The organism is Vibrio harveyi NBRC 15634 = ATCC 14126 = KCTC 12724 (genome assembly GCF_001591145.1).
In the GTDB taxonomy this organism is placed as follows: Bacteria; Pseudomonadota; Gammaproteobacteria; order Enterobacterales; family Vibrionaceae; genus Vibrio; species Vibrio harveyi.
The window spans coordinates 1-57,671 of sequence record NZ_BCUF01000008.1; the positions used below are offsets into that span (position 1 = coordinate 1).

The following is a 57,671-nucleotide window of genomic DNA, read 5'->3' on the forward strand; positions in this document are numbered from 1 at the left end:
GGGTATAAACTAACTAAGAATACTTTTTTCAATTTCCAAGTTTTTTTCTAGAGCTCATAGAAAGAAGCCCAACAAAAAAGCCATGCAAAGTGGGTTCTGCATGGCTTTGGTTAGGGCAGCAATGGCACTGCCCTCGTCTAGGACTGGTTACATTGAGCTTTGGTCGAAATCGTTGCCTTGGTCAGTACCCGTTTGAGTATCCGAGTCGAAGCTGCCAGAGTCATCCGTGAAGTCAACACCTTGGTCTTGACCTCCCGCACTTGTCCAGTCGCTGCCGCCAGATTCCATACCCGCCATATCTGGTTGCTGATCTTGAGCAGAACCTTGCATGGTGTATTGATCATCGACTTCAACTTCAACCGTGCCACTCGCACCTTCTACTGCGCTGCCCAATTCATCGTAACCTTGGAATTGGATTTCGCTTGTACCTTCGTAACCTTCTGGTAAGTCAACCGATACTGGTTGATTCAGGTTGCCACTTAATGTGAAGCTGCCATCGCCATTATCCAGTGCGTTGCTTACTGATGCACCATCAGGTAGACCGGACATTTCTGCATAATCCACCGATTCGTTACCACTGACCTCATCTGGAACCGAGATAGAAATGGTATCGCCTGGTGCTGCAGTCACACCAGCTGCGCTCTCCTCTTCACTGTCTGCACCGTTTGCTACTTGCTCTTCAGGCTGTTGCACTTCGCCGACTTGCTGCTCTGATGATGCTTGAGCAGTTTGGATTTGTGACTCGTCGCTTTGCGCTGAATCGTCCGCAACTTGGATGCTCAGATTCTGAGTCGATACTTCACCGTTGTCGTTGACCTGAACATCCATAGCCAAATTGCCATCGAAGTCATCGTTCGGCCAGTATGTCCACTCTTCATCACCTGATTTCGCGAAGAAACCAGCATCGTTTGCATCGGCGACATCCAACACTTCTGCAGAAGGGCTAATGCCAAGCTCATCAATCAACTGTGCTTCCGTTAGTGTTAGTGAACCATCATCAGCTAATGCGTAGCCTTCGCTGGTTGTGGTTTCACCTTCACCTTGGATGTCGACATTAAAGAAGCTCTCAATGCGGTTTTCACCGTCAGTTGCAATGAAGCCAATTTGAACATCTCCGGTGTAGCCTTCTGCTGGTGTGAATTGGTAGTTACCTTGGTTATCGGTCTCTATCACACCTTGACCTTCCATTAGGCTCACTGACTCAATACTCAAGCTGTCACCTTCTGCATCGCTCAAGGTCGATAGCATGTCATCACTGGTGAACGACAAGGTGCCATCCGCTGCCATTTCTGTGGTAGAAATGCTGTCGATTTCTGGAGAAGCATTCTCTTGTGGTGCGTCTTCTTTCACGACCACGCCTGTTTGCTCATCATGAAGCACACCGTCTTTATCAATCACGTAAGCGATATCCGCTTCACCAGTAAAGCCTGGTGCTGGATTGAATGTCCATGTGCCATCACCGTTATCGACTATCTCACCTTGGCTGCGATCAGCTAGGTGAACGAATTTCACTTCATCACCCGCGTCAGCGTCTACGTTTTCTGCCAATCCGATTAGGTCATCAGCGGTTAGGATAACGGGTTCACCCGCTAGGGTTTCGAAGTCACCTGAATCGATACCATCTTCGAACTCTTCTGGCTCGTCACCATAATCCACCGTTGTTGCGGTCACGGTTACGAAGAACTCGCCATTAAAGTCAGCCGGAGGCGTCATTTGCAAGTCTGAAATATCCCACTCGTTCAAGTCGATGTATTGACCCGGTTCCGTAATGGTAATGGTGTTCACACCATCCGTAACTTCGAAGCCAACAGGGAAACCAGTCATCACTAGGTTACTTAGCGTTTCTGAATCGTCGATTAGACCGACATTCAAGCCTAGGTGACCCGTTTCGTCCTCACCGAACACTAACGGACCATCATGGTCGGTTGTGATGACTGCGCCATCCGCAACAGGGCGAACAAACACTGGTACATCAAGTACTGTTTCAAACTCACCGTCACTTACCACAACTTGCAAGTCAGAAACCCCTGCAAAATCGCCAGTCGGTGTGAATGTCCAAGTACCGTCACCGTTGTCTGTTACCTCACCACCATCTTCACCTTCTGCGGTGATAATGCGTGATACGACTAGGTTTTCAGTATCGATATCGCCGAACAAGTTCATCAGGTCGCCAGCGTCGAAGGTGAATGCGCCATCTTCGTCGGTTGCCATAAAGGCATTACCCACATTGAATGGAGCATCGTTGACTGGAATAACATCCACATTCAACGAGCCTTCAACCACTTCTTCACCATCCGTCGCGGTGTAGCCCAGTTCCACCAAACCATTGAAGTCTTGAGTGGTTACCAAGTGGTACATACCATCTGGCTGCTGAGTTAATGTCGCGTTTGCAGGAGCACGAACCGTGATGCTTTCTACGCTGATTTCGTCACCATCAAGATCCGTAACTTGATCAGCGATGTAAGCTGGGTCAATCACCATGACCACATCTTCTTCGCCTTGCATCTGGATGGTTGGTGCTTCTGGTGCATCGTTAACCGCTTCGACGTTTAGATTGCCTTCAACCGGCGTAACTAAATCACCATCGCTGACGCCGAACGACATTGGCACATCACCGTTGAAGTTCTCAGCTGGAGTGAATGACCAAGTGCCATCACCGTTGTCTAGCAAGTCACCGTATTGCTCATCAATCACTAGGTCGACAGCAGACAGTTCATCGTAGGTGTTGTCGATGTCTGTCGCGTTAGCAAGCAACATGTCCTGCGTGATAAGAATGGTAGTATCTTCGGTGCCAGCAATATTCACTGGTGTTGATTGCGGCGCATCGTTAATTGGGTTCACCGTTAGGTCGACGCCCACTTCCACGCTCGCACCATCGTTATCAATCAAGTCGAAGCTTAGGTCGATATCGCCATTGAAGTTCGCATCAGGCGTAATCGTAAAGCTACCATCTTGGTTCTCAACAACGGTTGCATTGGCTACCGCGGTTAAGTTCACTGCTTCTAGATTATCGCTGCCTACGTCACCCGCTTGAGCCAGTAACTGCTCTTGACTCAATGTGATTGAACCGTCTTCATCGACGCTGTAAGCCAAATCGCCAGATACCGGAGCATCGTTGACTGGCAATACATCAATGTTCGCGTTGGTTGTCGCAATTGCACCGTCTTCATCAGCCACTACTACGTCTAGGCTTACGCCACCATTGAAGTTTTCATTTGGCGCGAAGCTGTAAGTGCCATCGTCATTCGCTGTTAGAATGCCGTCGCTACCACTGTAAGAGACGCTTTCTAAGCTCACGTCGCCTTCCACATCGCTTGACTGCGCTAGCAGTTGCTCTTCCGTGAAGATAATGACTTCGTCTTCATTAACAGAGTAACTTGTCGCACCTGCGATTGGCGGATCGTTCACCTCAAGTACTGTGATACCCGCAGTGGTTGAGTCTGTCGCACCCTCTTCATCGACAACTACAACGTCTAGGCTGACCTCGCCATTGAAGTTCTCGTTTGGAGAGAAGGTGTACGTACCATCGCCATTGTCTTGGAAGACGCCATCGTTGCCACTGTAAGTCACACTACTGATGTCTACGTCGCCTTCAATATCCGACGAATTAGCCAGTAGTTGCTCGTCACTGATGGTGATCGAGTTGTCTTCATGTACGGTGTAAGACGTGCTGCCTGCCACCGGTGGATCGTTCTCTGGCGTCACACTCACATCAATGTTGGCAGAGGTGGTATCCGTACCGTCTGATACATCAAACGTGAAGTTCACATCGCCATTGAAGTTCTCGTTCGGTGCGAAGCTGTAAGTGCCGTCACCATTGTCAGTAAGAACACCATCGGCACCTGTGTAAGTCACGCCTTCAACTGTTAGGTTGTCATCTTCTACATCCGTCGCGCCTGTTAGCAAGTCTGCGTCTGTAAAGGTAAGAATACCGTCCTCACCCACGGTGAACGCTTGATCTTGTGGCTCTGGAGCGTCATTGACTGGTGTAACGGTTAGGTCAAGACCAGCCGCAACCACTTCTTCGCCATCCGTGACATCGTAACTAAACTCAATGTCACCGTAGAAGTTCTCGCTTGGAGTAATGGTGAAGCTGCCATCCTCGTTCATTTCAACCGTTGCATTTTCATCATTGGTGCTTAGGTTGATTGCACTTAGGTCATCGCCATCGATATCGATATCGATATCGATATCGATATCAACAGCGTGCTCCAGTAACTGCTCTTGAGTCAACGTGATGCTGTTGTCTTCGGCAGTGACCGCCGTGATATCACCCGTAACTTCTGGTGCATCATTGGTTGGCGAGATATGAATCGTCACATCTTGCGTCGCTGTCGCCGTGGTTCCGGTATCTACATCCGTAGAAGTTGCATTCACGGTTAGCGTCACATCGCCATTGAAGTCCGCAGAAGGAATAAACTCTAGCCCTTCTAGCTCGCCTGGTTGTAGTGACCAAGTGCCGTCCCCGTTATCAACACCAGCCGATAGTGCGCTGCCTTCTGGCACATCTTCAATCAAGATAGAGAGGTTTTCTGAACCATCGGTATCGGTTAAAGCCGCATCAATATCAAGCGGCACTGGCGTATCTTCGGTACCAATGATTTGGTAATCCGCGTCCGCTACCGTGATTTCGATGTTGTCGATGCCGAACGACTCGTCAGGAATACTTTGGTTTAACGTAGAACCAAAGCCTAACTGAAGCTGACCGTCTTCCACCGGAACGGTTAAGTTCACTTGGTGAGCCTGATCATTCCAGAAGCTAAAGCCTTCGCCCTGTGAAGATCCATGGACGACTTCACCCACTTCATTACCGTTAGAGTCGTAAAGCGTTGTCGTACCATCTTGAGTACGGAACACTGAGTTTTCCAAGGTGGTTAGCTGTTCGCCGCCGACAAAGATTTGGAACGACTCGCCATCCCAAGAATCGATTTCGTAAAAGCTAAACGAGATATTCACTTCGTTGACATCGCTTGGGATCTCGTAGGTTTTGCTGACCGCTTCATCACCGCCAGTGCCACCAATACGACCCAGCATATCGCCCGTTTCGAAGCCTTGAGAGCTCTCAGTGTTCGCGCTCCAACCGTTCGAGCCAGACTCGAAGTTATCAGACGCAATCACCAAGTCTGAAGCAATCGACAGCTCTGGCATATCGACCACAGATTGAACATCAATGTTCGCTTCTGCTGGCACGGTTGCGGTGCCATCGTTGACATCAAACGTTACGTTCACGTTGCCATCGAAGTTTTCATTCGGTGCAAAATTGTACGTGCCATCACCGTTATCAACCAAGGTACCACTATCAGAAGCAACATTTTCAACCGTTAAGTTATCACCATCGATATCACCTGCATTTTGCAGCAGTTGCTCTTCAGTGAAAGTGAAGCTGGTGTCTTCTTGCGTGACAAACTGTGGCTGACCAACCGTTGGTAAGTCGTTCACTGGGTTCACAGTCAGATCGGCAGTCGCTTGAATGGTTGCATCGCCGTCCGTAATGTCGAAGCTCAGATCAATGTCGCCATTGAAGTCTGCATCCGGTGTGATAGTGAAGCTACCATCATCGTTCGCAACAACGGTCGCATTGCCGTCAACAGTCAGGTTGGATGCAGTTAGGTCATCACCATCCACGTCGCCGGCTTGAGCAAGAAGTTGCTCTTGGCTGAGAGTGATAGAACCATCTTCATCCACGCTGTAAGCCAAATCACCTGATACCGGAGCATCGTTGACTGGCAATACATCAATGTTTGCATTGGTTGCTACCGTTGCACCATCTTCATCGGTCACGACAACATCTAGGCTGACATCACCGTTGAAGTTTTCGTTTGGTGCGAAGCTGAATGTACCGTCGCCGTTATCGGTAAAGATACCGTCGGAGCCGCTGTAACTTACGCTATCAATCGCGACGTCACCTTCAACATCAGAAGCATTCGCCAATAGCTGCTCAGAGCTAATGGTGATGACCTCGTCTTCGTTCACTGAGTAGCTAGTTGCGCCGGCAATTGGTGGATCGTTCACCTCAAGTACCGTAATACCTGCGGTGGTTGAATCCGTCGCACCGTCTTCATCTACCACGACGACATCTAGGCTCACTTCACCATTGAAGTTCTCGTTTGGCGAGAAGGTGTAAGTACCATCGCCATTGTCTTGGAACACGCCATCTGCGCCGCTGTAGCTGACGCTGTCGATTGCTACTTCGCCTTCGACGTCAGATGAGTTAGCCAATAGTTGTTCGTTACTGATGGTGATCGAATTGTCTTCATGCACCGTGTAAGACGTGCTGCCTGCCACCGGTGGATCGTTCTCTGGCGTCACGCTTACGTCAATATTTGCGGTCACGGTATCCGTGCCGTCAGAGACATCGAAGGTAAAGTTTACGTCGCCATTGAAGTTCTCGTTTGGCGCGAAGCTGTAAGTGCCGTCACCGTTGTCGGTTAGGACACCATCTGCGCCAGTGTAGCTCACACCTTCAACCGATAGATTATCGCCATCGATATCCGTTGCGCCATCAAGCAGATCTTCATCAGTGAACAACAAGACGCCATCTTCACCAATGGTGAACGTTTGATCTTCTGGCTGTGGTAGGTCGTTAACTGGATTAACCGTCAGGTCAGCTGTTGCAACGATAGTGTCGGTGCCATCGTTGATGTCGAACGTGATGTCAATGTCGCCATTGAAGTTCGCGTCAGGCGTAATGGTAAAGCTACCATCATCATTAGCCGTAACCGTCGCATCACCGTCAACCACTAGGTTAGAAGCGGTTAGTGCATCACCTTCTACATCCGTTGCTTGTGCCAACAATTGTTCTTGGCTTAGCGTGATCGAGTTGTCTTCATCGACGCTGTAAGCCAAGTTACCCGATACTGGAGCATCATTGATTGGCAGAACATCAATGTTTGCCGTCGTCGATGCGGTCGCACCATCTTCGTCCACGACTACAACATCAAGGTTCACTTCACCATTGAAGTTTTGGTTTGGTGCAAAGCTGAACGTACCATCACCATTGTCGGTAAAGATACCTTCACTTCCACTGTAGCTCACGCTATCTAGTGCTACCTCACCTTCAATATCGGAGGAGCTCGCCAACAACTGTTCTGCGCTGATGGTGATAACTTCATCTTCATCAATTGTGTAACTGGTTGTGCCTGCGATTGGTGGATCGTTCACCTCAAGAACGGTAATTCCCGCTGTTGTTGTATCAACCGCGCCGTCCTCGTCAACCACGACAACATCAAGGCTAACATCGCCTGTAAAGTTTTCGTTTGGTGAGAAGGTGTAAGTATCATCGCCATTAATTTCTAGCACACCGTCGTTACCGCTGTAGCTCACGCTGCTGATCGCAACATCACCCTCGATATCAGACGAATTAGCCAGTAGTTGCTCGTCACTAATGGTGATCGAGTTATCTTCATGCACTGTGTAAGACGTGCTGCCCGCAACTGGTGGATCGTTCTCTGGCGTAACTGTTACATCGATATTCGCGGTCACGGTGTCCGTGCCATCAGAAACATCAAAGGTGAAGTTCACGTCGCCATTGAAGTTCTCATTTGGTGCGAAGCTGTAAGTGCCATCACCATTGTCAGTAAGAACACCGTCCGCGCCTGTGTAAGTGACACCCTCTACCGATAGATCATCACCATCGATATCCGTTGCGCCATCCAGCAGGTCTTGATCAGTGAAGGTCAACACACCATCTTCACCAATGGTAAACGCTTGATCTTCTGGCTGCGGCAAGTCATTAACTGGGTTAACGGTTAGGTCCGCCGTTGCAACAATAGTGTCGCTGCCATCGTTGATATCGAACGTGATATCAATGTCGCCATTGAAGTTCGCATCTGGCGTGATAGTGAAGCTACCATCGTCGTTTGCCGTAACCGTTGCATCGCCATCAACCACTAGATTAGATGCAGTTAATGCGTCACCTTCTACATCCGATGCTTGAGCAAGAAGCTGCTCTTGACTCAACGTGATTGAGTTGTCTTCGTCGACGCTGTACGCCAAGTTACCCGAAACTGGTGCATCATTGATTGGTAAGACATCGACTGTGATGTAAGTATCGACCTCTGCGCCATCTTCATCACGAATGGTCACATCCAACTGTACTTGACCGTTGAAGTTTTCATTCGGTGCAAAGCTACAAGTACCATCACCGTTTACTGAGAAGATACCATCTGGACCGTCGTAGCTGATGCCTACTAGCTCAACGTCGCCTTCAACATCCGAAGCATTCAGTAGCACTTGCGATTCACTAAACGTTAGAACTTGGTCTTCATCGATAGTGTATGCGGTAGGACCTGCGATTGGTGGGTCATTTACCTCAATCACAGTAATGCCAGCAGTGGTAGAATCCGTTGCACCTTCTTCATCGACAACGACCACATCTAGGCTCACCTCGCCGCTGAAGTTCTCGTTTGGTGAGAAGGTGTAAGTACCATCACCGTTGATTTCTAACACACCATCGTTACCGCTGTAGCTCACGCTATCAATCGATACATCACCTTCAATATCCGATGAGTTCGCTAGTAGCTGTTCATCACTGATGGTGATCGAGTTATCTTCATGCACTGTGTAAGACGTGCTACCTGCCACTGGTGGATCGTTCTCTGGAGTGACTGTCACATCGATATTCGCGGTCACGGTGTCCGTGCCATCAGAAACATCGAAGGTAAAGTTCACATCACCATTGAAGTTCTCATTCGGTGCGAAGCTATACGTACCATCGCCATTGTTAGTTAGGACACCGTCCGCGCCAGTGTAAGTGACACCTTCAATCGAGAGGTCATCGCCATCGATGTCCGTTGCACCTGTTAGCAGATCCGCATCAGTAAAGGTCAGTACACCATCTTCGCCAACAGTGAACGCTTGATCTTGTGGCTCTGGTGCGTCATTGACTGGTGATACCGTTAACTCAAGGTTCGTTGAGACAACATCATCGCCGTCAGACACATCGAACGTAAAGGTGATATCACCATTAAAGTCCGCATCTGGCGTTAAGGTGTAAGTACCGTCACCATTGTCTGTGATGGTGATGTTTTCATCATCCGTCGCCAGATTCAGTGCTGTCAGTTGGTCTCCATCTAAGTCACTCGCATTCGCTAATAAGTCGTCTTGAGTGATCAGAATAGAACCATCTTCTTCGACCTGAGCAGATACCGGCAGCGCTTCCGGAGCATGCTCAATCGTTGCCCCAGTTGCGTTAATGTAGATGGTTTGGGACACGGTTTCAGAATCGTCATTCGATAATTCTGTTGCGGTGGCTGTCACGTGAACCTCAAGCTGCTCAGAGAAGTCTTCAGGCAGTTGAATTTCAATTTCTTTATCAATCGCCGTGGTTGGTATTGCAACTGAACCATCGGGACCAACAGTCACTTCACCACTGTAGATTTGACTGTTTACTTCACCGACATCAATAGTGAAGTTAAAGTCGGTGTAATCGGCATCACCGCCACCGTAGAGATCTTCAAAGCCGTAAACCAATTCACCGTCTTCGTTCACGGTAGTTCGGGTATGTTCAATACCATCTTGGTTGAGCTCTGAGCTTGAACCACCATGGAAGACTGCATCACCGAATTGGCTTTGAATCACGGTTTCAGAACCATCAGCGCCAACAAACACGAGTTGTGGGTCAACCGTATCCATGTTCGCAGGAGAGCCATCTGCTGCACGGAACTCGTACTGACCATCTTGCATAGATGCAAAGTCATTGAAGTTATGACCGTTAGGAATCAAGAATAGGTTGAAACTTTCCCCTTCCGAGATTTGAAAGCTGAACTGATCTTGTCCCGGAATGAGATCACCGCCTCCGCCAACTTGAGAGGCATTTTCGTACACCACTTCAACGCCCGTGATGTTGCCATCTTCATCGACTTTGTAGTAACCCGCTGTGTTTTGGTAACCCGCGGTTTCACCTTCAAACGTAACCGTAATTTCAGTATCGCTGTAACTGGTGATACCGTTATCTTGATCGTTAAGTACACCTTCGTTGTCGTAACTGATGACGGAGCCTTCTGGCACGCCATCAACGGTCACAGTCAGCGTTTCAGAAAGGTCTTGGTCTACGAGCGCAGCCGCAATATTCAGCTCAACAATGCCGCCTGGATCAACCAAAATAGCGTTATCATCGATCACAGCACCATCACCATCTGTAATGGCAAGATCAGGTGCATCCGCAACCGCTTCAATGTGGACATTGATGTCTTGTTCTACTTCATCCGTGCCGTCAGAAACCGTAAAGCTGAACTGTAAATCACCACTAAAGTGTTCTTCTGGAACAAAGCTAAACGTACCATCACCGTTGTCGGTGACCGTACCTTCATCACCTGAATAACTGATACTGGTAACGGTTAGGTCATCACCTTCAATATCGATAGCGCCATTGAGCAAGTCCCCCTGAGTAAACAGGATACTGCCATCTTCTTCGATGCTATACATGGCTGGTGCGACAATTGGGATATCGTTGACGGGATTAACCGTCAGTGTCATATCAGTTGAAGTGCTTAGCTCGCCGTCGTTCACTTCATAGGTAAACGCAATTTCACCATTAAAGTTCTCAGATGGCGTCACGGTATAGGTACCGTCACCATTATCAACAATGCTTGCATTTGGATCGTTAGTCTCAAGCGCGGTCGCGTATAGATCATCACCGTCTTGGTCGCTTGCATTCTCAAGCAACATATCTTGTGTCACGAGGATAGAGCCATCCTCGTCCACGTCTGCCACGATTGGTGCAGCTTCTGGTGCGTCGTTGACGAACTCAACTTTCAAGTCGATGTTTGCCGCCACCACATCGGTGCCATCGCTCACATCAAACGTGAGGTCAACATTACCAAAGAACCCCTGCTCTGGCGTTAACGTGTAAGTGCCATCGCCATTGTCTGTTACTTGAACCGTATCGCTCAAGCTCGTCACGTTCACAACAGATAAGTCATCGCCTTCGATGTCCGTCGCTTGAGCCAGCAACTCTGCTTCAGTAATCGTGATGGCTTCGCCGTCTTCTGTGGTGAAGGACAAATCAGGCACATCTGGCAGGTCGTTCACTGGGTTAACGGTGAGGTTTAGATCCGCAGCGACGGTTTCAATCGCATCAGTTACGTCATAAGTAAATTCGATTTCACCAAAGAAGTTTTCGCTCGGTGTAATCGTGAAGCTACCATCAGCGTTCTCAACGATGGTTGCATTAGGATCGTTGGTCGACAGGTTCACCGCTTCAAGATTGTCACCATCCACGTCCGTCGCGTTCGCTAACAAGTCTTCTTGAGTGATGGTAATCGAGCCATCTTCGTCCACGACTGCATCAATAGGACCGCTGACTTCCGGTGCTTCATTGACGATCTCGACATCAATTGAGGCGGTACTTGGTGCACTTGCTTGACCATCACTGATTTCGAAGGTTAGGTTCACTTCACCGTAGAAGTTCGAAGTTGGCTCGAAGGTAAAGGTGTTGTCGCCGTTGTCTGTCAACGTACCTTGTGACTGGTCAACAAGCAGTAGATTCTCGATATGCAGAATGTCGCCATCCACATCGGTCGCACCTGATAACAGGTCTTTTGCTTCGATGATGATGGTGCCGTTTTCTAGCATTTGAGTATGCAGCGGTGCACCAGGAACTGGCACATCGTTGACCGGAATAACGGTCAGATCTAGATGGGTATCGACTTCATCGGTGCCATCGAAGACTTTGTAATCGATATCGACTTCACCATTGAAGTTTTCATTCGGCATAAAGGTGTAAGTGCCTTCGCCATTGTCGACAAGCTCACCGTTATCACCGCTGTAAGAGATATCAGAGATAGACAGCGCATCGCCTTCCACATCACTTGCATTGGCAAGCAGATCGTCCGCGCTAAACGTAATGCCCACATCCTCATCTGTCGACAACACAATCGGACCAGAAACGATTGGCGCATCGTTTACTGCTTCGAAGTTGATGTTGATGATGTTGTCGTCAGTGAGTTCACCATCTGTAACTTGGTAACCAAGCTCAATCTCACCGTAAAAGTTCTCAGCTGGTGTGACTGTCCATGTACCATCGCCGTTGTCGGTTAACGTCGCGTGCTCCGCGTTATCCCCCACCAGCTCTAGGTTTTGAATATCAAGAACGTCACTATCGATATCACTCGCTTGTGCTAGAAGCTGTTCTTCTGTGATAACCACAGAGGCAAACTGCGTAGAACCTTCGGTATCGATGGTCACATTTGGCAGGTCAGCGGTCAGTTCGATTTCACTGTCACCTTCACGGATATTCAGTTCGACCGTTTCAGTGATTTCCGTGCCGTCCACACCAATAGATGTAAATACTGCTTCATCATGACAAGTTTGCGAAACCGTCATGTTTTGAACCACATAAGTACCGTTACCTTGAATCGTTCCTAACTCAAAGTAAGACACTGGCTCGTTCACCGTTAGAGTGTAATCCGTCTCATAGCTACCACGATCTTCTTTGTGGTAAGTCATTGAGTCGATCAAGTCACCCTCAGAGTTGAATGCTCGAATTTCGACTTCTGTAAAGTGGCGAGACTCTTCCATAAACCAGCCGCCTAGACCATCTAGGTGGAAGCTGATTTCGTTGATGTCTTGACCTTCAACGGTTACAGTCAGTTTTTCATCGCCACTCAAACCTTGGCGGTCAGTATCGCCAATACCATGCCCAATGTGCGTGTTACCATTCCAAGCACCAAGAGGGTCGTCATTACTTTGAACGGTAACTTTCAAATCGCCATCAACAAACTCACGTGTGTAAGGGTCAACAGCTGTACCCCAATCATCGAGGCTGGCGTTGTCATCAAAGGTACCAATTTGACTCGTATGCGTACCGTTTGCCAATGCATCATCATTTGGAATGAAGCGCACTTCCGTGTCTGCAGGAACCTCCTGCCCGACTTCTAGCTGTACCCATTCGTCATTTAGATTCGCTTCAATGATGCCGTTTTCAGGGGCTTGGTCGAGACGTAACGCAGGCTCTTCACGCAGAGAAACACCCACTGTTTGGTCTTCTTCCGCTTGAATAAAGATTTCGTCGCCCGCTTCTGGCGCATCGTTGACAGGGTTAACGGTCAGATCCAGCGTGGTCAGAACATCATTTTCGCCATCGCTGATGTTGTAAGTGAAGTCCAACTCACCGTTAAAGTTTTCGGTGTGCGTAATGGTGAAAGAACCATCGTCGTTGGCTACGATCGTCGCATCTGGGTCATTGGTTTGTAGATTACTAGCAACAAGGTCATCACCTTCAATATCTGTCGCATTCGCAAGCAACTGTTCTTGCGTGATGGTGATGGCGTTATCTTCATCCACTTCAGCTTGAATGCCTGACGTTTCTGGTGCGTCGTTCACCGCGATAACATCGATGCCTGCGGTTGTTGTATCCGTTGCACCATCTTGATCGATAACCGTAACGTCGAGCGAAATGTTACCGTCAAAGTTCTCATTTGGCGTGAAGGTATATGTGCCGTCGCCATTGTCCACGAAGCTACCGTCGTTACCGGAGTAGCTAACATTCGCCAAGGCTACGTCGCCTTCCACATCAGAAGAGTTGGCTAACAACTGCTCGTCACTAATGGTGATTTGACCGTCTTCTTGAACCGTGTAAGACGTAGAACCTGCAACCGGTGGATCGTTCACTGGTGTCACGCTGACATCAATGAATGCTGGTGTTGAACCTGTGCCGTCAGACACATCGAATGTGAACTGAACATCACCGTTGAAGTTCTCATTCGGCGCGAAGCTATAAGTGCCATCACCATTATCGGTAAGTACACCATCCGCACCTGTGTAGAGAACGTTTTCGATAGACAGATCATCGCCGTCAATATCCGATGCGCCTTCCAATAGGTCTGCATCCGTGAACAGCAAAGTGCCGTCTTCTTCTACCGTGAACTGTTGATCTTGCGCTTGTGGCAAGTCATTCACAGGATTAACCGTAATATCCAGACCAACTTGTACCGAGCCACCATCGTTATCAATGATATCGAAGGTCAGATCTAGGTCGCCGTTGTAGTTTTCATCCGGTGTGATGGTGTAACTGCCATCATCGTTGTATTGAATCGTCGCGTTGTCATCTGTCGATAGATTGATGGCTTCAAGGTTCTCGCTATCAATATCGCCCGCTTTGGCAAGCAACTGCTCTTGGCTTAGCGTTATTGAGCTGTCTTCGTTGATGGTGTAAGCCAAATCACCCGATACAGGTGGATCGTTGATTGGCAATACGTCGACATTGATGTGCGTATCAACGGTTGCCCCATTTTCATCTTGAATGGTCATATCCAATTGAACTTGACCATTGAAGTTCTCGTTTGGTGCAAAGCTACAAGTACCATCGCCATTGACGGTAAAGATACCATCCGAACCTTCATAGCTGATGCCAACAAGCTCTACATCGCCCTCGATATCAGATGCGTTGGCAAGAATTTGTGACTCACTGAATGTCAGTACTGAATCTTCGTCAATCGTGTAAGACGTTGGACCGGCAACTGGAGGGTCATTCACTTCAATGACGGTAATGCCTGCGGTTGTTTCGTCAATCGCACCTTGCTCATCCGCCACAATCACATCAAGGCTGATATCACCGCTGAAGTTCTCATTCGGCATGAAGGTGTAAGTGCCGTCACCGTTGTCTTGGAATACGCCATCGGTGCCTGAATAAGTCACGCTATCGATAGACACCGCACCTTCCACATCCGAAGAGTTAGCCAGAAGCTGCTCGTCAGAAATGGTAATCGCATTATCTTCATCAACCGTGTAAGACGTTGAACCCGCAACCGGAGGATCGTTCACTGGAGTGACGCTCACATCCACATTGGCAGGTACGGTCTCAGTGCCGTCAGAAACACCAAAGCTAAAGCTGACGTCGCCGTTGAAGTTTTCATTTGGCGCAAAGGTGTAAGTACCATCGCCGTGGTCAGTCAGCACACCATCGCTGCCTGTGTAGCTAATGCCATCAACCGTTAAGTTATCGCCATCGATATCGGTCGCACCAGCAAGCAAGTCTGCATCGGTAAACTGAAGCGTGCCGTCTTCTTCAACACTGAACTGCTGGTCTTGAGGAACAGGAAGATCGTTAACCGGATTAACCGTTAGATCCGCCGTTGCTTGGATAGTGTCTGTGCCGTCCGTAATGTTGAATTGGATATCAATGTCACCATTAAAGTCCGCATCTGGTGTAATCGTGAAGCTGCCATCATCGTTCACTGTAACGATTGCGTTTCCATCAACAGTCAAATCGCTAGCAGTCAGGTCATCGCCTTCAATATCAGACGCTTGAGAAAGAAGCTGCTCTTGGCTGAGTGTAATCGCACCGTCTTCATTAACGCTATAAGCCAAATCACCCGATACTGGCGCATCATTGATTGGCAATACATTCACATTGATGACGGTATCAACTTCTGCTCCATCTTCATCGCGAATGGTGACATCAAGTTGAACTTGTCCGTTAAAGTTCTCGTTTGGCGCGAAGCTGCACGTGCCATCATCGTTAACGGTGAAAATGCCATCCGGACCATCGTAGCTAATGCCGACTAGCTCAACATCCCCTTCCACATCAGAGGCATTCAGCAGCACTTGCGACTCACTAAAGGTCAGAACTGAATCTTCATCAATGGTGTAAGAAGTTGGTCCTGCGACTGGTGGATCGTTCACTTCCAGTACTGTAATGCCAGCAGTGGTGACATCCGTTGAGCCTTCTTCATCAGCGACGACAACATCAAGCGTCACTTCACCATTAAAGTTTTCATTTGGAGAGAAGGTGTACGTACCGTCTCCATTGATTTGCAACACACCATCGCTGCCAGAGTAGCTCACGCTATCAATCGAGACATCCCCTTCTAAATCCGAAGAGTTTGCCAACAGTTGCGCGTCAGAAATGGTAATAGAGTTGTCTTCGTGAACCGTGTAAGACGTTGAACCAGCCACAGGAGGATCATTCACCGGCGTAACGCTCACATCCACATTCGCTGAAACTGTATCTGTGCCATCAGATACATCAAAGCTGAAGTTTACATCGCCATTGAAGTTCTCATTTGGCGCAAAGCTATACGTGCCATCGCCATTGTCAGTTAGAACGCCGTCGGTGCCTTCATAGCTGATTCCCGTTACAGAAAGGTCATCGCCTTCAATGTCGGTAGCACCTGCAAGCAGATCCGCATCAGTAAATTGCAGTGTGCCATCCTCTTCCACACTGAATTGTTGGTCTTGAGGAACAGGCAGATCGTTGATTGGATTAACGGTTAGGTCAGCAGTTGCTTGAACAGTATTCGTGCCATCTGAAATATCGAAGCTAATGTCAATATCACCATTGAAATCTGCGTCTGGCGTGATAGTGAAACTACCATCGTCATTTTGAGTCACCGTCGCATTGCCATCTACCGAAAGATTAGATGCCGTCAGTGCGTCGCCTTCCACATCAGAAGCTTGCGACAACAACTGTTCTTGGCTCAAACGAATCGAGCCATCTTCGTCCACTGAGTAAGCAAGGTTACCAGACACTGGCGCATCATCGACTGGTGTGACGCTTACATCCACATTCGCTGAAACTGTATCTGTGCCGTCGGACACATCAAAGCTGAAGTTCACATCGCCATTGAAGTTTTCATTTGGCGCAAAAGTGTAAGTCCCATTGCCGTTGTCGGTAAGGATGCCGTCACCACCGTCGTAGCTTACGCCCTCAACTGTTAGGTCATCGCCTTCAATATCCGTTGCGCCAGCAAGCAGGTCAGCATCGGTGAAGATCAGGGTGCCGTCTTCTTCCACCTCAAAGGTTTTATCTTCAGGCACTGGTGCGTCATTAATTGGACGAACGGTTAAATCGATAGAACTTGAAACGGTTTCTTGACCATCACTGATATCAAACGTTAAGTCGAGCTCACCATTGAAATCAGCGTCCGGAACCACAGTGAACGTACCGTCACCATTATCTTGAACCGATGCATTCGCCCCGACTTGGACGTTAGACGCAACAAGGTCGTCGCCATCAACATCACTTGCGTATTCGAGTAATTGTTCTTGCGTGAAGGTAATGGTGCCGTCTTCATCCATGATGTAAGCCAGATCTTGTTCTACCTCTGGCGCATCGTTTTCACCTTCGACTTTAATTTGGAACGTTTCGCTCGTGGTTTCAGAGTCGAAATCATCTTCTACTTGCGTCGTGGTCTCTTCACTGGTGTCTTGAACGTCCACCGCAAAGGTTTCTTCTGTGGTTTCTGAATCTAGGTTATCACCACCTTGTGAACCTTCAGAATCGGATGAAGAGGCACTTGGCGCAGCCGAAGTTTGTACAGCTTGTCCTTGTGCTTCATTGCCTTCTGCGTCCGTACCACCTTCAGAGCCAGAGGCATCGCCGCCACCAACAGCTTGTGCACCCGCACCTGAAGCCGCACCGCCGCTGCCAGCCGCTTCTTCACCAGACCCTCCGTCTGATGCCACGCTGTCTACCACGTTCGATTGAGCGGCATCCGAACCACCGCTACTCTCTGGCGCGTCTTCTTGTACCGCACCACCGGACGCCGAGGCTTCTTCCTCAGCACCTGCACCACTTGGGTTGTCTTCCATCGCCTGATTGGCTTCGTCTGCTGCGTCGGTATTTTCAGCACCCGTCGCTACGGTCGAAGCAATCGTATTCTGTTGGTTTTGCTGATTCTGCTGCTGGGAGGGCGTGCCCGCGTCATTGGTTTCCGTTTGTTCTACCGCGTCATTTAGGTCTTTGTTTTGGTTATTTTGGTTGTTGTCACCTGCCATTACAGCCTCCGTTGCCATTAGCTAACTGATCGTGTTTAGAGGCAGTAAAGGACACCATTCTGGAAAACCAACTTTTTTATCCAACTTTTTTCATACTCATGTTGTTTAACCAGAAAGAGGTAAAAAAAATTTGAAAACGCAATTTAAAGATCCTTAGTTATTGTCATTAAAGCAATTAGGGCGGTGGGACAATGATAAACATGACGAATCTGTTGCGCTCAGTTGACAACAGCCACAAAGGGCTGCAATTGCTATTGGGAGATTTTTACAAGGATTTCAGCAGCGCGGCGATCAACATCGAAATGCTGCATAAACAAAACCGTTTTGAAGAGCTGAGCGGCTACTCAAAAAAGCTGAAAACCATTCTGGTCTTGCTTTGTGATGATGATTTACCACCCAAGATGGCAAAGCTAGAGCATTTAAGTAAGCACCACTTTCCCGCACCTAATGAATTGATTGAGGACATCAAAACTGAGCTCAACAACGTGAACAAACAAATAAGCCAGCTGTTAGATATCGAGAACTCTATCGATGACAGCACTGATGATGAATAACCGAGGTGGATCATGAGTAACAAGCAGATCGAGCACCACCTCAGAAAAGCACTCGTTTCCAACAACGAGTCTTCGAAGGTGACCGCAGACGATACGATCGTGCTAGCCAGTGCGATGACCAGCGTACACAAAACATTGCTGGTTATCTTTTTGCTTTCAATGGTGGCGATCGCAGTGGCGTCTCAAGCTCGTATCGACATTGTGGTGTCGGTGCGCGGTGAGCTATTGCTGGAATCTGACGTAGAAAAAGTGCAACACCTTGAAGGCGGTATTCTCGAAGAAATGTTAGTGCGCAAAGGCGAAGTGGTTTACGAAGGTCAACCCATTGCGCGAATTCGTTCTTTGGATAGAAACACTCAACTCGATACGGTGAACACAGAAATCATTCAGCTCGAGTTAGACAAACTCCGTTATGAAAGCCTGCGCGATATGGTAGAGCCCGATTTCTCTGCCTACATCGAAAAATACCCAGAACTGGTTCAGGTAAATATGAATACCTGGCAACAAGAGTTTTCCAAAAACCGCTCTAATGAAGAGTTGATCACCCACGATATCAATCATAAGAACTCGTTGATTGATTCTATGCTTAAGCGCCGCAAAAGCTCAGAGAACCAGCTTTCTTTGATTCGCAAACAGCTCAATATCAAGAACACCTTGTACAAAGAAGAAATGGCGTCTTATGTCGATGTTCTGAATATGCAGGTTCAAGAGTCAAACATGGTGCGTGAGATTGAAAACCTCGATGAGTCGGTCATGAATGAGCGATTTCAACTGGACAAACTAGAGAAGCAGTACCGAGACTTGGTGGAAAACCGCAACTCCGAATACCAAGCACAAATTATTCAAGCGAAGAAAGACCTCAAGCTAAAACGCATTCTTCGTCCTCAACACTCAGACAAAGTGGATCGCCTCGTAGTCTACGCCCCTATTGACGGCGTGGTCGATAAAGTGCACTTCAACTTCCGCTCTGCCGTAATACCTCCGGGTGAAAGTATCGCGGACATTGCGCCGATAAATAACTCCCTTCATGGTGAAGCAAAGATTCCACGTAAAGACATGGGCTTTGTTGAAATCGGACAGGCAGTCAAAGTGAAGATGGACACCTACAACTTTGCCAAATATGGATTTTTGGAAGGTCGAATTGCCTCGATCAGCCGTTCGTCCTATGAAGAAGAGGACGCTGAATTCTACCTCGCTGAAATCCAAATCAGCCAAAACTATCTAGAGCGCGGAGGCACACAATACAAACTGTCCCCTTATATGGAGTTTACCGCCGACGTGAAAACAGGGTCACGTCGGGTTATCGAATACGCTGCGAAGCCGGTTATGTCGGCTATCGAAGACGCGTTCGATGAGAGGTAATGGATGAGTAACAAACCTTCCTACAACATTTCCGTTCCTGTTATGCGCCTAAGCATTGCTTTCAGCTTGGTGCTGGCTGCCCTCGCCTTCTATTTGTATTTGTCTTGGGAAAAAGTGGATTCAGTGGAGCAGGTGCAAAACGCGCCTCTATTGGTTCAAGCTCAACAACTCAACCAAACCATCGAACTGGATATCCAAACGCTTCAACGCTGTTTATCGGCACGTTATTGCAGTACAACAGAGCTTGATTTTAAGGTTCTGAAAAATGAAATTGATCAGTTTAAGTCGCTCGCATCACTCAACAAAACCGAGTTTAGCTTGGTGGGCGCGACCGAATATACGCAGCTTGAACTGGCGATTAATCGCTTCTCGGACAGCTCAAAAACACGTGACGATGTGTTGGCACTGTATCTCCCGCTCACCAATAACTACCTACAAATGGACGACAACTATCGCACCATGTTTAACAACCATGCGAGCGACCTCATGATGGAGAAAAACGAGTTCTTCATTTGGCTATTTATGGTCGTTGTTGTGTTGGTTGGTATCGCTGTCCTATCGAATTTGGTGGCAATCCTTAAACTGAAAAAATCCAGTTCAAATGAGCGAGACATTGACCAAGAATTCGATGGGCTGTATCAAGAGCTCAAACAATTGGATTTACAAAGGCTGGAAGAGTTGCTCAATGAAGTGAGCATCAATCCGAAGCAGCGTCAGATCTACTCTCACTTAAAACTGATTTTCAGCAAACTCGAAGAGCAAAAACGCAATAACGATCTCTACAAACAGCTCTATGCTCTGATTGGTTACGAGATTCGTGGCATCACCAACACCATTAACGGCGGCGTGCAATATCTCGTACAAGAGACCGATGAGAGCGGCGTGTTGATGGCGCAAGATATAACCTCGGCTGCCAATACCTTGTCTGAATTGGCAGAGAACTACAATCGACTCATTTCACAAGGGACCGAGAGCAAATCGAAAGAGTTTTCACTGCTGAATGTGCTGTCTGAATTGATGATTCACATCAGCTCCAAAGTGCAGCGAAATGAAGGTGAGCTAGACTGCTTTATCTCAGATAACTTACCAAACCGTGTTGAAGGACAGTCCACCAGCTTATTCTGGGTGTTGTTCCTTCAGCTATCGAATGCCATCCAACTCAAAGCCGATAAGAAACTGTTTGTCACTATTGAATCGGGAGCTGCGTCAGACATTGAAAACACTCGCCTGACCATCAATCTAAACTTCTTAACCACACTGGATGTGCCGTTTGCCAAGCTCAATACCCTACACTGGAGCGACCATAAACAGCACACTGCAACCAAAGACGATCTGGCGAAAAGCGTGTTGAAAGATTATGGCTATTACGAGAGCCATTGGTATCAATCGGGCAATCAGGAACGTTTTCAAATTCAGCTCGATTTGAAAGCCAAAAGCTTCCACACCGAGAAAACTCGCTTCGACAATAAACGTTTGTTGCTATGTGCCAACTCTCAGCTGCGCATTGATGTAATGAACAAAATGTTGGTCAACTTAGGATTAGAGATCACACCAATTCGCACCCCGAACGAGCTCTTCTCTGCTGCAAAAACCTTTGGCGAATACGATGCCATTATGCTGACCGACACGTTCGAGCCAAACAAGCTGCCCTCACTAAGCAAAACGGTGAAATCGCAACTGCGCAATCACCCGAATACTAAATTGCTACTTTCAGTTACTAGCACTCAGCAAGCACAAGAGAGCCATACCTTTGTCGACAAGATTCTGAACTCTCCTGCGATTCCGTATGAGTTCATCCCCAATCTGTTAGCAATCATGGAAGCGGAAGCCTCTGAAGATCAGATGGAGAACAGCTCATTCCTGATTGTGGAAGATGACCGTGTTCAACAGATTCTACTCAAACGTATTTTGAGCAAGCAAGAATACGAAGCCGATACCGTTGGCGATGGCGCAGACGCCGTTCAGCACTTCATGAACCAGCGCTCGGACATCATTTTTATGGACTGCATCATGCCGGGCATGGGTGGTATTGAGGCAACCAAACGCATTCGACAATACGAACAAGAGAGCGGACAAAACCCTTGCACCATTATAGGTGCGACAGCATTGACCAGCAGTAATGAACACCAAGCTTGTATCGAAGCTGGAATGGATTACGTGATCAGCAAACCTTATAAAAACGACGAAATCATCAAGGTGATCAACAAGTATGTGGCGGTACAGAAACTTAACTAGCTGCGTGTTGGCAGCACTTACATTGAGCAATGCTCCTTCGGCAATGGCGACCACCTTGCTTGAGGCGGTCAAACTCGGCTTGGAAAACAACTTATCTCTGCGCGCTAGTGACAAAGGCGTGGAAGAAAACGAATACAACATCGACATTAGCCGCTCTAAGTTCCTGCCCTCTTTAAACGGTGCCGCTGATACCACATGGAATGAAAATGAGACCATATTAACTGGAACACCGGATACGCGTTCTAGCTACAACTCAAACAGCTACAGCGTGTCTTTATCGCAATCGGTGTTTAACCTTGGCGACATCTTCAAATACGGCACCGCGAAGCTTGATTTCAACATTGAAGAAATCAAACACGAGAACAAAATCCAGAGCACCATTTCTGAAATCGCGACGCAATATTTCGAGTACCTGAAAAATAACGCGCAAATCAAAGCCACCAAAGTCGAGCTTAAATCGTCTGAAACACGTGAACGCCAAATGCGTCGTAACGTGGAACTTGGCAACACTGCGGCGAGCGAGTTGTATGAGGTAATTGCTCAGAAAGAAGGCATTGCCAATCGCTTAAGAACCTTAGAGAAAGACCGACGCGTGATTTTGAACGGTTTAGAGATTCAAGTTCAGTACCCAGTCACCCCATCGCAGGACATCTACGAAAGCGTACCCTTAGCAGAAATCAGCGAATCCGAACAACGCGCAATTCTTGAACAAGCGTTGAAGCTCAATAACGACTTATTGGTTGCGAAGAAGACCGTAGAACGCAGCCGAAGAGGCTTGAAAGAAAGCGGTTCAAACTTTGTGCCGACCGTATCGCTCTCTGCCAGTTACCGTTACGACGATGCGAACAACTATGACCGAACCGACCCAACCGCAACAGGGGACAGTAATTCCACCAGCGTCGGTTTGAACTTGAATGTGCCGATTTTCTCCGGCGGTTCGGATTATTACGGTTATCAAAAATCTTCAACTGCTATCGAGCGAACGGAGCTACTTTACCAAGATTCGTTGTTCACGACGCGCAATAGCGTTAACACCTCGGTACTCAACATTAATGACTTCTCCCGAGCTATTAGCAGTTACGAGAACATCATCCGAGCTAACTACGCCTCCTACAAAGGCATTCAGCGCGCTTACCAGCTTGGTACGCGAACCATTACCGACTTACTGGCAGCAGAAAGTAAACTGTTTAGCGCGCTACGTGATTACGAGAGCGCGCGTTATGACTACATCATTGAATCGATCAATCTTGAGCAAATCAAAGGCATGCTGTCGGTGCAGTCCATCGAAAGCATCATGCAATTGATGAGCGATATCGAAGGCAGAAGCAATCAAGACTTAGTTCCAAAACACCTTCTCTCCAAACCATCGATTAAGAAAGGAGGTCGCAATGCAAACTGAGCATTTTTCCCAAAAAATTAACTTTGCTGACAAGTGTTACCTGACTTTCTCAACGGTCATCTCGACGCTGTTTGGTTTAGTGCTGCCCTTTTCGATACTGATTATTTTTGACCGTGTTTTACCTAACCAAGCTAAAGACACGCTGTTTCTTCTGTTTGCCATTATCTTGATCACCATCTTCCTCGATTATCACTTAAAGAATCAGGAAGAGAAGATCTCGTCGGTGATCATGAAGCAGTTCGAAACCAACCTAACCAACAAGGTGTTTCAAGCCATCTGTTTGGCTGAGATATCGAAGTTTCGTCGTCTAGAACCTGGTGAATACCTAGAACGTATTGCCACCATTCCTGAGATTAAATCCTTCTTTGGCGGAGAATCTGTACGGGCATTGATCAACCTTGCCGTCAGCATACTGACCATTCTGATTATCGGTCTGATCAACATCTGGGCAGGGGTGACCATCTTGCTTGCCTCCATCGTCTTGGCGGTGTTCGCACTCAGTCTTTCCAAGCAAAAAATCAATAGCCTAGAAAACAAATCCGACATCGAAGGCTTAACCACCTCAAAAATCATCGAGATCATCTCTAGCCCACTCGATATCAAAGCGCGCAATATGGAATATCGCGTTGAGAGCTTGATGACACAAATGGTGGAAGAGCGTGAAGTCGAGAACATCAAATACGAGCAAATCGAATCAAACTTCAGCCTTATCTTGTCGCTCATACAACAGCTCTCCATTGCTTGTGTGGTGGTAGTTTTAGCAACGGCAGTTATCAACATGCAATCTAGCCAAGGCATCATGGCAGCCATCATCATGCTTACCAACCGCTACTTCGCCCCATACCAACAAGTGATGCGCACGGTGAGCCGCTGGAAGTTGAACAAGCTTCATATTCAACGTATCGCCGAGCTGCTTGAGCTTGCTGCATCTGTAGAACAACAAAATGACACGACAGAAGTCGAGCGTATATCGGTGAAGTATTCAGAAAAGCAACGCATCGAGTTTGAACGCGGTCAGGCTTACTTGCTTACAGGGAAAAGCGGCGCAGGCAAAACCCACCTCGCCAATTGCATTACGCGGCAAAACACCGACAGTAAGCTCGATATCCAAATCAACGAGACTCCACTTGATGACGTTAACTACAACGTCTGGCGTAATAGCGTGCTCATGGTCGACAAAACCAGCTCGTTCGTCGAAGGGACCATCATCGACAACTTGACTTGTTTCCGCCCGAGCTTAAACAACACCGCATTTGCGCTTTGCGAAACCATGAACATCAAAGCACAAATTGATGCCCTTCCCGCGGGTTTTTACACCGAGCTTAAAGGACATTTACGCAACCCATTTTCGCGCCAAGTCGCTTATGCCTTGTTGTTGGTGCGTGCCTTACTCGCGAACAAACGTGTGTTGATCTTCGACGATATCGACTGTGTTTATGATGACGACTTTGCTCGATTGGTTTTGACCAGTACCGCCTATCGCGCCAACGACAAAATCCTCATCATCGTCAGCAACAAGATGGACAAGCTCAATCATCGCCTCAAACGCGTCAAACTTACCGGAGGTGACCAATGAGTATTTTGGTTGATTTTAATAATGTCCCTCAGCGCTTGTTGGACTTTGAGGCTCGCAGTTATGACGAGCGATACAATCAGTCACCTTTGATTCGTGGTTTAGCTTACACCCTCATTGCGCTTGAATGGGAAGGCACGCCTTCTATCCTCAGTGACGCTTTTATCCCTAAACCAAAAGACAGCGACAGTTTTATCGCCACCATTGAACGCCTTGGTTACCGTTGTGACGTCACCAAATTAAAAACTTTGGAGCACATCGAGGGACACCCTCATCCTTGTTTTATCGAGATAGAAAACCTCACTGCGATTTTCTTGGGCACCAAAGACGGCAAACTGATCCTGTTTGATTACACCAATAACAACACCATTGAATACCCGCTCTGCAAAAAGCCATGTTTGTTGGTCTCGATCAGCGAATACTCCCGCTTGTTCCGAGAGCCGCCACCAGAATCTCAAGACCGCAGTAACTGGATTAAATACGCGTTTTATCGCTACAACAATGAACTCAAAAGCCTGATTATCCTCAGCTTCGTGATCAGTATCTTGGGCGCACTCCAACCCTTCTTTATCATGAGTGTGTACAACTTCGCCTTGACGTCTAGCTCGCAAGCCACGCTCTATTGGCTCACGTTGTTTGCGGTGATTGTTGGATTCTCGGAATACTTTTTTAAGAAAATGCGGGTCAACATCATTGCCACGTCAGGTAAGGACTTGGCGGTACACATTTCTCAAGCGGTTATATCCAAGCTGCTATGGCTCCCGTATGCGATGACATCCACCGCTGGCGTGTCTTCTCAGTTGGCGCGTTTAAAAGACATCGACACATTCCGCCGATTGGTAACGGCAGAGTCGACCTTGAGCTACTTCGACATGCCGTTTGTTATCGTGTTCATTGTCGCGATTGCCATCATGTCAGGAACCGCTGCACTGGTCGTCATGGCGGGTTTGATTCTGATGTTGGTGTTCTGTGTTTATTCTCGTTACATCTATTCACAAGCCACGTCTAAGAGCTCACGCGCTAACGCCATGGTTTCTTACCAATGGAATGAGATTCTTCGCGGCATCAAAACCATCCAAGGCTTACCACTGTTGCGCGTTATTCAATCTCGCTTCAGTGCTTCACACATGCAAAGCACCAACGACGCAGAGAACGTAGCCGTCACCAACAGCAAGGTTCAAGCCGCAGGTGGCAGTTTGATTCAGGTGATTGGTACCGCAAGTATCGTGACCGCGGTTATCGGTGTAATGGATGGCACGTCTGACGCTGGCGCCATGCTTGCAACTGTAATTTTAGTCTGGAAGGCGTTAGGTCCGATAATGGGTATCTACAACTCCATTTCCAAATACCAATCCATTAAGGCGTCCTCTGCGCAAATCAACAACCTTATGGCAATGAATGACGACAAGCTAACGTTAGAGAAAAGCCCCCCTATTCGCCTGTTCCAAGGCAGCATTGTCGGCAGCGGTGTAAGCCATCGCTACACTGGCGCGGCAACAGGCTTAACCAATCTCGGGTTTAAAATTGCCCCAGGGGCGAAAGTGGTGATTTGTGGACCGACTGGTTGCGGCAAAACTACGCTAATCTCCATTCTTGCGGGTTTAGAGGATAGATACCAAGGCGCAGTGTCGGTAGACGGCTACAACATCAAACAGTTCAACAGTTATCGCTACCGAACCTCGATTAACTACATCCCGTTTAATTTGCATATTTTTGAAGGCTCTCTGGAGACTAACTTCATCTTGCATAATGGACTCATCCCTACAGAAAAGATGCAAGAGATGGTGAGCTTTTTCGAACTCGATGCGTGGTTGCCAGAAGGATTGAACACTCAGCTAAGCGTAGATAAATGCAAGAACTTACCTAACGGTATTCAACAGAAATTGCGCCTCGCGCTGGGGCTTGGAAGCTGTGAACAATCACTGATCATCATTGATGAACCATTTAATGGCGCTGAGCAAGAAAATGCTCAGTACTTCAACCGCTTGTTCACCGATAAATTGCTAAACAAAACCGTGGTGTTCTCTACCAATGATCCGGGGTTGATCGCCACTTCGAACATGAGTTTGGTATTAGAGCCAGACGGCAACTTGAAATATTTTGGCTTAACAGACAAATACTTAAACAGTTTGAGTTAATACTGTGGCGCTTATTCACAATTAACTTTTTAATCAGACAGATACAATTGACAAAGATATAAACCAGAGAGATGATTCGACCGAGATTTAGAGGTATTTAGGATTCAGATGTATACATTTGTTGCTGACAAATTGGATGTGGTTTATTTATCAGCGATACCGGAAAACCACGCATTACAGGACTTTGATGTGCCTGAAGAAGAACTCGAAATCCGCGAGATTGTCGAGGTGTGGTACGAGTGTGCATTTTTGCCTGATTTCAATCTCGAGCAAATCGACATCGCAAACAAAGCGGAGCTAGTGGCAACACAAAATCAAGTGGTGAATAACTATACGAGCACCCTCGCTTTCTTACTCAAGAGTCGTGTGTATCGAGCTGCCCTTAACCGCATGTTGAGCATCTGGACACTCGAACCCTCCGCAAAAGCGCAACTTGAATTACTGCTTTTTGCCGAAGAACAAGCAAAGACCAACTGAGCAACACGCAGATAGAAAAAAGCCAGCAATGACGCTGGCTTTTTAGAAGCTATTTATCGGTGTTTATACCAATCACAGTAAGTAGGTGATCAAAATTAGCGCAGGAAAAACGCTTGAGAACAAGGCTAAAATTTTCGATAAGTAGTTATTCTACAATTAAAATTTTAAACGACGTTATCGAGCGTTTTAACCAGCTAGATTGATCACTTATTTGCTACGATTGGTATTAAACCCATCCATCAAACTGAAGACGTTTTTGTATTCGCTCTACCGCCTCTTTCTGCATTTGTCTCACGCGTTCGTTGGAGATATTCAGTAAGTCCCCAACTTCAGCTAGTGTTTTCACATTATGCTCAAACAAGCCAAAGCGATGAATTAACACTTGCTGCAACTTCACAGGCAATGTGTTGACGACGTGCTCCAGTGCTTGAGTAAAGCAATGGTCTTCGCAATCTTGCTGTGGATCTGTTGTGTATTCGCTTTCGCACTGTTCGAGCACAAATGGCGCATGATTAAGGTCGACAGTTGTTGAAACATCGATAAAGCCACTCAACGCGACTAACTCATCAACACGCTCTACCTTTACGCCAGAACAATGGGACAACTCTGAAATGGAGATGTCTTTGCGCATGGTTTTGCTCGCATCGTGCTTTTTCGACGCAAGGCTATTTATCTCTTTACATACGTGGGCAGGTAAACGCACCGTGCGACCGTTATTCATTAAAGCCGCTTCAATGTTTTCGCGAATCCACCACACTGCGTAAGTTGAAAAGCGATAACCTGGCTCAGGATCATACTTGTCGATGGCTTTGATCAAGCCGATGTTGCCCTCTTCAATTAGGTCAAGCAACGTGAAATTGTTACCAGTACGTTTTAAGTAGCTTTTTGCAATTTTCACCACCAAACGTAAGTTAGACTCAATCATGACCTCGCGCGCTTCTTTATCACCCGCACGATTAAGCTTGGCGTAATGCAGTTCATCTTCTCGAGAGAGTAAATCAATCCCCACGATGTCTTTTAGGTAATGTGCATAAGGATCTTTACCTGCAGAAAGCGTTTCTTTCATTGGCATCTCATCCGTGACACCTCGGGACCTAGCAAAACACTCGTTGTTCATTTCCCCGTCCTTATCAGCCAACTTTACTGGTGTAGCTCTTTGGCTACTTTTCTCCGCGGCTCAATCAATATGCCACCCAACGAATAACATTCGTTTTACGTTGAGTGTAGACAAGGCTTTTTAGCTTTACCAAGAAATTGCATTTAATTTCATATTAACCCTGCACTCAACTGTCAAAGCGTGAGCGGGTTGGGATTTATGGAGCAACATTCAGTATCGTATTTACATCAGAGTTGATAGAAGAGTTTCACTTACTAACATTTAAATAAATTCACTTTTAAAACATATACTTAAAAACTATATTTAATGTTAGCAAACAACAACGTCGCAGGTGCTTCGCCAAACAAACTGCCACTGCTACCGTTAAAGCTTTGGATTACCGTGAGCAACTGCCAGTCATTAGCGAGGGAGTAGTTACTCGATATCCCAAGGAAATAGGAATGATCATCGTAGTAACTGGTTGAGAGCGTGACACGGTTTAGAGGCGTTAAGTCAAAGCTCACATCGGCGTACCATGTATTTCGTGTAAAGCTCAACGTTTTTGCATCGAGAGGAAGATTCAAATACGCCAATGCGCTTGATGCATCTTGAGGTTCAGAGATAAATAACCACGCTGCACGCCCCATCCAGCTGCGTTTACCGCCAAAGCTGTAATCCGATTCAATACTGGCAACTGTGGTCTTTTTAGTCGGTTCACCCTCAAATTCTGGATCAATGGGATCAATGGGATCAAACCACGTGAGCTCTCCACGAAAACCCGCATCAAACACATCCGTTGCAAAACCAGCGCCGAGTACGTAATCCATCCGAGCTCGCCCTGTAATAAACTGATAATCCCATCCCGATTGATTGGCGAAGTAACGCAGTGAGGTACTGTCCTGCCCTGACTGACGAGCTGGTGAAAACACCAAATCTACCCCATCGGCAAAACCTAATTTTCTGCTCAACATGACCGCATCCGTGCCTGCCCGCTCTTCATAGTCAAAATCGTAAATCGAATACGCATTATAGATATCGTTTGGATTCCATATCGTATTCATCGACCAATTGATACGAAAGCGCCCTAGTTGCGCTCCCCAGTCATCTTGCTGCCAAGTGAGATATAGACGATCAAGCTGACTGTTAATGACCACATCATCTTCATGCCAGTTTTTGCTCAAATCCATGTAACCAGAATCCAACGCAACCAAATCGGCATAGCCAGGAAAGTCGGTAGAATCGCCCCAAAGTGCTCTATTTCGTAGCCCAACATTCACACGCCAGCTAGAGGAAAAACGGTATTCAAAGTTAAGTCGATTGTGTATCAGGTTATCGAACGTATTATCAGTGCCATCAGGAATACTGTAGGTTGCCATGTATTTGATGTAACCATCCAAATCCCATGACTTATGAGGCTCTAATCCGGGAACAGCAGACAAGGCAGAACCAGCCTGAAGACTAAGCAATGAAAGGCTTAACACCTTAATAAACACTGTATTTATTTTTGTTCTGGGCAAACCAGTATTGAATGAGAGAGCTTTAGTGCAAGTCGCAGACAAATGGGAAACAGCTCTATGCATGCGACCTCTCTGCGCGATTATCGATATTGCTGAAATCACGCGCCAAACGACCGTCTTCAAATACGATAATGCGGTGTGCACGTTTTATCACCCGCGGATCGTGGGTCGAGAAGATAAACGTCGTTCCCTCTTGTTCGCTAAGTTGCTCCATAATGTCGAGCAACTCCGTGGTGCTTTTGGCGTCTAGGTTGGCAGTAGGTTCGTCCGCCATGACAAAACGAGGCTTTGGCGCTAAAGCACGGGCAACCGCAACACGTTGTTGCTGCCCACCAGACATTTTGCCAGGCACCTTATTCATCTGTTCCGCCAATCCCACTTGCTCAAGTAAGGACGTCGCACGTTCACGGCACTCTCGCTCGGTTTTACCTTGCAGCTGCATGACGAATTCCACATTCTCAAGCGCGGTTAACACAGGTAACAAACTGTAGTCTTGGAAGATGAAGCCTATATTATCGCGACGATAGGCAATCAGTTCTTTTTCTGACATCGATGAAATCATGCAACCATCGATTTCCACCTTGCCAGAGCTTGGGGCATCAATACCGCCGATCATGTTCAACAACGTCGTTTTGCCCGAACCAGATGGTCCCATGATCGCAACAAATTCACCCTGCTTAATCTCTAAGTCTACCGACTGCACTGCGTGCACAGGGTAATCACCATCGGCGTTGTAAATCTTAGTTAGGTTTTCTAGTTTGATGGTCATTAGCTTTTCTCCGCCATGGCATCCACAGGTCGATGCTTCAAAATTTGTCGTGCGGGATACAAGGCTGCGATAAGGCTGGCAACAAAAATTGCGACAATGATCATTTGATATTCCGCTATTGATACCCGTGGATAAAGCAAGGTATCCACGCCATAAGCCCCTAGCCCTTCCGCCATACCAGCCAGTGACAATCCGGTAATACTCAGCACCTTGAGCATAATCGCACTCCCGAGCAATCCAAGCGCACAACCGCTTAATCCGAGGAACAAGGTTTCGAAAACGATCAACAAGCGTATCTTGTGTTTTTGCATGCCTACAGCCATTAACACACCGAACTCTCGCGTACGCTCAAACACCGACATCAGCATGATATTGATGATGCCAAGAGTCATCGCCAGCACAAACACCACCAGCATCACCTGGTTGGAAACATCCATTGTGCTCGTCATGGTCGAGAGCAAAGGTTGGATCTCCTGCCAAGGTCTCACACTGAGCAAGTCTTTACTTTCCGGCGGCAAAATAGAGTGAGTGAACGCCAGTAACTGCTTGAGCTCAGCATCGTTATTAGAAGTAAGAAGTATCGCAATTTCGTGTGTACCACTCAGCCCCGCTACCTTTTCAAGATCCACTTTTCGGACGTAAACATTCCCATCATCAAATCCTGTCGATGGTGTTTTGAATATACCTCGAACACGAAATGCCGCACCGGCGACCTCCCCATTCACATCAGACAGAGTAAGTACAACTTTGGAGCCGACACGTAGCTTTAATCGCTCAGCTATCTTGCTCGATACTAAAATCGGACTTCTAGCTTCTTCGCTCAGCCATTCTCCGTCGACAATGTGTTGTGAGAGTGGCGTGATGTTTTGCTCTTGATCGATATTAACGCCATTGATGCGAATACCTCGTGTACTGCGCGCCGACGCTATCATGCCATCTGCTAGAAATCGCTCAGAGATGGCTTTCACTTCTCGGTTACTCACCAGTACTTTGCTAATCTCATTCGCATCGGGAATCACATCTTTTAGCTCAGGATTGACCAAATAGGACTTTTGCTGGATCTGCAAATGACTGGTTTGCCAAGAGATGGCGTTCTTAATCATGCTATCGACCAAGCCATTCATGAATCCCATCATGGCAACCACGCCCATCAAGCCAAATACCATAGCTCCGAGCATGATTGAGGTTCTCAACTTGTTGCGCCACAAGTTACGCCAAGCCAACTTAACCAGCATGAGCACCTCCTTTTAACCCTGCCGCAATGGGCATTCGAAGCATGCGAACCATTGGGTAAAGCAAACACAACAAAAGAATAAACAGCACGACGGTGATTTGATTGAGCAGTAAGTGTGGGTCGAGCGAAACGGGCACAATAGGCTCAAAACCACTTTCCCGCATGAGCTTGGCAGCATCGCCGGTAATTTCGATTGGATTAAAGTAGAAATACCCCAACACAGGAGCACTCACGATAAGCCCAATAAGGATGCCAATGACGGACATAAACAGAGACTCTATCGTAAGCAGAAATACGAGTTTGGAGCGCAACATTCCGGTTGCCAGCATGACAGCGAACTCACGCTGACGTTCTAATGTCGTCATTAAGATAGTCGCAAACAAGCCAAAACCAACAATGCCGTAGAGAATGTAAATCAAGAAAATACCGCCCGCTTTATCCAAGGCGATTTGCTGAGCCATTTCTGGCGACAACTCTTTCCAATCTTTCACGGCGACATTTTTGCCATGCTCGGCTTTAAGTTGTTCAACGGTATCAGGTAAGTCTCTTAGACTCTCCGTATTTAAAACCCATGCGGTGACTTGGTCATCCAATGAATACAGGCTTTGCGCGGTATCGAGCGGCATGTACACCAACTGAGAATCAAGCTGCTGCAAAGGAAAATGAAGAATGCCCGAGATTTGATACAAACCTGCCGCGGTCTGTCCTCGATAACCGGCACCATATAGCACCAGTTCATCGCCAACCTTGAGTTGCAAATAATTCGCCAAACCACCACCAACTAGCACTGATTTTTGCCCTGATTGGATGTAGCTTCCCTCAATCAATTTGTCGCTGATATTGGAGTATTGATCTTCAGCTTCAGGCTCAACGCCTAGTACCATCACACCCTTTGAGCGTTCATCTTTTGCGGCTAAAGCAAAAGACTCTACCCGAGGTAATACCACATCAATATTGGGATTGTTTTTCGCCGCCGAAATGAAGGTGTTGGTTTGCGGCAAGACATCATCAATGCTGGAAGAGTCACCAAACTCGGGGTTTTGCAGTTGAATCAGACCCGTATAAAACTTTGCGGCATTTTTGATATTGGACGTATAACTGCCTTCTTGAAACGCTCGCGTAATAAGCGAAAGAAACAGCACCAATGCCAACGCAGACGCCGTCAGTAGTGTCCTGCGCTTTTGTCGCCAGAGGTTTCGCCAAGCCAGTTTCACAAGCATTGATTCGCTTCCTTCCGTTGATATTTGATTATCCGTTTCTTCTTTTAGCCGTTCATTTATCCAAACTTAGTCTCGCAGCGATTTCATCTGTTGCTGAGAGAAAAAACTGTCATCAATATCAAAATCAAACTGTGCTTGGTGAGTAATGAGTACGGTTTTGTTGTCTGGCTTATCAAGCGGCTGCATTTCCATTCTGGTCGCTAATTTTCTCCCGCCGAGCTCTTTCACGTCATAAGTCGTCATCACGTTCACTCGCTCATCAAACTCATCGTAGAATTCCACTTTGCGCTGCAGATAGGTCGACTTGGAAATCCACAACGTTACTTTGCTCCAAACTACAGGAGCATCGGGCTTCGCAACAGCATCTATCACCCAAACCTTGTCGCCATCAAACGTATCCTCGCCTTTTAATTCATGTTGATAATCGACCACGATAGAAGACTGGTTGATTAAGTCATCATTGGTGAAGTCTGAGCCCATCCACGATTGGCTCAACATAGATGGCGCAATTTTGATGACGCGTTCAATACTCGGCACCCAATTCCACATTTCTCTTTGTCGTTTTAGAGAAGCGCTGCCCTTATCTTTGGCTGGCGCCGTAACCAACACCAAAGACAACGCTGTCCCTTTTGTCCAACTCTTCATTGTCATCGACCGAGTCCAATCAGGACGAATGATCTCCATTGTAGATTCGGTATAACTGGAATCGCCACGCATTGCTTGATCTGACTTTTGCACGATATCAAAAGCACTTTCAGCCACAGCAGTAAATGAAATGGACCAACACAGTAGAGATAACCAAGCAGTACGCATAACCGTCCTCGACACTGAAATCCAACACTATTCGCGTCAGAAATGACAATAAAAACAGGGAGTTCAAATCAGTATAGCAAGGAGAGGATGAAGGTCAGCGAGAGCACGCTCAAAGTTTTACTGAGCTTTACGAAGTAATGGTTCCACTTTGTTTCTGTTGATGATTTGGAACACAGCGCGATTCTTCCCGTTTGCCTTGCCATGGTACATAAGTTGATCAGTATCTTGCAGGCTTGGTTGTTCATCAAATTTTGGATAATACGCGCACCCTAAACTGATACTCACACTAATCGTTTGTCCATCTAAGGTCACTGGTGCGCAATTTACTTGGGTGCAAATTGTACGAGCAAGAACTTCTGCTTCCTCTGCAGAGAGCGAAGCCGTTACTAAGGCAAACTCTTCACCACCAATGCGCGCTAAAGTCATTCTTTCATCGATGACAGATCTTGCTGTATTCGCGACAGCAACAATAGCTTGATCCCCAACCAAATGTCCAAATTGATCATTGATGGATTTAAAGTCATCAATATCAAACACCATTACGGTCAGGTTTCTTTTTACTGTACTTAACGTCGCTAACCTTTCTATCAAGTGACGTCGGTTATAAAGTTTAGTGAGAGGATCTGTAAGTGTGAGTTCAAAAAGTTGTTGGTTCACCAAAGTAAGCTGCCGAGTACGCAAAGCAACCGTACGCTTAAGTGAAAAAATATGGAACATGGCAGCAATAATCAGCGCAAAAACAGCGAGTGGAGCAAGATACGCTGGATAGACAGTTTTAATATGAATCCAACGACTGAGGATCCGGTCCTTATTTGCCTCCATGACTATCTCAAAATTCCTCGATACCTCTTCAATCGACTTTGCACTGCCGTCACCCGTCGCGATTCTTAAATCTTTGCTGTAAAGATGCAATGCGGGTAAGAAAGTCACCGAGTCAGGTGTTGTTGCCATGTAGAAATTGGATACCTGGGTATCAGCGACAAACAGAAAAATTTGCTTACTCGTAACCGCTTTTAGCAACGCATCATTATTCGAAAACAACCGTATTGCCGCGTTCGGGTAGTGTTTACGAACGAAAGTCTCTTCGTATCCTCCTTTCACCAAACCAACTTCCATTGCCGATTCACCTTTCAGCACCGATTCCACGTCAATTCCTAACAGGTCACTGTTTACATAAAGTTGAGTATCGATAGGCATAATCACTGTGCCAAAGTTCAGATACTGGCTGCGCTCTGCAGAAAATATCAATCCAGCATGAATATCTGCTCGTCCCTCTTTTACTGCTAGTAAAGATTCTTCCCAGTCAAGCAAAAGAAATTTCACATGAACATCATTTCGAACGGAGTACTCGCGCCAGAAGTCAATTAAGATGCCTTGAGGCTCACCATCTGGCGTAAGGTATGAGAAGGGTTTCCATGCTTTTGAATTAGCAACAACCAAGGTACCTTGCTTAGTTTCGTGCCCATAGACTGCGCTGGAATGGAACGCAACAATAAGCAGCAGAAACATGCCAAATATTGTGTTTTTCCAACCATTAGTACTATAACGCATGAAGGTCATACCTACTTCTCACTAACCTACCCTAAAGGGCTATCTAAGACTTAAATAGAACTAAAGGTATAGCAGAGGTTCTTTCTTTAGGTAGCAACTCTTATTGATATGAATCTAAATTAGTACCTTTACACTGAAAAATGGCACTTTTACATTAGATTATTTTATAGAATCATCACGAATTGTTATGAATTTAATATGAATAAAAGTTCGAAACTCCGGGTTTCTCTGGGTTGAGCCTTTTAGCGACATGAGTAACACCTGACACAGTCCACAAAATCACACAAAAAAGTTAATGATTATTCGCTCGACAAGAATCACTTTGTTAACTTACGCGCAATTTTTTTGTGACCCGAAATTTTCGCTTTCGCCATGCCTTCTCAATATAGAATTAACAAAATCGTCGAAATTGGCGATACGCTGCATCGTAGTGGCTGTGCGCCTTACAAAGTAGAGAAATACACTCAGCACTACGCGCAAAAACATGGCGTGGATGTGATGATTCAAGCCACGCCAACCGCGATCAATTATCAATTTCCAGATGATAACAATGCAGTGGTACTCAAGCGCTTGAAACCAGCTTCAATCAACTTAAGTTTGCTAGCTAACACCATCATTCGAATCAACCAACCGAGTAGCGAACCCGTCCCAGAGCCTGCTGGATATCCTTCATGGGTTATTGCATTGGCGAATATGGGCATTCCACCCGCGTACTTGATGCTGGTCGGCAGTACTTTAGAAGCGGTCGGCTTTGCTTTTATTCTTGGTTTTATGGTCTGGGGATGCCAGCAAGTTTGCCGAGCGAGACGTGCAATTGCAGTTGAGTTCATTGCAGCTTTGTTCACAGGTATTATTGTTGCGTACCTGTCCAGCACTGGACTGCCGATCCCTGTTTGGGCGCTATGTATCGCAACGATTGTCTTATTTGTACCCGGACTCTCCATCGCTAACTCCCTTGAATGTCTCGCGTTTAATGATTTGGTATCAGGGACCAGTTTATTGGGGCAATGCGCTCTCACGCTGATCAAGTTGTTTGTTGGCATTACCATGGGGCTCAATATCGGTGAAGCCATTTGGGGACAAGCGCAATCCATCGCCTACACCAATGAAATCCCGATTTGGATGCACATTAGCGGACTATTCTTAATTTCCGCCAGCCTTGGAGTGATCTTTAACGCTCGCCCTATCGACATTCTGCTTGGCTTACCCGTTGCAATGCTGGGCATGTGGGGACCTTTTTATCTTGGTTTCGAAAGTGGCTGGGTTGTGGGGACTTGGGTAACTACAGTTCTGATTACATTATACGGAACTTGGATTGCGAAAAAGATGGAACTGACTGGCTCTATCTACATTGTTCAAGGCATCATCATTTTGGTTCCAGGTAGCCGCGTCTTAGTAAGCGCAAGCCAATCCGTGTTTGAACAATCTATTTTACCCATTCCAAGTATTGGTCTGTCTGCGCTGTTTATGTTCTCTGCTATCGTTGCGGGGCAAATCACGGCTTACTCAATTTACTCTCCAAAAATAGAACGCTAAAACCCCCTCTCGCCATCACCTTCAGATAAGAAAAAAGCCCTATTCAAAATCCACTTTAGTGAGAACTTTGAATAGGGCTCTTTGCCTCTATGTTTTGCTTTCCGATTGAAGCTGCCTTTGCCTTTTTTGGCTTTCACAACCCGCGTTCTAAACAGTTGACTAGTGACGACAGCTTTAAGTGCGTTGTCTTTGATTTCCCCTCTGCCAAACTCGGTATCTTGATTCAATTCATTTGGCTGAGGATTAGATTTGTTCTTTACCATACTTCCTCCTTAATGGTCGAACCAGATTGGACAATAATTAGGGAAAATAGTCAAATTTGTATAATAAAATTCATTTTATTCTCCAAAAACTTCACAACAACGTCATTTATTTGAAAATTCATCAAAAATACACCGTATAAAAAGTGACTAGATACAAATATTTGCCCTTGATGGGTCGATATATGTTGACTATACCCGTAATTAACCTAGACTCGAACACGGCTAGAAAGAAAGTTCTTTGTTTTCACATTTCGTTGGATTACTCGTAACTCCCCCGTCCTGTGGTACGCAATAGCAATTTATTTTTCCACGCTATAAGCGCCGATTAGGCGAAGATTTACATAAAATTAGATATTTAGGAAATAGACATGTCTAACAAAGCTACTGGTACAGTTAAGTGGTTCAACGAAACTAAAGGCTTCGGTTTCATCCAACAAGAAAACGGTCCTGACGTTTTCGCTCACTTCTCTGCAATCCAAGGTGACGGCTTCCGTACGCTTGTTGAAGGTCAGAAAGTAGAATTCGAAATCACTCAAGGTCAAAAAGGTCCACAAGCTGAGAAAATCACTCTAGTTTAATCCTTTAAGATTTTGATATGGTAGCCAGCTTTTAGCTGGCTATTTTTTTGCCCTTCATTTATCGATACTTCCTATGGCTCTAAAACCAACAATTTACAAGTTTCGTATCGCAATCTCTGATATGAACAACGATTACTACGATTCAAAAAATCTTACTATCGCCCTTCACCCTTCTGAAAAGCCACAGCGCATGTTGGCTCGTATTTTCGCCTACTGCTTGAATGCACAAGATGATCTTGAGTTCACTAAGGGTCTATCTACAACAGAAGAACCAGATTTGTGGCGTGTAGAGGACGACCAATCTATCACTCACTGGATTGAGATTGGCGAACCAGAACCAGATCGCATCAAGAAAGCGACCCGTTTGGCTAAGAAAGTAAAAGTCTATACCTACAACACCAAAGCCTCCGTTTGGTGGGATAAGATGGCGGGCAAATTTGGCATGCTTCCAGTGGATGTGGCAAGCCTTGACTACAATGCTATCGACTTGATTTCACAACACCTTGACCGTGGCACTAGCCTATCTGTTATGATTACCGGCACCTCTATTTTCGTTGATATTAACGAACAACACGTCGAAGTGACGGTGAAGGAATTGCAAAGTAATGACGCCTCTTAATGAACTGATCCAAGAAATGGGGTTCAAAAACATTCCCTTCGTTAATGAGCATAAGGCTGCAAGGCGACGTTGGACAAAAGAACAAGCCCCATTGTTCATTAGAGTATGTGAAAACAAGCCTGACACAGCCCCTGCGCTGCATATGCTTGGGCTTTTGACTAAATCTCACATCGAAGCCAGCGCCCTGTATGAACAACATGCCACCTCCACTCACCACATGCAGCAAGTGTTGAACGACACGCTTGGTGAAGAGCACGCGGAAAAATTCACCAATCAGTCGGCCGAAGACTTAGTACTGGTGACGCATTTATGGCTATACACCCAAGGCTATCTAAATATGGATTTTAGCCTTGCTCATGACCATGCAGAACAAACGCAAAATATCCTGCAACATGAGTTAGTGATTAAGCGCATGGATTTGGATGCTTTTCGTACCGATTTAATGCAGAGTTTCTATCTTGGTAAAGAAGCTAACCCAGTAAAAGCAAGCGGGCTATTTGGTTGGGTAAAACGTCTGTTTTCCTCATAAAATACATGGTTTTGTCAAAACCAAACACCTGATAGACTACGCCCTTTCATGCAACGGCTTTCTACGCTCAACGACTTCGTTACGTAAGTTCGTTGCATGACATACAAGGACACTCATCCACTGAACATCAAGGGATCATTATGAAGTTTATCCGTTGGATTTTGGGAAAAATCATTCTACTTCTCAATGCAGTATTCTCTCCCCGTGGCGTTAAACGTTCGGCAGAAGCACAGAAAAGCGTTGATGATAAAGCCAAAAACTACGCACTGTACCAATTTGAAGCTTGTCCTTTCTGCGTAAAAGTTCGACGTGCTTTGAAACGTCAATCCGTGAATATTGAATTACGTGATGCGAAAAACGACCCAGTACATCGCGAAGCACTTGAACAAGGTGGCGGTCGTGTAAAAGTACCTTGTCTGCGTATTGAAAAAGATGGCGAGACGCAATGGCTTTACGAGTCTTCAGACATCGTCGCTTACATTGAAAAAGAATTTGCCTAGTTCCCCCTAAGAACATTGGCGGATGCAAAAGAGGCACCATACGGTGCCTCTTTTCTTTTATCTCAATTCAATGATATGGGCGCTTACTGATCGACAATCAGCATCAGTTCCACTCGACGATTACATGCCTTACCGCTTGCTGTGGTATTACTGCACTGCGGCACATATTCGCCAAAGCCACGAGAGAACACTCTTTGACGAGGCAAGCTGGTTGCAAGTAGCTGCTTTTCTACCTCACGAGCACGCTTTTCCGATAACGAATCATTAAAACTCTCTGCGCCTGTACTGTCTGTATGACCGTCTATCACCACATCAACATCAGTACGCCCGGCAAGATAATGTCCAAGATTGCGGATCCAGTCTTGAGATTGCGATGATAATCTCGCAGAGCCCGTTTGGAAATGCACTTGTTCTTTCAAACGCACCATAAGGTGGTCGCCACTGATGGTTTCATGGGCGATATGATGTCTATTTAAAAACATCTCCAGTGACGTCACGCCCTGTGACTTTTTTCCAGCTGTACTCGGAGTCTGAGCAACATAACGTGGAGTTGACACGTAAGATTTCGCGTAACCCCACTCTGGATGTCTTAGCTCTGAGTTAGTTCTCGGGGCAGTATCGAGAATATTACCGCCCGGAACCATATCTGAATTAATACTCGTGCACCCGGCTAATAGACCGCATGCCACTAAAAACCAATGCTTCATACCGTTACCAACGTAGAATGAATTCCTGTTCACTGTGTCGGCTTAAATCGCCCAAACTTTAGTGCCTATTACCATATTTTCTTCAATACACAAGCACAGTTCATGCCAACGATTTAAGTTGGGCATTCATTTTTATCAAACATTATTTGGTAGATAAGAGAGCAAAGAAAATCTCGTTAACTAAACTGTCGCTTAATGGCGTTTCACTTCACGAATTTTCAATAGCTGAGCGCACTAAACACAACGTCATTGCCATGTTTTGTCTAAACTTTCTTCGATTGTCTCACTTTAGTGTAACAAGCCGTATTAATGGTTTTCGTCGATACCGTTAACCGATAAACTAGCACCAATTTTACTATTTAGAGCCTTACCCATGTTCAAAACCATTTCTAAAGGCGCTGCACTTTTTGCCGCAGTTTTTGCCCTAACAGCTTGTGACAACGGCAATAGTCAGCCACAACAAGGCAAGCAATACGAAGTTCTGCCAGTTTCTCTTGCTGAATACAACTTAGCACCAGTAACTGAAGCGTTTTCTCTCACCTGTGGTCATTGTCGTACGATGGAACAGTTCGTTCCTCAAATTGAATCGTTGACAGAACAGAAAGTTGAGAAGATGCACGTTACCTTTAACGAAAGTGCGCAAATCAGCGCGATCATTTTCTATACAGCGGCAATGCAAGTTAACGGCACTCCGGACAAAGCGTTTATGGAAGAACTGTTTGCTGCCGTTCAAATGAGTGCAGATGCAACAGCCGATGAGCGCCAAGCAGCGGTAGAGAAAGCTTTTGAGTCTCGTAACCTAGTAAGCCCTTACCAGCTAGAAGACGCACAACAAGCGAAACTGTTTGAATATATTACTAAAGCAGAAGAGATCACGACTCGTGGTCAAATCAACTCAGTTCCTGCCTTCATCGTAAATGGTAAATACCAAGTAATCACTGGTGGCCACGAGACCGTTGAAGCAATGGCTGACACTATCAACTACCTGCTAAAACAACCAAAATAAGACAAGGAGCTACTGTGTCTAAATTTCTGTTTCCTCTTATTATTTTCGTCCTAGCGGCATTCTTTATCTACCGTACTTGGACAAACCACAAAGCGGCAGACGAAAACTTTGCAAAAGGGCAAGAGTTCCTGCTAGAAAACAGCAAGAAAGAAGGTGTGATTACCACAGAGAGTGGTCTGCAATACCTTGTTCTTGAGAAAGGAACGGGCGACGTTCATCCAACTGCAACTAGCAAAGTGAAAGTTCACTACCATGGCACGCTTATCGATGGTACGGTTTTCGATAGTTCAGTAGAACGTGGTGAGCCGATCACATTCGGTCTAAATCAGGTGATTAAAGGCTGGCAAGAAGGTCTGCAATACATGGTTGTAGGCGAGAAAATCCGCCTGTTCGTGCCAAGCACACTTGGTTACGGTAAAAACGGTACTGGCCCTATCCCACCAGCAAGTGTACTGATCTTTGATGTGGAGCTATTGGACATCCAATAATCCTCAGCAAGAACAAAAAAACGCCGCATCAATTGCGGCGTTTTTATTCGTCTCAACTTACTTTAGTCAGTAGGCAATCAAACTAATGGTCATCTCATCTTCATATAACCCTGCAGCAGCACCTGGCACTGCCTTATTTTCAAAAGCCATATTGAAGCGAGTTTGGTTCCCACGGTGAGTATTTAAAAGCACCGGACTATCCAACCCAAGAGTCTGACCTTGCAAAAATGTGGTGTACGGAACTTTATGACTCGGTTTCCTAGTATTGACAAGGTGCCCATGATTCAACGAGTCGAGCTCAAGTTTTACGGAAGCGTTGCTCACCACGACAATGTCCAAATCCCTTCGGTTTTGCTTGGTTAAATTCCCCATATCCACCGTCACTCTTGCCCCAGAAACAGACACATTGGAACTTGAATTTGCCTCTATGCGTGCTCGTACGAATGGCTTTATCGTGTAGTCGAGCCCTGCATTCCTCACACCAACTTCAACTTGCTTGCCAAGTAACGAAAATTCAAAATCTGCCCGATAATTGCCCGGTTGCATGGTTTTTCCTTCGGGCACTTGCACCCAAAAATCGACCTGCTTACTACCACGGCTTGGTAGTAAAAAGTCTCCTTGAGGGGTTCTATTTAGGCTTTTTCTTTGCGTGTTAAGGACGGTCGAATTGATCTTACCTTGAGGGCCAGAAACAACCTGCTGCCAACCATTTGAAGGCTTGATGACAATGCCGCTCATACAGTTAACTAGTTGGCTATCTAACTCTATTTTGCCTTGAAACCACAAGGTATCAGGTTGCGTCACATGAGGTTTATAAGGTGTATCATTGATGCTTACCCTAAATGTCCCCCCACACTGCGCTTCGCTGGCATCATTCGCCAACAACGGTGAAGCAAAAGCAGTAAGAAATAGCACGGTTGCGAATGTTAAGACATCACTGCGATTAACTGTTTTCATCCTATTCTCCTTTTCCTTTACCAGTACAATGCGCTAAATTATTTGTCATTGTTCGGCATTACTGTGATTTCACCTAAATCGATTAAGCTCGTATCAGACTCAGGAATCGAGATAACGACAGGGCTAATCTGTAGTCCATAAAGCTCAACTGTATATATGCCAGGACGTAGACCTTGAATGAAAAATCGTCCTTGCTTGTTGGTAAAAAACTCAATTTGTTCATCATCAACCAACACACGCCCTTGTCGGTACTCGATAGGTTCACCGCTAAGACGCTTCAAATAACCACTCGCCGTGTATGACGCATCGGAACCTATCGTCAACAAATATCCGGTTGCCGCCGCCGGCATTAGCTCAAGTTTGCCATCTCCCCAGTCATAACCAACAGGAGAATCCATCACGTTATAATCCATCGCATAGCGAGCATAAGGTTGGGAGATCGAAACAAGACCATTAAGATGCTTTGTCGCCATTGCGGTTGGTCTTCCTTGGGAGTCTACATCTAGGTTCGCAGTCGCTTCACCCAACGTCGGGTGCATTTCTGCCACAACAAAAGGACCACTGGTCGCACGTCCCCACCCCCAATCACCGTCAACCATACCAACTGCAGTCGCTAGGCGCAGTGAAGCTTGGTATTGCTCGGTATCTTCTTTTCTCACTACATCACGACTTACTTCAGACTCTGCTCTAAAACGATTTGCGGTGTAACTCAATTGAGCTCGTTGGGTATCACGAAATTCGTCCTGCTCTGCTTCGATTCTTACACCATAGTCACCAACGTAGTTCAAACCTTCATTACTAAAATACGCTCGGCTCCGTTCATTCTCACTGTTGTAAGAGAGGCCTATACGATTTCCATGCTCATCCGAATACCAATTGTATTCAAAGGTAAACAAGAAACGCGTATCCGGTTCGTTATAACGCTCGGATTCTTCGTATTCGCTGCCAACCCCTACCGTAAAACCACCATGTCGCCAATTTAGCAAGACCGAACCACGTAACTCATCGTCATCAGGAGGGAGCTGAGTCAGGCGTCCTGTTAATGTCAGATCAAATTTACTGTTTATCTGCCAAAAGTAATTTGCGAGATATTGTGTATATGAGTTGCCTTCTTGGGATTCTTTCCAAGGTTTGTTTTGAAAATCATCCGATTTTTCAATCGCAAAACGTAGGTTGGGAGATTGGCTTTCCCCACTTCCAAAAATGCTGTTTTCATAATCAAGGGAAGCTATCCAACCGTCTTCTCCCGAACTTGCAGAGCTTAGCGAATAACGGGCAGTCACATTCCCTACACCGCTTTTGAAAGTAGTCAGAGCCCCAAATATCGAACCATCTTGAGCATATAAGCCGTTTGCACCTGCGGTTAACCAGTCAGTGACACCATATTCTAAGTAACCTGTCGCTACCCATTCCTCTTCGTATTCTACTTGACGGTTGTCATAGATGATTGGCTGCCCAACGGAAAACGAGTAATCAATCAGACCTTTTTTCAACAGCTTAGCGTTGTAAAATTGAGTAAAGCGCAATACGTCTTGCTTACCAGAAACATAGTTGACGACAACCGTAATATCGTTAGCACCGTTATCTAAGATCAGATTCTTGAGGTTGTAACGTCCCGGCTCCAATCGCCCACCAGAAATTCGTTCACCGTTGACATAAACTTCCACTTCAGCGGATTCGAGCAGAACAAGTTGTTGGCTACTCTCAGGGCTTGTCTCACGATCCGGTTGTAAGTCAGCGTATCGACTCTCAATAGAAAAACCACCCAAGGACATGCCATAAATATGTCCGGATTCACCGCTGATAACATCCCCTGTGGAAGCACGCATCGGTAAGTTTGGATCATCATAGAAAGCAATCCACTCACCTCGAGAAAACTTTGTGGTTTCGTTATCCGCTTCAAGATAATTGGCTAAAAGAAAATTCACACCACTGGCACCACCGATATTGCCTTGTGACAACCAATCCAGCGACGTGTCCCAAGTCTCAACATCCTCTTGCCAATAATTGTTATAGGCGAAGCTAAAACTGTTTAACCAGTTTATCGAGCCACTTTCAGAGGGAATAAAATCGGGATAGCCAGACGACAAAGTAATGTCTTGTTCGCTAAGAATTTGTGCCGAGAGCCGAACGTCAATAAACAAGGATTCAGTATTAAGTGTCACCTCGATACCTCGCTCAGCGAGTGTTTCGATATCAACGAATGTTGACGGCTCTGAACCAAAAAACTGCGACCACCATTCCGGACTCACGCGCGTTCCGAGCAAATCTTGGAGGGCATCGACAGACACTCGCTCAAGAGCCATGCCGTTTATTTCAACAGGGAGTTCGCCAAGCTGATTTTGTTCATACACAAGGGGTAAGGAGAGGCTGTAAGAGCTTCCCCATACAGCCCCAGAAATAAGGACAGCGATCGATACGACGAATGCGCGCCACATTGTAACCTTCCGTGTATGTCAGCGACGTTATAGAAACTGGGTGTCGTTAGTTCACAAGAAGTGACTCGACGTTCACCTGAACTTTCTGGTTTGGTACGAGATATTGCATCGGCAGAAGCGGCTCTAGTTGCTCCCAATCCCAACGCTTCGTTTGACCTTGCCAATCAACCGAGTAAGTGTGTTTGTTTAACTCAATAACACTTGAACCTGTATTGCTAATTTTCAGATTTGGCTTGTTGTCATTGGATACAGTGATTTCGCTGGAATATTGGTCTTGCGCATCTTGTGGAGAGACAAACACAAGCGCTCCGATTCGGAACAACATTTGTATGGCATCTTTCTCAACTTCATCCGCTTTGAGTGGCAATTGGCTCACGATCAAACGATAGGATTCTGCTACACCCTTGGGTGCGCCAATGTATTGCACCTTAATGGTCTGAGATTTCCCCGGCTGAATAAGTACTTGCGGTGGAAAGATCATCAAGTCATCGGTTTCAAGAAGCGACTCTTCGTTGTTGAATTCAACTAATCGCTTAACGCCAGTCACCTCAATAGGCAAAGGTGCAAGAGAAGTATTGGTTACCTTGAAAAATACCGTTGTCTCTTTCCCTGAATCGGAAAGAAATTGCACCATTGGGAAAAGCTCAAAAGCCAACACTTGTGCTGGCATATAAATCAAGATGAGAAATAATATTCGAAGTGTTTTCATACAACATAATGGCTGAGGGATGGACGGGACCTCCCTCAGCGAATTCCTTCCTACATGTGGAATAGAGTCACATACATCGCGCCGCTGTATTCACCCCAACGCGCACCAGCTTGAGGTTTAGAGGTAATTGAAAGTTTGTGCTCATCAGTCATCGTTTTATCTAGGTTGTTACTAATTTCAACCACTTGATGGATACGAGCAACGGTAGTGTCAATCCCTTTGTCTTTTAGCTTAGTTTCACCATTGAAGCTGTACTCCATTGGAATTTCATCTTCATTGCTGTTGGTAAAACCAAATGGGTCAACTTGGACGATACCTTTCGTGCCGTATGAGTTGCACCACGTTTTAAAGCCAAATTCTTTTGTATCAGATGACTTAGTTAAGTCGAAATTGATGACATCCAAGTTGCCGTAAGTCATCATTTCACAACGCTTAGGCACTTCACCTTTGAATTTAACGTAAAAGTCTGCGCGACCTTCGTCAGACCCAACGACCCATGGATTCGCAACTGCACCAGCCGATACAAGCAACGCCATTGCTGCAAAACCTGCTAAACGTTTCATGATTGTTCTCCTTTACATTTTTTCCTGCGGTATAGACCAAAAGTTGAATTAAGTAGACGAGTTAAATGTACGCCTTATTAACTTTTTTCCTATCGGTCATCTGACCAAAAGAACCACATAAAAGGATGAGTAAAGGACAACCAAATAATTAATTTGAACTAGATCAAAAATCACTCAACCATTAAAGATCCTAACTGAGAACGGCTTTGCTTTCCTGTTTTAGATAATATATGGGAGACATGTGTTTTTACCGTGCTTAAACTTACACTCAGTTGACCTGCTATTTCTTTATTTGAATAACCTTGAACTAAATACATAAATACTTTCTGTTCTTTAGTAGAAAGTTCGTATTTAGCACCTAGAACTTCCGCAGATGAAGAACTATGAACTTGTCCCCTCACAATATTCTTCAATGAAGAAGACATGGCTTCTCGACTAAACCATAACTGACCAGAAGCCACCATTCGGACGGATTTGTGAAGCAGTTCTAAGGTAAAGTCATTCTCTAGTAACCCACCCCAACCCAGAGATATAAGCCCTTGAACTCCCTCTAAGTCTTGCTTACTCGCATTGGCAAGCAACCAAGCACCGCCACGCGAAAGTGGTGAGATTAAGTGCAATGATGGATTACCTAAAGTAAGGCGATCATAAATAACAATATCAGTACTTTTTAAATTCCATATATTATTGACAGTTTTCTCAGTGTAAAAAGTGTAGTTTTTAAAAGAATGAGATAAACCAGCAATAACTAACCCTGACCAATCTGAGTCAGAAGAAATTACATAAACATTTTGAGAGCGTGTCATGATCCTTTCCTGTAAAAATAATTTAGTAAAAGGAATAAATAACTATAGCGAGTGTAGATTATTAATACTTTATAATTAGATTGATAATTTGATTAATTTCACAATAAACATTCACATTCTCATTATGAGAATTATATAAATTCACTGAGGTTATACAAAAAGACCACGATAATATCGTGGTCTTTTAAATGACAATTAACTTATTAAGTTAAGATTTTGGATAAAATACTAGCTCATTACCCTCGACCATCACACAATCCATTCCTGCGGCATGAGCGGCTTTTTTTCCTAACTCGGTATCTTCAAACACCACACACTCTTGTGCAGACAAACCAAGCTGTTCGGCTGCCATAAGAAACGTATCTGGGAAAGGTTTGTGATTTTCTACATCCGTTGCCGTAACGACAGCATTTAACTTCTTCAGAATGCCCGCTTTTGCTAACAGACGCAGTGCGCTATCACGTTGACTGCCTGTTCCAACAGCAATCTTCTTATTACCAAGATGTTGGTCCAAAACCGTATTCGTGCATGAAATAATTTCACCGTGTTGTTCCATTTCTGCAAACGTGTCCATTTTGAAACGAGAAACAACTTTTGGGTCGAGAGATAAACCGTGTTGACGATTCACTTCGCCAACAATTTTGAAGCTTGGCATGCCCCCTAAACTATGCAACCACTCTTGGTTAAAAGGGAACTCGAAACGGTCTGCTGTCGCTTGCCATGCAGCTAAGTGCGCTGGCATCGTATCAATCAAGGTGCCGTCCATATCGAAAATTAACCCTTTATAGGGGCTTAAATCTATTGTGTTCATGTCAATTCTTCTATTTGTACATCTCTGATGGTAATTTATCAGCCATCGTCACATTCCTTATTGGCATTTAGTAATCATGCTCAAAATTTCGAACTCCGTCACAATTCAAGATTGGGAAGTCCAATTATTGCCTATCCGGGCTCAAGGAAATGGTGGGCAGAACGTTAATAAGGTATCGTCCGCAATACATCTGCGCTTTGATGTACGTCATTCCACACTGCCGGAATTCTATAAAGAGCGACTCCTCGCCCTTTCGGATAGTAGGATTTCAAAAGAGGGGGTGATCATCATTAAAGCTCAGCAGTTTCGGACGCAAGAGCAGAACAAAGAAGACGCACTAAATCGATTACAAGCGTTGATACAATCTGCCAGCCGACAGGAAAAGAAGCGTATTAAAACGAAACCAACTCGCGCTTCACAACGTCGCAGACTTGATAGCAAAACCAAGCAAGCGACAAAAAAACAGCAACGCCAGAAAGTGCTGTACTAACAAACGTCAGAGCTAGCCATTGGAAGCCTCTTTGGGTTTCTTAACTTAGTCAATTCTTCAGGACAAACTATATGACTATTAGGCACAAGCTCTACTCCCTAGGAGTAATTGCCATTCTTGGCATTGTGACCCTATTGGGTACCTCGTCACACTTCGCTAACCAAAGCCAAGAGCTCAACCATGCAATCAAATTGGTTGGCGATCTCGAAATTCGTCTCCTTAACCTGCGCCGTAATGAAAAAGACTTCTTGTTACGCAGCAACATCAAATACCTCGATAAATTCAATGCTAACGTCGACAAATTTTTGGGTATCGAACAAGAATTGGCTGGCATTCTCAACCTTTATGAACTTCCTTCTAGTCATCAATTCAAGCAAGATTTACTGGCTTACCAAAAAGGATTTCAAAAATTAGTTGCTGCTTACGAACGCTATGGTCTCGATGCAAATAGTGGTCTATTAGCGAGCTTTGAACAGGCTTTATCTGAAGCCGAGCAAAATGCAAACCACCAACAAGTAATGGCACTGACTAAGTTCGCGCAACGAGTTAAAGCCGGACAAATGGACGAAGGTCTGTTGCAAGGTTTGTATGTTCCTTCATTAATCGAAAATGCGCGCCAACTTGCGACGCAGAGACAGACGATTGGAGTCGCGTACAACAAAGGTCTACTGGGTGACACTCGTGCCCTATCACACACAGTTGAAGAACAATTTAAGACCTTCTCATCTGCGTTGAGTAATGCAGCGACCGAACGTGATAGTCAAAACACCATGGTGAAACAAGTTATCACTGCGGTAGTATTTATTATTATCTTAGCTCTGATTTCGCAAATCTCACGCTCAATCAATGCACGCGTTAGTAGCCTGCTTGCGACCATAAAGAACATCAGTGAAAGTAATAACATGGGTTTACGTTCAGAGTTGGCAGGTAAAGATGAACTGGCGGACATCAGCCACCACTTAAACGATCTGTTGGATAAGCTTGAGCACCTGATTCATGGCACACAAGAGAAGTCAGCACAGCTATCAGCAAGTACTGACAACATGCATCGCGAACTAGAAGGTGTGATGGAACAGTTCCACACTCAGGCAGACCATACCTCATCAATGGCAACAGCAGTTCAGCAAATGGTCGCCACGATTGGTGAAATCTCTGAAAGTACTTCTGTGGCAGTAGAAGGCGTTCACCAAGCTGCAAACAATGCGGAGCAAGGTCGTACCGTTGTTGAAACCACAGTAACAAATGTCGGTCAATTAACTGGTATTCTCTCGAACAGCCAGCAATCAATTGGCTCTTTAAACGAACATGTAGCGAAAATTGGCGGTGCAGTAAACATCATCCAAGATATTGCAGAGCAAACTAACCTACTCGCGCTAAACGCAGCAATTGAAGCAGCACGTGCCGGCGAGCAAGGTCGTGGCTTTGCCGTCGTGGCGGATGAAGTACGCGCACTCGCAAGTCGTACTCATCAATCGACAGAAGAGATCACTCGCGTGGTATCAGACATTCAGTCACAAATGTCGATGGTCGTATCTGATATCGACCAATGTAACGATCAGGGTCAGCAAACCCTACAAGCATCGGAGAAGCTGGATTCAAGCCTTCAGCAAATCATTGCAGACATGCATGCAATTCAAGGCAACTCTGAACGCATCGCATCAGCAATTGAAGAGCAAGGCATCGTGATGAATCAGGTGAGCGACTCGATTACTGAATTGAACGTGATTTCAGAAAACAACATGCAATCCGCACAAGAGTGTCTGCATGAAGTCGACTCTGTCTCTGCTCAAGCCCATGACATGGACGAAGCGGTTGCGGAATTTAAAACTCGCAGCGCGTAGCCCAAGTTCACTTACTCGGTTTAAATGAGTACCAACAAAAAGCCCGAAGCACTCTCATGCTTCGGGCTTTTCTATTTAAAGTTACTTAGTGCTTATTCATCATCTAAAGGAACCAGTTTGGTATTACCACCGTGGATCTTCTCACGTTTTCTCTGTACCAGAGCGTAGAAGCCCGGAATCAGGAAAGTACCTGCTAGGAGCACACACAGCAGACCACCAATTAGGGAAATACCCAATGAGTTCTGACTCACATGACCCGCACCAGCGGCGAAGATCAATGGGAAAATACCCAAGATAAACGACCAAGACGTCATGTTAACAGCACGGAAACGAAGCTTACCCCCTTGTACTGCTGCACTGTCGATATCCACATCTTTTTCTTCACGCTCTTGCTTGGCGAATTCCACAATTAGGATTGCGTTCTTCGCCGCGAGCGCTATGAGCAGGACGAGACCTATCTGAGCGTACAAGTTGAGTGGCGTTCCGGTTAAGTTCAATGCGAGGAAGGAACCCAACGTTGCCACTGGCACCACTAGGATGATCGCTAAAGGAATACTCCAACTCTCGTACTGCGCCACCATGAACAAGTAGATAAAGATCAATGCCAATGCGAACGCGTAAATCGCTTGGTTACCTGCCAAGACTTCTTGATACGCCATACCCGTCCACTCGTAGGTGTAACCTTGTGGCAGAACTTCAGCCGCAACACGTTCCATTGCTGCAATCGCGTCACCACTTGAATAACCCGGAGCAGGTTGACCTTGGATGATGGCACTGCGGTACATGTTATAACGCCATGCAACATCCGGCTCAAACACCTGTTCGTAGCTCACTAATGTACTCAGTGGCACCATATCGCCGCTCGAAGAACGAACGTGGAAACGCTCAAGATCTTCCATACTGCTGCGGTGTTCACTGTCTGCTTGCATGGTCACACGGAAGTTCTTACCGAACATGGTGAAGTCGTTCACGTATAGCGAACCAAGGTTACCTTGCAATGTTTGGAAGATTGACGACAGTGGAATACCTAACTGTTGTGCTTTCTCACGGTCAATATCGACATAGTAATGCGGTACATTTGCACGGAAGGTACTGAAGGTATATGCGATTTCTGGAGCTTGGTTAGCCGCCTGAATCATTTCACCCATTACCATCGACAAATCAGTACGGCTACGACCTAACGTGTCCTCAAGTACAAATTCAAAGCCTGAGGCTGCGCCCATACCTGGAACGGCAGGAGGTCCCATCGCAAATACTATCGCTTGCGGCAGTTCCATCGCAGCACGACCGTTGATGCGGTTTGCAATTGCGTTAGCAGCATGTTCACCATCAAGTGAGTTACGCGTATCCCAATCATGCAGTTTGATAAACAGAGACGCACCATTTGATGCTGCGGCACCCGTCATGAATGAGTAACCATTCGCAACCGTCACGCCATCAACACCCGGTTCTTGCTCAACCATCTTCATCAGTTCATTGGTCACTTCTTCGGTACGAGAAAGTGACGCAGAGTCCGGAAGTTGCACGTTCACCAACAAAATGCCTTTATCTTCTTGAGGTACAAACGCCGTAGACGTTGTTTTCGCGAAGAAAGTTACTGCGGCAACCGCGACGAAGAAGAAAGCAATCAGCAACATAGACTTCTTGACCAAGAAGCCAGCGAGCTGACCGTAGCGCGCTGTTACACGCTCTAGACCACGGTTGAACGCTTGGAACCAGTTTGCCGTGTTACCACCACCCTGCTTCAATACCAGCGAACATAGTGCTGGAGACAGCGTTAATGCGTTAATAGACGAGATAACTACCGAGATACAGATCGTCAATGCGAACTGACGGTACATGATGCCGGTAATCCCCGGAAGCATGGCTACTGGTAGAAATACCGCCAATAGAACCAAGGTCGAGGTAATGATTGGCCCCGTTACTTCTTTCATCGCCAGCAAAGTGGCTTTGCGTGGTGAAATGGTTGGGTCTTTCGCCATAGTGGTATCGACGTTTTCGATAACTAGAATCGCGTCATCTACCACGATACCGATGGCGAGGATCAAACCGAACAGGGTTACCGTGTTGATGGTAAAACCCGTCGCCTGCATGATAGCGAATGTGCCGATAAGGGATACTGGAATCGCAACAACAGGAATTAAGGTTGCGCGCGCACTACCAAGGAACAGGTAAGTAACTGCAATTACCAACAAGATCGCTTCAATCAGCGTTTTCACTACACCCTTGATCGACTCTGCAACGAACACGGTTGTGTCATAACTGGTTTCGTAAGCCATGCCTTCAGGGAAGTTAGTGCTTAAGCGCTCAAGCAAGTCCATGACCGCTTGCCCACTTTCCAATGCGTTTGCGTCTGATTGCAGTGACAACGCGACGATAGAGGCATCTTGACCACGGAACTTACCGTTACCGTCATAGAACTTCTTACCAAGCTCAACGCGAGCAACGTCTTTTAGGTATACAGTAGAACCATCTGGGTTTGCACGAAGTACTACATCCTCAAACTCGCTCACGCTCTCAAGACGACCTTTGGTCACCAAGTTAAACTGAACTTCTTGAGGGTTGTTGTATGGCGCAGCACCAATACGACCGGCCGCTACCTGTACGTTCTGCTCTGCCAACGCCGAGTACACATCGGTTGTTGTGAGGTTCAGGTTAGCCATTTTTTCTGGATCTAACCAAACACGCATCGCGTATTCACCACCACCGATAACGTTAACTTCACTGATGCCCTTAACACGCGCCAGTTGGTCTTTTACGTTCAGGTTGATGTAGTTGATAAGGAACTTGTCATCGTACTTACCGTCAGGTGAGTAGAAGTTCAAAACCATCAACAAGTCAGGAGAGCGCTTTTTCACCGTTACACCTACCATGCGCACTTCTTGAGGCAGTTTTGACTCAATCTGCGATACACGGTTTTGCACGTTAACCTGCGCCATGTCTGGGTCAGTACCCACATCGAAGGTGACGTTTAGGCTGTAAGAACCATCGTTAGCACTCTTTGAAGACATGTAAATCATGTTTTCAACGCCGTTCACGGAGGTTTCTATTGGGTCGGCTATCGCCTGCTCCACAACCTCAGCACTTGCACCCGTATAAAATGCAGTCACGCTCACCGATGGTGGACTGATTTTAGGATATTCAGCAACAGGCAAGATCGCTAATGAGATGGCACCTGCCAACGTCAAGATGATCGAAATAACCAGTGCGAATTTCGGTCTTTGAATAAAGAAACGACTTAACATGACGCCTCCTACTGTTTCTGTTCAGCAGGTGATTGAATACGCACTTCTACACCGTTGCGTACACGTTGTAGACCTTGTGTAATCACAGTGTCGTCCTTGTTCAAACCTTCTTTGATGATGATACCCTGCTCTACTTGCGCACCAAGTTCAACGTTACGGCGCTCCGCAACATTGCCTTCTGCCATCACCATGGCAAAGTCACCTTCTAGGTCCGTTTGCACTGCACGACGAGGAATCACGATGACGTCTTTTGCATTCTTATCGCGAAGGTTTACTTTAATATGCTGGCCAGGAAGTAGCTTTTGCTCCGGGTTTGGTACCACTGCGCGCATCGCGATCGTACCGGTTTGCGTATTAATCCGATTACCTAAAAAGTCCAATTGACCTAGATGTTCGAAGTACTCTCCGTTTTCCAGTTCAAGCTGAACCTCAACGCCACTAGACTCTGCACTACCGTCGCCTTTAATACCGTCCATACCAAGGTTTAAACGTTCACGTTCACTCACGCTGAATGAGGTATGCACTGGGTCTAGGCTAACTAATGTCGTCAAAATGCCAGAAGATGGGGAAAGCAGATCACCAGTACTTACTTTACTGTCACTGATGCGACCGCTAAATGGAGCACGAATTTGAGTGTAAGAAAGGTTTACTTCCGCAAGCTTAAGTTGAGCGTTTGCTGCTTCAAGCTCTGCTCGCGCGCCAAGTAACGTCGCCGTCAACGCATCGAACTCTGATTGGGAAATACTGCCACGTGGCAACAAGTTTTTACCACGTTGGTGGTCGAGCTCTGCTTTCTTAAGCGCCGCTTTTGCCTGAGCTAGCGCTGCTTTTGCACTCGCCACTTGCGCTTCAAAAGAAGAAGGCTCGATGGAGTACAACAACTGCCCTTTCTCTACCATCTGACCTTCGTCAAAATGGCGAGCTTCAAGATAGCCGGAGACTTGTGCCGTAATATTCGTATCTTCTACTGCTTCAATGCGACCGATGTAAGACTTACTCGGTTGGTAGTCGATAATTGTGACATCTTGAGTCACAACAAGAGGAGCTTGCGCCCCCTTCTGGGCATTATTTGCTTCTCCGCATCCCGCGAGGATAGCTGTTGCCGCCATTAGTGCGACGAGTGGTTTCTTTTGCATGTATATACCGTCTTTATAGAACAGGATTCGTTTGACAATACCCTAACCTTACAGGGTGCTTTGTCCGAAAACTTCAAGAGAAACCGGGGAAAGTGTATCAAAGTGTAAGCCGATGAAACGACTCGCAAACATCGTAATCAACAGGCTAAATTTGTTGCGATCATGTACACGAATCACGCTGAAAATTGATGTGAAGTAAGCAATGAGAATATGGCGTCATCATCACTTGGAAATCAAAGTCTACATAGGAAAATAGAATCTTCATGATCGCTAGACATGTTTTGACTATTTTTTTAAACAGAATGCGTTATCATGCAGATAATTCAAAGCTTTCGACCGAGAGGATGAGTATGATTTCTAAATGGGAGAAACGTTTTTACCAAATGGCTGAGCTGGTGGCATCTTGGAGTAAAGATCCATCGACACAGGTAGGTGCGGTTATCACAAAACAAAACCGCATTGTTTCTGTTGGCTTCAACGGCTACCCACATGGTGTTTCTGACAGTGTGGATACGGATGAACGTGAACTGAAATACTTAAAAACACTGCACGCAGAAGAGAACGCGATTTTGTTTTCAAAGCGCGACTTAGATGGATGCGATATCTGGGTAACGCACTTCCCTTGCCCAAACTGTGCGGCAAAGATCATTCAGACAGGTATCGCTCGCGTGAGTTGCCCGGAACAGTCTGAAGATTTCTTGTCTCGTTGGGGTGATAAGATTCAAGTAAGCCAAGATATGTTCGACCAAGCCGGAGTCGAAGTGAACTGGCTACCAATTAGTGAAATCGAAGAAAAAAGCGTTCGTTAAACCACCTCTTGGATGGCTAATAAACGTACAGAATTCATTTCACTCGAGCAAAATTAAAAAGCCCAGACACGTGTCTGGGCTTTTGTTTACTTGAAGGATGAGATTACTCAGCAAATGATATTAACCGTGCTTCTTCGCCGTTAGCTCAGCAATCTTAACGATCACTTGAACCGATTTCTCCATCATCTCAACTGAAATAAACTCGTGGATACCGTGGAAGTTATAACCGCCAGTGAAGATGTTTGGACACGGTAAACCCATAAATGACAAACGAGCGCCATCTGTTCCGCCACGAATTGGTTTGATCAGAGGTTCCACATCACAATCTTCCATCGCTTGTTTCGCCAAGTCGATAATGTGCGGGTATGGTTCAACCATTTCACGCATGTTGTAGTAGCTGTCAGTGAGCTTCAACTCAACAGAGCCATGCTTCAACCCAGCGTTCATATCATCGACAAGTTTCTGCATGAAGGCTTTACGGCTTTCCAGACCTTCACGATCGAAGTCACGGATGATGTAACCTAGCTCACTGCGAGCCACACCAAGTTCACCTGATTTAAGATGGAAGAAGCCTTCGTAGCCTTCTGTGGTTTCTGGCGTCTGATCTTCTGGCATTTGCACTTGGAATTTTGCCGCCAAGTTCATCGCATTAACCAATTTGCCTTTTGCTGTACCAGGGTGAACACTCACGCCATGGAAAATGACATCCGCACTGGTTGCATTAAAGTTTTCGTATTCTAACTCGCCTTGAGGACCACCATCGATAGTGTACGCCCATTTCGCACCAAACTTCTCAACATCAAATAAGTCCGCACCGCGACCAATTTCTTCATCTGGTGTAAAACCAATGCAAATATCACCGTGTGGGATTTGAGGGTTTTCAATCAGCATCGCAACCGCGGAAAGAATTTCTGCAATACCAGCTTTGTTGTCAGCACCAAGTAGTGTCGTACCATCTGTCGTGATCAGGTTGTGACCATGAAGATCGTGCAAATCTGGGTATTGGACTGGTGATAACACTTCATCGCCCAAACCAAGTGCAATATCGCCACCCTGATAGTCCTCAATAAACTGAGGATTTACATTTTTACCAGAGGCATCTGGTGCAGTGTCCATATGCGCGATAAAGCCAATAGCAGGTACATCGTAATCAACGTTAGATGGCAGTTTTGCCATCAAGTAGCCGTTGTCACTTAACGTCACATTACTTAAGCCAAGCTCAATCATCTCTTTTTTGAGTTGCTGAGCAAACACCAGTTGCCCGCTGCTGCTTGGGCAAGCTGATTCGTGGGGATTAGATTGAGTATCGAACGTGACGTAGCGAAGAAATCTTTCAACTAAATGTTTCATAATTATTCTCATTGTTTTGGGCGAAGGATGCCACGCACAGGGATGCTTGGTATGCGAGGATCCTATCCAACATGGTTCGACAAACCATGTTACGCTCATGAGGCGATAAGAATTTGCTTTGAATCAGTTTTTCATTAAAAAGTGCTGGCGCACTCCTACAGCACTCACATTAAGAATTTGATTTATCGAGTTTTAATTCAATAGGTCTTCGGCAAGTTCTCGCCACTCTCGGATTTTGCCATGGAAGTGTTTCCATTGTTTATCACTCATGGATTGAGCTATATCTAGAGTGAATTGATCCGTTAGTGCGATATTTTGATCAATATTCTTAGTCAATTGATCACTATAATAACTTTCTGGTTCAAATAAGAGCTGCATGAATACCTGCTGGTAAACCACGCTGTTGGTTTTATTTTCGAAAAGATATTCTAATTCTTGAATAATGGAAGATCGATAATCACGCCATAAGAGACTATTTATAATCACTTGTTGAGAAAGCTGTTTGGCTCGCGCTTTTTGTTGGCTAGATAATTTCCCCAACCATTCTTCCATCCAATCCTCTGTATTCTCTAAGACAACTTCTCTCAGTTCTTGTTCCGTTTTTCCTACATATTTTTCATCCCTCTCCTTATAA

General features: G+C 46.0%; 37 protein-coding genes (1 of these 37 running past the window's edge). 17 read left to right on the top strand and 20 right to left on the bottom strand.

Annotation, left to right across the window (positions count from 1 at the left end):
• Nucleotides 1-147 precede the first annotated feature (147 nt).
• The gene (locus VHA02S_RS06085) at nucleotides 148-17,718 is read right to left on the bottom strand and encodes a tandem-95 repeat protein (protein ID WP_038898224.1); all 17,571 of its coding nucleotides are present in this window, start codon (nucleotides 17,716-17,718) and stop codon (nucleotides 148-150) included.
• A 200-nt stretch (nucleotides 17,719-17,918) separates the two neighbouring features.
• Between VHA02S_RS06085 and VHA02S_RS06090 the strand changes: the two genes are divergently transcribed.
• From VHA02S_RS06090 to VHA02S_RS06120, 7 genes are all read left to right on the top strand, one after another.
• Nucleotides 17,919-18,272, top strand: coding sequence for a hypothetical protein (locus VHA02S_RS06090; protein ID WP_009704724.1), 354 nt, complete (start codon nucleotides 17,919-17,921; stop codon nucleotides 18,270-18,272).
• Between the two features lie 12 nt (nucleotides 18,273-18,284).
• Nucleotides 18,285-19,634 carry an HlyD family type I secretion periplasmic adaptor subunit gene (locus tag VHA02S_RS06095; protein ID WP_009704725.1) on the top strand — a complete coding sequence of 450 codons (1,350 nt, stop codon included), beginning with the start codon at nucleotides 18,285-18,287 and terminating at the stop codon, nucleotides 19,632-19,634.
• Nucleotides 19,635-19,637: 3 nt separating this feature from the next.
• Nucleotides 19,638-21,869: an ATP-binding response regulator gene (locus VHA02S_RS06100; RefSeq protein WP_038898223.1), complete on the top strand. Its 2,232-nt coding sequence runs from the start codon at nucleotides 19,638-19,640 to the stop codon at nucleotides 21,867-21,869.
• Nucleotides 21,844-23,268, top strand: a complete 1,425-nt coding sequence (locus VHA02S_RS06105) for a TolC family protein (RefSeq protein ID WP_017821589.1) — start codon at nucleotides 21,844-21,846, stop codon at nucleotides 23,266-23,268. The genes VHA02S_RS06100 and VHA02S_RS06105 overlap by 26 nt, the downstream gene beginning before the upstream one ends.
• A complete protein-coding gene (locus VHA02S_RS06110; RefSeq protein WP_038898222.1) occupies nucleotides 23,258-24,844 on the top strand; it encodes an ATP-binding cassette domain-containing protein in 1,587 nt (528 codons plus the stop codon). The genes VHA02S_RS06105 and VHA02S_RS06110 overlap by 11 nt, the downstream gene beginning before the upstream one ends.
• Complete coding sequence (locus tag VHA02S_RS06115; protein WP_038898221.1) at nucleotides 24,841-26,979, top strand: ATP-binding cassette domain-containing protein; 2,139 nt, start codon at nucleotides 24,841-24,843, stop codon at nucleotides 26,977-26,979. The genes VHA02S_RS06110 and VHA02S_RS06115 overlap by 4 nt, the downstream gene beginning before the upstream one ends.
• A gap of 108 nt (nucleotides 26,980-27,087) precedes the next feature.
• Entirely contained in the window at nucleotides 27,088-27,456 is a 369-nt protein-coding gene (locus VHA02S_RS06120; protein WP_038899004.1) for a hypothetical protein, read from the top strand.
• A gap of 226 nt (nucleotides 27,457-27,682) precedes the next feature.
• On the opposite strand, the gene VHA02S_RS06125 is transcribed toward VHA02S_RS06120, so the two are convergent.
• The 7 genes from VHA02S_RS06125 to VHA02S_RS06155 all read right to left on the bottom strand — a co-directional run bounded on the left by VHA02S_RS06125 (nucleotide 27,683) and on the right by VHA02S_RS06155 (nucleotide 35,665).
• Nucleotides 27,683-28,573, bottom strand: a complete 891-nt coding sequence (locus VHA02S_RS06125; RefSeq protein WP_038899003.1) for a sigma-70 family RNA polymerase sigma factor — start codon at nucleotides 28,571-28,573, stop codon at nucleotides 27,683-27,685.
• Between the two features lie 290 nt (nucleotides 28,574-28,863).
• Nucleotides 28,864-30,132, bottom strand: a complete 1,269-nt coding sequence (locus VHA02S_RS06130) for a hypothetical protein (RefSeq protein WP_038899002.1) — start codon at nucleotides 30,130-30,132, stop codon at nucleotides 28,864-28,866.
• Complete coding sequence (locus VHA02S_RS06135) at nucleotides 30,125-30,838, bottom strand: ABC transporter ATP-binding protein (RefSeq protein ID WP_038899001.1); 714 nt, start codon at nucleotides 30,836-30,838, stop codon at nucleotides 30,125-30,127. Before VHA02S_RS06135 ends, VHA02S_RS06130 begins: the two co-directional genes overlap by 8 nt.
• Entirely contained in the window at nucleotides 30,838-32,073 is a 1,236-nt protein-coding gene (locus VHA02S_RS06140) for an ABC transporter permease (protein ID WP_038899000.1), read from the bottom strand. Before VHA02S_RS06140 ends, VHA02S_RS06135 begins: the two co-directional genes overlap by 1 nt.
• Nucleotides 32,063-33,292 carry an ABC transporter permease gene (locus tag VHA02S_RS06145; RefSeq protein WP_038898999.1) on the bottom strand — a complete coding sequence of 410 codons (1,230 nt, stop codon included), beginning with the start codon at nucleotides 33,290-33,292 and terminating at the stop codon, nucleotides 32,063-32,065. Before VHA02S_RS06145 ends, VHA02S_RS06140 begins: the two co-directional genes overlap by 11 nt.
• Nucleotides 33,293-33,358: 66 nt before the next feature.
• Nucleotides 33,359-34,105 carry an outer membrane lipoprotein-sorting protein gene (locus tag VHA02S_RS06150; protein WP_038898998.1) on the bottom strand — a complete coding sequence of 249 codons (747 nt, stop codon included), beginning with the start codon at nucleotides 34,103-34,105 and terminating at the stop codon, nucleotides 33,359-33,361.
• 117 nt (nucleotides 34,106-34,222) lie between these two features.
• Nucleotides 34,223-35,665, bottom strand: a complete 1,443-nt coding sequence (locus VHA02S_RS06155; RefSeq protein ID WP_038898997.1) for a transporter substrate-binding domain-containing diguanylate cyclase — start codon at nucleotides 35,663-35,665, stop codon at nucleotides 34,223-34,225.
• A gap of 363 nt (nucleotides 35,666-36,028) precedes the next feature.
• Here VHA02S_RS06155 and VHA02S_RS06160 point away from each other — a divergent pair, with 363 nt between their 5' ends.
• Nucleotides 36,029-37,192, top strand: a complete 1,164-nt coding sequence (locus VHA02S_RS06160) for a threonine/serine exporter family protein (protein ID WP_005453681.1) — start codon at nucleotides 36,029-36,031, stop codon at nucleotides 37,190-37,192.
• On the opposite strand, the gene VHA02S_RS06165 is transcribed toward VHA02S_RS06160, so the two are convergent.
• On the bottom strand, nucleotides 37,189-37,455 hold the full coding sequence (locus tag VHA02S_RS06165; RefSeq protein ID WP_005453679.1) for an alternative ribosome-rescue factor A: 267 nt from the start codon (nucleotides 37,453-37,455) through the stop codon (nucleotides 37,189-37,191). The genes VHA02S_RS06160 and VHA02S_RS06165 overlap by 4 nt on opposite strands.
• Nucleotides 37,456-37,823: 368 nt before the next feature.
• Between VHA02S_RS06165 and VHA02S_RS06170 the strand changes: the two genes are divergently transcribed.
• The 4 genes from VHA02S_RS06170 to VHA02S_RS06185 all read left to right on the top strand — a co-directional run bounded on the left by VHA02S_RS06170 (nucleotide 37,824) and on the right by VHA02S_RS06185 (nucleotide 39,681).
• Nucleotides 37,824-38,033, top strand: coding sequence for a cold-shock protein (locus tag VHA02S_RS06170; RefSeq protein WP_005433440.1), 210 nt, complete (start codon nucleotides 37,824-37,826; stop codon nucleotides 38,031-38,033).
• A 73-nt stretch (nucleotides 38,034-38,106) separates the two neighbouring features.
• The gene (locus VHA02S_RS06175; RefSeq protein WP_038898995.1) at nucleotides 38,107-38,652 is read left to right on the top strand and encodes a YaeQ family protein; all 546 of its coding nucleotides are present in this window, start codon (nucleotides 38,107-38,109) and stop codon (nucleotides 38,650-38,652) included.
• On the top strand, nucleotides 38,639-39,181 hold the full coding sequence (locus VHA02S_RS06180; protein WP_029790218.1) for a hypothetical protein: 543 nt from the start codon (nucleotides 38,639-38,641) through the stop codon (nucleotides 39,179-39,181). The genes VHA02S_RS06175 and VHA02S_RS06180 overlap by 14 nt, the downstream gene beginning before the upstream one ends.
• Nucleotides 39,182-39,321: 140 nt before the next feature.
• Nucleotides 39,322-39,681 carry a glutaredoxin family protein gene (locus tag VHA02S_RS06185; RefSeq protein ID WP_009696209.1) on the top strand — a complete coding sequence of 120 codons (360 nt, stop codon included), beginning with the start codon at nucleotides 39,322-39,324 and terminating at the stop codon, nucleotides 39,679-39,681.
• Nucleotides 39,682-39,764: 83 nt separating this feature from the next.
• Here VHA02S_RS06185 and VHA02S_RS06190 read toward each other — a convergent pair whose 3' ends face one another.
• A complete protein-coding gene (locus VHA02S_RS06190; RefSeq protein WP_017188748.1) occupies nucleotides 39,765-40,388 on the bottom strand; it encodes an OmpA family protein in 624 nt (207 codons plus the stop codon).
• A 373-nt stretch (nucleotides 40,389-40,761) separates the two neighbouring features.
• On the opposite strand from VHA02S_RS06190, the gene VHA02S_RS06195 reads away from it, so the two are divergent.
• Both VHA02S_RS06195 and bamJ read left to right on the top strand, forming a co-directional pair.
• The gene (locus tag VHA02S_RS06195; RefSeq protein WP_038898994.1) at nucleotides 40,762-41,394 is read left to right on the top strand and encodes a thiol:disulfide interchange protein DsbA/DsbL; all 633 of its coding nucleotides are present in this window, start codon (nucleotides 40,762-40,764) and stop codon (nucleotides 41,392-41,394) included.
• A gap of 14 nt (nucleotides 41,395-41,408) precedes the next feature.
• On the top strand, nucleotides 41,409-41,882 hold the full coding sequence (gene bamJ / locus VHA02S_RS06200; RefSeq protein ID WP_005453668.1) for a BamJ family beta-barrel-assembly machinery protein: 474 nt from the start codon (nucleotides 41,409-41,411) through the stop codon (nucleotides 41,880-41,882).
• A 66-nt stretch (nucleotides 41,883-41,948) separates the two neighbouring features.
• Here the strand turns inward: bamJ and VHA02S_RS06205 are convergent, their stop codons facing one another.
• The 6 genes from VHA02S_RS06205 to VHA02S_RS06230 form a co-directional block, all read right to left on the bottom strand.
• Nucleotides 41,949-42,839, bottom strand: coding sequence for a hypothetical protein (locus VHA02S_RS06205; RefSeq protein WP_009696211.1), 891 nt, complete (start codon nucleotides 42,837-42,839; stop codon nucleotides 41,949-41,951).
• 38 nt (nucleotides 42,840-42,877) lie between these two features.
• Nucleotides 42,878-45,277 carry a fimbria/pilus outer membrane usher protein gene (locus VHA02S_RS06210; RefSeq protein ID WP_038898993.1) on the bottom strand — a complete coding sequence of 800 codons (2,400 nt, stop codon included), beginning with the start codon at nucleotides 45,275-45,277 and terminating at the stop codon, nucleotides 42,878-42,880.
• A 46-nt stretch (nucleotides 45,278-45,323) separates the two neighbouring features.
• On the bottom strand, nucleotides 45,324-45,986 hold the full coding sequence (locus VHA02S_RS06215; protein ID WP_038898992.1) for a fimbrial biogenesis chaperone: 663 nt from the start codon (nucleotides 45,984-45,986) through the stop codon (nucleotides 45,324-45,326).
• 50 nt (nucleotides 45,987-46,036) lie between these two features.
• Nucleotides 46,037-46,549: a hypothetical protein gene (locus VHA02S_RS06220; protein ID WP_005453662.1), complete on the bottom strand. Its 513-nt coding sequence runs from the start codon at nucleotides 46,547-46,549 to the stop codon at nucleotides 46,037-46,039.
• 170 nt (nucleotides 46,550-46,719) lie between these two features.
• Nucleotides 46,720-47,355, bottom strand: coding sequence for a helix-turn-helix transcriptional regulator (locus VHA02S_RS06225; protein ID WP_038898991.1), 636 nt, complete (start codon nucleotides 47,353-47,355; stop codon nucleotides 46,720-46,722).
• Nucleotides 47,356-47,563: 208 nt separating this feature from the next.
• Nucleotides 47,564-48,166 carry a beta-phosphoglucomutase family hydrolase gene (locus tag VHA02S_RS06230; protein ID WP_005453655.1) on the bottom strand — a complete coding sequence of 201 codons (603 nt, stop codon included), beginning with the start codon at nucleotides 48,164-48,166 and terminating at the stop codon, nucleotides 47,564-47,566.
• Nucleotides 48,167-48,242: 76 nt separating this feature from the next.
• Between VHA02S_RS06230 and arfB the strand changes: the two genes are divergently transcribed.
• Nucleotides 48,243-48,656, top strand: coding sequence for an alternative ribosome rescue aminoacyl-tRNA hydrolase ArfB (arfB, locus tag VHA02S_RS06235; RefSeq protein WP_005453654.1), 414 nt, complete (start codon nucleotides 48,243-48,245; stop codon nucleotides 48,654-48,656).
• 71 nt (nucleotides 48,657-48,727) lie between these two features.
• Nucleotides 48,728-50,497 (top strand): methyl-accepting chemotaxis protein, encoded by a 1,770-nt coding sequence (locus VHA02S_RS06240; RefSeq protein WP_017819301.1) that lies wholly within the window; start codon nucleotides 48,728-48,730, stop codon nucleotides 50,495-50,497.
• Nucleotides 50,498-50,589: 92 nt separating this feature from the next.
• Here VHA02S_RS06240 and vmeZ read toward each other — a convergent pair whose 3' ends face one another.
• Both vmeZ and vmeY read right to left on the bottom strand, forming a co-directional pair.
• Entirely contained in the window at nucleotides 50,590-53,742 is a 3,153-nt protein-coding gene (gene vmeZ, locus VHA02S_RS06245) for a multidrug efflux RND transporter permease subunit VmeZ (RefSeq protein WP_038898990.1), read from the bottom strand.
• 8 nt (nucleotides 53,743-53,750) lie between these two features.
• The gene (gene vmeY / locus VHA02S_RS06250; RefSeq protein WP_005453651.1) at nucleotides 53,751-54,878 is read right to left on the bottom strand and encodes a multidrug efflux RND transporter periplasmic adaptor subunit VmeY; all 1,128 of its coding nucleotides are present in this window, start codon (nucleotides 54,876-54,878) and stop codon (nucleotides 53,751-53,753) included.
• A gap of 350 nt (nucleotides 54,879-55,228) precedes the next feature.
• On the opposite strand from vmeY, the gene VHA02S_RS06255 reads away from it, so the two are divergent.
• The gene (locus VHA02S_RS06255; protein WP_005453645.1) at nucleotides 55,229-55,687 is read left to right on the top strand and encodes a dCMP deaminase family protein; all 459 of its coding nucleotides are present in this window, start codon (nucleotides 55,229-55,231) and stop codon (nucleotides 55,685-55,687) included.
• A 120-nt stretch (nucleotides 55,688-55,807) separates the two neighbouring features.
• Here the strand turns inward: VHA02S_RS06255 and pepT are convergent, their stop codons facing one another.
• Nucleotides 55,808-57,037 (bottom strand): peptidase T, encoded by a 1,230-nt coding sequence (gene pepT / locus VHA02S_RS06260; RefSeq protein WP_005453643.1) that lies wholly within the window; start codon nucleotides 57,035-57,037, stop codon nucleotides 55,808-55,810.
• 192 nt (nucleotides 57,038-57,229) lie between these two features.
• Nucleotides 57,230-57,671: the 3' portion of a DUF6279 family lipoprotein gene (locus VHA02S_RS06265; RefSeq protein ID WP_017188740.1), read on the bottom strand. Its footprint extends 419 nt past the window's final position; the window shows 442 of its 861 coding nt (coding positions 420-861); its start codon lies off the right edge, out of view; it ends in the stop codon at nucleotides 57,230-57,232.

What these genes read in the sequence shown, in the direction of transcription:
- VHA02S_RS06190 (WP_017188748.1), bottom strand. Translation starts at nt 40,388, where the DNA reads ATGAAGCATTGGTTTTTAGTGGCATGCGGTCTATTAGCCGGGTGCACG.
- VHA02S_RS06205 (WP_009696211.1), bottom strand. Translation starts at nt 42,839, where the DNA reads ATGAAAACAGTTAATCGCAGTGATGTCTTAACATTCGCAACCGTGCTA.
- VHA02S_RS06195 (WP_038898994.1), top strand. Translation starts at nt 40,762, where the DNA reads ATGTTCAAAACCATTTCTAAAGGCGCTGCACTTTTTGCCGCAGTTTTT.
- VHA02S_RS06095 (WP_009704725.1), top strand. Translation starts at nt 18,285, where the DNA reads ATGAGTAACAAGCAGATCGAGCACCACCTCAGAAAAGCACTCGTTTCC.
- VHA02S_RS06255 (WP_005453645.1), top strand. Translation starts at nt 55,229, where the DNA reads ATGATTTCTAAATGGGAGAAACGTTTTTACCAAATGGCTGAGCTGGTG.
- VHA02S_RS06130 (WP_038899002.1), bottom strand. Translation starts at nt 30,132, where the DNA reads ATGCATAGAGCTGTTTCCCATTTGTCTGCGACTTGCACTAAAGCTCTC.
- VHA02S_RS06220 (WP_005453662.1), bottom strand. Translation starts at nt 46,549, where the DNA reads ATGAAACGTTTAGCAGGTTTTGCAGCAATGGCGTTGCTTGTATCGGCT.
- VHA02S_RS06140 (WP_038899000.1), bottom strand. Translation starts at nt 32,073, where the DNA reads ATGCTGGTTAAGTTGGCTTGGCGTAACTTGTGGCGCAACAAGTTGAGA.
- VHA02S_RS06110 (WP_038898222.1), top strand. Translation starts at nt 23,258, where the DNA reads ATGCAAACTGAGCATTTTTCCCAAAAAATTAACTTTGCTGACAAGTGT.
- VHA02S_RS06175 (WP_038898995.1), top strand. Translation starts at nt 38,107, where the DNA reads ATGGCTCTAAAACCAACAATTTACAAGTTTCGTATCGCAATCTCTGAT.
- VHA02S_RS06125 (WP_038899003.1), bottom strand. Translation starts at nt 28,573, where the DNA reads ATGAACAACGAGTGTTTTGCTAGGTCCCGAGGTGTCACGGATGAGATG.
- VHA02S_RS06240 (WP_017819301.1), top strand. Translation starts at nt 48,728, where the DNA reads ATGACTATTAGGCACAAGCTCTACTCCCTAGGAGTAATTGCCATTCTT.
- VHA02S_RS06085 (WP_038898224.1), bottom strand. Translation starts at nt 17,718, where the DNA reads ATGGCAGGTGACAACAACCAAAATAACCAAAACAAAGACCTAAATGAC.
- VHA02S_RS06135 (WP_038899001.1), bottom strand. Translation starts at nt 30,838, where the DNA reads ATGACCATCAAACTAGAAAACCTAACTAAGATTTACAACGCCGATGGT.
- VHA02S_RS06115 (WP_038898221.1), top strand. Translation starts at nt 24,841, where the DNA reads ATGAGTATTTTGGTTGATTTTAATAATGTCCCTCAGCGCTTGTTGGAC.
- arfB (WP_005453654.1), top strand. Translation starts at nt 48,243, where the DNA reads ATGCTCAAAATTTCGAACTCCGTCACAATTCAAGATTGGGAAGTCCAA.
- VHA02S_RS06185 (WP_009696209.1), top strand. Translation starts at nt 39,322, where the DNA reads ATGAAGTTTATCCGTTGGATTTTGGGAAAAATCATTCTACTTCTCAAT.
- VHA02S_RS06100 (WP_038898223.1), top strand. Translation starts at nt 19,638, where the DNA reads ATGAGTAACAAACCTTCCTACAACATTTCCGTTCCTGTTATGCGCCTA.
- VHA02S_RS06180 (WP_029790218.1), top strand. Translation starts at nt 38,639, where the DNA reads ATGACGCCTCTTAATGAACTGATCCAAGAAATGGGGTTCAAAAACATT.
- VHA02S_RS06230 (WP_005453655.1), bottom strand. Translation starts at nt 48,166, where the DNA reads ATGAACACAATAGATTTAAGCCCCTATAAAGGGTTAATTTTCGATATG.
- VHA02S_RS06225 (WP_038898991.1), bottom strand. Translation starts at nt 47,355, where the DNA reads ATGACACGCTCTCAAAATGTTTATGTAATTTCTTCTGACTCAGATTGG.
- vmeZ (WP_038898990.1), bottom strand. Translation starts at nt 53,742, where the DNA reads ATGTTAAGTCGTTTCTTTATTCAAAGACCGAAATTCGCACTGGTTATT.
- VHA02S_RS06155 (WP_038898997.1), bottom strand. Translation starts at nt 35,665, where the DNA reads ATGACCTTCATGCGTTATAGTACTAATGGTTGGAAAAACACAATATTT.
- VHA02S_RS06165 (WP_005453679.1), bottom strand. Translation starts at nt 37,455, where the DNA reads ATGGTAAAGAACAAATCTAATCCTCAGCCAAATGAATTGAATCAAGAT.
- VHA02S_RS06150 (WP_038898998.1), bottom strand. Translation starts at nt 34,105, where the DNA reads ATGCGTACTGCTTGGTTATCTCTACTGTGTTGGTCCATTTCATTTACT.
- VHA02S_RS06090 (WP_009704724.1), top strand. Translation starts at nt 17,919, where the DNA reads ATGACGAATCTGTTGCGCTCAGTTGACAACAGCCACAAAGGGCTGCAA.
- VHA02S_RS06160 (WP_005453681.1), top strand. Translation starts at nt 36,029, where the DNA reads ATGCCTTCTCAATATAGAATTAACAAAATCGTCGAAATTGGCGATACG.
- pepT (WP_005453643.1), bottom strand. Translation starts at nt 57,037, where the DNA reads ATGAAACATTTAGTTGAAAGATTTCTTCGCTACGTCACGTTCGATACT.
- VHA02S_RS06170 (WP_005433440.1), top strand. Translation starts at nt 37,824, where the DNA reads ATGTCTAACAAAGCTACTGGTACAGTTAAGTGGTTCAACGAAACTAAA.
- vmeY (WP_005453651.1), bottom strand. Translation starts at nt 54,878, where the DNA reads ATGCAAAAGAAACCACTCGTCGCACTAATGGCGGCAACAGCTATCCTC.
- VHA02S_RS06120 (WP_038899004.1), top strand. Translation starts at nt 27,088, where the DNA reads ATGTATACATTTGTTGCTGACAAATTGGATGTGGTTTATTTATCAGCG.
- VHA02S_RS06210 (WP_038898993.1), bottom strand. Translation starts at nt 45,277, where the DNA reads ATGTGGCGCGCATTCGTCGTATCGATCGCTGTCCTTATTTCTGGGGCT.
- VHA02S_RS06215 (WP_038898992.1), bottom strand. Translation starts at nt 45,986, where the DNA reads ATGAAAACACTTCGAATATTATTTCTCATCTTGATTTATATGCCAGCA.
- VHA02S_RS06105 (WP_017821589.1), top strand. Translation starts at nt 21,844, where the DNA reads ATGTGGCGGTACAGAAACTTAACTAGCTGCGTGTTGGCAGCACTTACA.
- VHA02S_RS06145 (WP_038898999.1), bottom strand. Translation starts at nt 33,292, where the DNA reads ATGCTTGTGAAACTGGCTTGGCGAAACCTCTGGCGACAAAAGCGCAGG.